Here is a 57671-nt window from a genome sequence, read left to right as displayed (position 1 = left end):
CGCTTGGGTTACAGTGCAACTATTTGCGCAGCGTTGGCCTGCTCGGCGCTAGGGGGCATCTTCGCCAGATTTTATGTGTCCTCCTCTGCAAAAAAAGAACCCCGCGCGCCTGTGGCTTAAGCGCGCGAACGGCCCCTTAACAAAGGCGGCTGGCACGATGAATATTCGCGGCAGCACACTTGTTGCCGCAACACAACTGCTTCCGGCAAGCGAGATGAGGTGAATATGTTTTACGCGCATGATCTTGGATGGCCGATAAAGGAGATAGAGCGCTACAGGGCGGAAGGTTACTGGCGTGAAGAAACGCTAAACACCTTTCTGAGTGATCTGGCGCGTAAGCACACAGGGCATCTTGCTGTTATTGATGGCGAGTTTTGCCTTACCTATGCTGAGCTGGAGCAAAAGGTGGCTCAGGCCGCCGCCGGGCTTGCCGCGCTTGGGCTCACAGCGGGGCAAACGGTAGTTTTGCAGTTGCCAAACTGCTGGGAATTTGTGGTTGCCTTTTTTGCCCTTGTCCGCCTTGGGGTTGCCCCGGTTATGGCTCTGCCAGCGCATCGAAAGACAGAGATTTCCGCATTTGTGGAGGCGGCTGGCGCAAAAGCCTATATCTGCGCCGACGAGGCGTCAGGCTTTGACTACCGCACGTTGGCTCGCGAACTGCAACAGCAGTACCCCGGCCTTGATCACGTAGTTGTGCGCGGCAATGCAGAGGAGTTTGTTCCTTTCCAATCCTTGTTTGGCACCGGTTTTGCTTTGCCGCAAGACCCTGCCATGCCCGACTCTCTGCTCTGTTTTCTGCTTTCGGGCGGCACCACGAGCACCCCAAAGCTGATTGCGCGCGTCCATTGTGAATACCTCTGTTCAGTCCGTTACAACGCCGCCGCCAACGGGTTCGATGCCTCAACCGTCTATCTGGCCACCTTGCCTATGGCGCACAACTTTCCGCTGGCCGCACCTGGTCTGCTGGGAACCCTTTTATGCGGCGGAACCCTGGTCATAGCCGAAAATCCCGATCCAGACACCTGCTTTGACCTGATAGACAAGCATTCCGTCACCAGCACCGCCCTTGTGCCGCCTGCGGCGATTCTCTGGTGCGATATGGCGGAACTGCTGGATCGTGAGGGGGATTTTCCCAGTTTACAGAGCATCCAGGTTGGTGGGGCGCGCGTGAGTGAAGAACTTGCACGGCGCACCATAAGAGTATTCGGCTGCCGCTTTCAGAATGTTTTCGGCATGTCTGAAGGACTGGTGAGCATGACCCGCATGGATATGGATGAAGAAACGGTTTGCAGCACACAGGGAAAACCCGTGTGCCCGGCGGACGAGTTTCGTATCGTTGACGCCGCAGGCAAGGAGGTGTCGGACAATACCGTCGGTGGTTTGCAGATTCGCGGGCCATACACCATCCATGCCTATTACAAACGGCCAGATGTCGATGCGGAATCGTTTACCACTGATGGATTTTTTCGCACTGGGGACCTTGCGCGGCGTAGGCCTGACGGGTGCATGGTGCTTGAAGGGCGGGAAAAGGATCAAATCCAGCGTTGCGGAGAAAAAATAACTCCCGAAGAAGTGGAAAATGTACTCGTAACCTGCCAGGGAGTGCGTGATGCCGTGCTTGTGGGCATTCCGGACGAGCATCTGGGCGAGCGTATATGCGCTTTTATCCATGTGCACGAGCACGATGACGACGGTTTGAACGCACGCTCGCTACGTCTTTTTTTACAACAGAACGGTCTGACGACCTTCAAGATCCCCGATCAGTTTGTATTTGTTCCTTCGTTTCCCTGCACTGCGGTGGGCAAAAATAACCGTCGCAGCTTGCGCGAGCAGCTTCTGATGCAATATCAGCAACATATTGCAGAAGCTAAAGGAGCAGAACATGAATGCTGAAGCTCCGATACTATCGCGCCTCGGCTTGCGCCGCTGGATTGCGGAAGTTCTTGATTGCTCCCCGGAATTGATAGGAGACGAAGATTCCCTCATAGAGCTTGGCATGAGTTCGCTCATGATGATGCGCCTGCCTGTTATGCTCAAAAAAGCTGGCGTTAGCGTCAAGCTTGCGGATATGCTGAAAGATGCAACCTTGGGAAGCTGGGTTCGGTTGGTGGAGCAGGGCAGAAGATGCTCTGTGGAGCAGGAGCCGGAACGCATCATCGACGGGCAGCCCTTTGCGCTCACGGATATGCAGCGGGCTTACTGGCTGGGGCGTCAAACGGTTTTTCCCCTGGGGGGAATTGCCGCGCACGGCTATCTGGAAATTCATGAGCCAAAGGGAAAATTTGATCTGCCGCGTCTGGAAAAAGCCCTCAACCAGACAATACTGGCCCATCCCATGCTGCGGACAGTGCTGACGCCAGATGGGCAGCAAAAGGTGCTGCCAGAGGTTCCCTGGTACCGTATACACAGCCGTTGCGGCACGCATGCCACGGCAGAGTGCAGGGAGGAGATGCGGGCGGAAGTGCTGCCAGCGGAAACGTGGCCGCTGTTTAACATATGCGTGAGCGGAACGGACAACGCGCCTTGCGCATATCTCCATATCAGCTTTGATATCCTGCTGCTTGATGTGGCCTCTCTGGCTTTGTGGCTGAACGAGCTGCACGGTCTTTACACTGGGCAGCAGAAAAAAGCCTGCATCAGTAACAGACAGTTCTCACAATATGTAGCGCAAGCTGAGGCCAGCAAAGAACTGGCGTCTGCAAAGAGGCACCGGGAGTGGTGGCAGGCGCGCGCGGCGCAGTTGCCCCTAGCGCCCCAGTTGCCGTTTGCCCATCAGCCAAGAGAACTCACGCCGCCCGTCATAGGTCGGCTTGCGTCGCACATGCAGGCCGATGCATGGCAAAGCCTCAAAAGTCACGCGGCAAGGGCTGGGGTGACAGCTGCGGGAATGTTCGCTGCCATTCTTGGTGAAACTCTTTCGCGGTTCAGCCGTTCGCCTCACATGACGCTGAACCTGACCCTGTTTGACCGGGCAGGGGAAAGAGCAGCCTATGACGGCGTGTTGGGTGATTTTACCTCAATGCTGCCGGTGACGGTGCGCGCTGGTGCGGGGCAGACTTTTCTTGCGCTATGCCGCGCCGCCCATGAGGATATTTGTCAGGCGCTGTCGCATGCGGATATCAGCGGGGCCGAGGTCAATGCAATCATCGCCCGCGCTCACGCTACACCCAACGAAAACCCACTTCCCGTTGTGTTGACCTGCGCCACGGGCATTGCAGGCGGCAGCTATCTGGATGCGGCTTCACGCTTCGGAGAGCTGATTTTTGCCTGCAATCAGGCTCCGCAGACATGGATAGACGCGCAGGTTGTGGAATATCGCGATGGACTTTCGCTGGTTTGGGATTATCCCCAAGGTCTTTTCCCTCCCGACCTTATTGAAAGCATGTTTGAGAAGTTTGTAGCTCTGGCCCATGCCCTGTCGGACGGCGGGGTGTGGGGGATGTCTGCTCAGACCGTGCGGCAGCCGCGTATCCAGCCAGCATCTCTGGCCTTGTTGCCGCCTGCCCGGCAGAGCCTGACAGGGCCTTTTTTGAAGCGCGCCGCGTCCTGCCCTGCGGCAACCGCCCTCATTACACCCGAGAAGACGCTCTCTTACGGCGAACTGGATAGGCTCAGCGGGGATCTGGCCCGTCGGCTGACCTCGGAGCCGCTGCTCAACAAGGGGGAACTGGTTGGCATTGCCCTTCCCAAGGGATGGCTTCAGGTGGTGGCCGTACTGGCGGTGCTGCGCGCTGGGGCGGCATACTTGCCCATGAACGTCAACGACCCGCAAAGCCGTATTTTGACCATCCTTGCGGAAGGCGGCGTTCGTCTTGCCCTGTGCGATGGGAAAAAACAAGGATTTCTGGCTGACGCAGACTGCCAGCTTGCAGAAATTTCTGTCGAAAACACACCTCTGCTGCTTGCGGATTTTTCCGGAAATGACACGGGGGGTACAAGGGCAACTGGAGCTGGCAAGAAGCAATCCAGCGGACAGACTGTTGCGGCTGACGCCTCGGTGGATGTCGATCCGGAAGCCACGGCCTATGTGATTTTTACTTCTGGGTCCACGGGCAAACCCAAGGGCGTGGCAGTTTCGCATCAATCCGCGCTGAATACGATTTTAGATGTCAATTCCAGGAATGCCGTGGGCCCAAATGACAGGGTGTTTGGCATCTCACAACTCAACTTTGATCTTTCCGTCTACGATATCTTCGGCACTCTGGCGGCTGGCGCGGCTTTGGTTTTGCCACAGGACGCGGATTTTGCCGAACCTCTGGAGTGGGTAAGGCTGGTGGAGCATACGCAGGTTACTGTGTGGAACTCTGTGCCAGCGCTGGCGCAATTGCTGCTGGATTCAGCCAAAGCCACAGGAGGAGGCCTGAAGCATTTGCGCCTCTTTATGCTCAGTGGAGACTGGCTGCCAGTAGAATTGGCCGCCAGCATCCTTGCCTTGCCGCAAGAACCGCGTCTGGTCAGCATGGGCGGAGCGACAGAAGCCGCAATCTGGTCAGTTGAAAAAGTTGTGGATGCGCTTTTGCCGGGGCAGAAGACAGTTCCTTATGGAAAACCGCTTTCCGGTCAGATGCTCTACGTTCTGGATGCATCCATGAGGCCATGCCCCCTGTGGGTACCCGGCGAAATATACATCGCGGGAGTGGGGCTCGCGCAGGAATATCTGCACAGGCCGGAACTGACGGAACAATCGTTTTTTTCTCACCCTCAGACTGGCGAGCGGCTCTACCGAACCGGCGACTGGGGAAGAATGCTGCCTGATGGCGATATTGAATTTATGGGCCGCGATGACACGCAGGTCAAAATCAACGGCATGCGCATTGAGCTTGGTGAAATTGAATCAGCCATTGCAGAGATGCCCGGTGTGCGGCAGGCCGTTGCCGTTGTGGCCGAGCACTCGCAGAGTATAAAAATCGTGGCTTTTGCCCAGCCGGACGGAGATCACAAGTTGGACGCCCAGCGTATCGGCCTGGCCCTGAAAGGTCGGTTGCCTTATTCCTGGCTGCCAGCGGAAATTTGTCTGGAATCAACATTCCCGCTCACTGCCAACGGCAAGGTTGACCGGCGCGCCTTGACTGCCCGGGCAAAGACCTCCCTGAGCAAGCCCCGCGCCAGAGAGGCGTCTGTTCCTGAAACAAAGGCCGAGCAGCAGATAGCGGATGCGTGGGCATCCGTGCTCAATGGAGCGCGGCCGGGCGTATCGGTATCCTTTTTTGATGCAGGCGGGACTTCATTTCTTGCCATGCAGCTGTCCACCAGGCTCACGGCGGTATTGCAGCGGCCTGTGCCTGTTCTTTCTGTTTTTCAGTACACAACCATAGCCAGTCAGGCGAAGCACCTCATTGATGCCGAAGTGCTCTGTTCCACAGAATCCGGGCACACTCAAGGCCGCGTTGAAAAGCTCCGCGCCATGGCGTCCCGCGTCCGCCCCAGGAGGTAACATGACAGAAAATTCTTTAAAAATAGCAATAGTTGGCATGGCTGGGCGCTTTCCTGGTGCGGAAAACCTGGATGCTTTCTGGGAAAATCTGCAAGCCGGAATTTCCGGTGGGAAGATGTTGGCCGATGCTGACGATGGTTTGGTTCACTACGGCTTTGCGCTTGAAAACAAAGATATGTTTGATGGCGATTTTTTTGATGTTCCCGCGCGCGAAGCAAGAATGCTGGACCCGCAGCACCGAATTTTTCTTGAATGCGCGTATGCGGCTCTGGAGCATGCGGGCATTGCCCCCAAAGCCAGCGGTCAGTTTGTTGGTGTGTTTGGAAGTTGCAATTTCAACGGCTACGCATTGCGGTTTGCAGACAGGATTCTGGACGCCAAGCCCCTTGATCTGGTGGATATGCTTGCAGCCAGCGACAAGGATTATCTGGCTGCGCGTGTTGCGTATAAGCTGAACCTGAAAGGTCCAGCAATGACGGTGCAAAGCGCCTGCTCATCGTCCCTTGCGGCTGCGGCGATGGCTTGTCAGGCTCTTCTCGCCGGGCAGTGCGATGTGGCTTTGGCGGGCGGTGCGGGGCTGAAGGCCGGGGTGAGCCCCGGCTACAGCTATGAGCCGGAAGGCCCGCTTTCATGCGATGGGCATGTCCGCGCCTACAGCGATGATGCCAGTGGAGTGAATGAAGGGGAAGGGGTTGGTGTTGTCGTGCTCAAACGCCTGGATGACGCGTTGCGCGACAGGGATATCATTTATGCCGTCATTTCCGGCTATGCCATTGGCAACGATGGCTCGGACAAAACGGGATTTTACGCGCCGTCCGTGTCTGGTCAGGCGGCGGTCATTGCCGATGCTCTGGCTATGTCTGGTGTTGACCCTCTGGAAATTGGCCTTGTGGAGGGGCACGGCACAGGGACGCCCATTGGCGACCCCATGGAAGTTGCGGCCCTTACTCAGGCATGGGCAATTCCCCAAAGCGCTCCCCGCCAGTATTGCCGCCTGGGGTCAGTAAAAACTGGCATAGGGCATCTGAACGCCGCCGCAGGCGTTGCCAGCCTGATCAAGACAGCGCTGGCGCTGCATCACAAGGTTATCCCCGCCTCGCTGGATTTTCACGCGCCCAATCCGAGGCTGGCGCTGGAGGCTACCCCTTTTAGAATTGCCAGCAAAACAGAAGCCTGGACTGTTGCGGCAGGCAAAACCCGCGTTGCAGCGGTAAATTCACTGGGTATAGGCGGCAACAATGTGCATCTGATTTTGGAGGAAGGCCCGGAGTCAACAGCTACGGATGCCCCTGGCGCAACCTTGATTACCCTTTCCGCCAAAACCACTGCCGCTCTTGAAAAAAAGGTGGTGGAACTGAGCACATGGGGGCAGGCGCATCCTGTCCCGCTGGCTGACCTCGCGCATACGCTGCTTTTGGGGCGCGACATGCAGGCCTGCCGCCTGAGCCTTGTTTGTCAGGATTCGGAGTCGCTTTTGCGCACGCTGCAATCTTCGGCTTTGTTGCGCCGGGCAAACAGGCTGGACGATCCAGACAAGGCCCGGCCCGTGGCTTTTCTGTTCCCCGGTTTCGGATCGCAGTATCCGGGCATGGCAAGGGAGCTTTGCGCATTACATTCAGAATTTGGAAATGTTTTCAATAGAATATGCGCGCTGTTTCAGCATGAGACCGGGATTGACGTGGCTGCGGCGCTTGATCGTCAGGAAGTGTCCACAGATACGCGTCTGGGTACGTTTGCCCTGTTTGCCGTGGAATACGCGCTGGCGATGCTGTTGCAAGATTTTGGAATACAGCCCTCCTTTGTGATGGGGCATTCGGCAGGGGAGTACGTAGCCGCAACCGTGGCGGGGGTCTTTGCCGAGAACGACGCCGTTCGCCTCATTGCAGAACGATCACGGCTTATTGACGATTCCCCGTCAGGGGCCATGCTTTTTGTGCCGATGGCGTCAGAAAAGCTGCAACTCCTTTTGCCAGAAGGGGTAAGCATTGCAACTGTAATCACGCCCAATGGATGCGTTGCCTCCGGCACTGCGCATGGAATCAATGCGCTTGAGGCTGCGCTGAATGCGGCAGACCTGCCGTTCTCAAAACTGGCAGCAGAAAAGGCGGGCCACTCCAGCCTGCTGCATTTCGCCATGCCGCTGCTGCGCAAGGCCTTTGAGGGCGTTGAGCTGCACAGACCGCAACTGCCCATACTTTCAAATGTCACAGGAAGCTGGCTCACAGAAGCTGAAGCCACGGATGCCGAATACTGGGTTCGCCAGTTGTGCGCCCCTGTGCAGCTATCTGACCAGATATCCACATTGTGCCATGAGGGCGAGGCCGTATTGCTTGAAGTTGGCCCTGCGCGAAAGCTGAGCGCCATGCTGCGCCGCCATCCGGCCTTCAAAAAACACTCGCCGATTATTCCCGTGATGCCTTCAGAACAGAGCAAGACCGGGGAGCATATGGCCCTTCTGGAAGCCATAGGACAACTCTGGCAACAGGGAGGCCGCGCTGACTGGGCAAAAATAGATGCCCTGAGCGGCGGCGGGCACGCTGTGCCTTTGCCGGCCTATCCCTTTGAGCGCCAGCGGTATTGGCTTGAACGGCATATGGCGGACAGCAAGATGTCTGCGGATCAGGGAATGGAGATTTCTGTCCTCTGCTGGCGGCAGATACCTGTGACAATGCCCGCAATGCCCCAGGGCGTTATAGGATTTTTGGGCAAAGATGGGGCGGATGTTGCCGAGGCGTTGCGCCAGCGTGGCTGGAATGCCCTGCTGTTCAAAACACTTGCGGATTTGCAGGGCAGTAGTGTCCTGCCGGATACATTGGTGGACTGCCGTTTTGCCGGACAAGGCGGTAATTCACTGGCATCTGCGGCGCGTACGTGCGGGGAGGCGGCGGAGTTGTGCGCATGGCTGGCCGAGTGCGCCAACGGGCAGGCCATGAGTGTTTACTGGCTCACCTCCGGGGTGGCGGCCTTTGGTACGGTCCTGCCGATCATTGACAGAAGCGCCTTGCTGGCTCCTGCCCGTGTGCTGCCGTTTGAGGCCAGAAATACCCTGGCTTGCGTGCTGGATGTGGAAGAAGGACTTTCCGCCCCGGTACTAGCCGACCTGCTGGAAAAGGCTGTGAGCAACCGCATGGCGGCTACCGCGCTGACGTCTCTTGTGGCTGTGCGCGCCGGAATTTTCTGGCAGGAGCAACCTGAATGCGTGCAGCAGTCTGAAAATATAAAAGAGCACATTCATCTGCGTGAAGGGGCGGCCTACCTTGTTTTTGGCGGCAGTGGCGGCATTGGCCGAACATTCATGCTCGATCTGGCCAGGCAGGCAGCCGAGCAGCAGCGCCGCATAACACTTGTCCCCCTACAGAAAACGCGCCGATCCGCAGAATTCTGGGAGAACTGCGCTAGTGAGTGGGCGATTGTCAGGCCGCGCTATGTCGACCTCAGCAAGCAGAATGAACTTATGCAGGTATTGGATGAGGTGCTTGCTGAACATAAAGATGTGGCTGGAATTGTGCATGCCAGCGGCGTCACTGGCGGTGGATTGATGCAGGCGCAAAGTTTGTCCGTTGAAAAGACGGAAAACTGGAGCGCCAAGGTTATTCCATTGCTTGGCATTGAAAAGGTGCTGAAGTTTTGTAACGTTGATTTTGTTGTTTTTAATACATCCATAGGCGCATTGTGCGGTTCTGTTGGACAACTGGATAACACTGTAGCCAACATAGTGCTGGATGCCTGGGCCATGCAGCAGCAGCGCGCGGGAACACGCGTCATGGGCATACGCTGGGACGTATGGCGTCAGGTGGGCATGATCAACAAGATGGCTTCACTGCATGCACGGCTTTCCGGAGAGGAGCTGAAGGGGGGCATCGCTCCAGATGCAGCCCTTGCGGCGGTTAAGACTTGCCTCGGAATAATGGTGGAGCTTCCTGTTGTCAGCGGTTGCAGCCTTGCCGCCATGCTTGAAGAGGCGCGAACCAAGCGCGGGCTTGCAACGGATGCTCTTGAGTCGGCCGACCTCAAGGCCGAAGGAAGCGTTGGGCAGCGCCCCCCGCTGATGGTGGAATGGCGCGGAGCACGTCATGCGCTGGACCGGGCTCTTGTTGATCTTTTTGAGTCGCGCCTTGGCTTAAGCGGCATAGGCATTGATGATGACTATGTGGAGCTTGGGGGCGACAGCCTCATGGCCATGCCCCTGGCAAAAGAAATCCGTGATCTCTTTGATCTCTCCGCGTTCAGCGTAGCGCAAATATTCCGTCAACGGACTGTGGCGAACATTGCAGACTACCTGACCGAATCGCAGGAGGAAAAGGAAAGGCTGTTTGCCCTCGCAGAACTGCTTGAATCTGTAAAGCACATGCGCCCAGAGGATGTTTCTGCGTCACTGGAGGCCTTGTCATGAGTTTCAGCGCCGAACAGTTGCAGCTTTTTTCCCGACTGGCAGGGCAAAAGGGGCTTGCCCGGGTAGAGCACAGCACCGTCCGTGAACAGAATTCTTGCCCTGTGCAGGAGGGCGTGCCCCAGGAATTTCCCATGACGGACGTGCAGCGCGCCTACTGGATTGGACGCACGGCTGGCGTCAACCTGAGCGGCGTGGGGAGCCACGGATATCAGGAGTTTGATTGCGGCGAGCTGGATGTTGAACGACTACAAAAAGCCTGGGACAGGGTTATTGCCCGTCACGACATGCTGCGCGCCACGGTAACGCGTGAGGGCATGTTTCACATCTTGCCGAAGGTGCCGCCTCTGCGCTGGGAAATTGAGGATTTGCGTCAGCTTGATACCGCAGAAAAGGAACAGCGCCTTGCAGCGCGGCGAAACAAGCTTTCGCACCGTGTCCCCGACCTTTCCGTATGGCCGGTAATAACACTTGGAGCAAGCATTATCGCCGATGACTTTGTGCGCGTGCACCTGAGCTGCGATGCTGTCATGGCGGACGTGTACAGCATTGGCAACTGTCTGCGAGAGCTAAGTTTTTTCTATACGCATCCCCAGGGTGACATGCCCGTTCCGGGCATGACTTTCGGTCAGTATGTGGAAGAGCAGAAGCGTAAGGAAGAGACCAGTTTTTATCATGAGTGCCGCAAATACTGGCAGAACAGGCTGGCGGACTTTCCCGCCGCGCCGCAATTGCCCACGCAGGAAGCACAGCCGCAGGTGCAGCGGTTCAAACGATTGAAGGCCGGTCTGGAGCCGGAGCAATGGGCAGCGTTCAAGGCCATGTGCAACCGGCACGCCCTTACCCCTTCCGTGGTATTGTACACCGTCTTTGCTGCCGTGATGGGCCAGTGGGCCGCCAGGCCGGATTTTTGCCTTAACATAACTGTTTTTAACAGGGAATCTGAAAATCCGGCCATTCAACAGGTGGTGGGCGATTTTACCACAACCATGCTTTCAGCGGCCAGAAAGATGCGCCCGCAGGAAAGCTTTATTGAGTACGCCAGAGAACTGGACGCCCGGTTCTGGCAGGATGTGGAACACAGCGCGTACTCTGGCATAAAGGTTCTTCAGGATATTTCCGAGCGGCAAAGGCGTCCGGTTCTTATGCCCATTGTTTTTACAAGTGCGCTGGGTGCCGGGGATGTGGGAGAAATTCTGGACACCAACAACGGCGTGTTCGGAAAACCCGCCTACACAATAACGCAGACTCCCCAGATATGGCTTGACCACCAGGTTCTTGAGGAAGATGGAAGGCTGGTTTTCAACTGGGATGTGGTGGAAGGGATTTTTGACGAGGCTCTTCAGAATGCCATTTTCCGCTGCTATGGCAGCTTGGTTGAAGCTCTTTGCAAGCCTGACGCAGATTGGCAACAGCCAGTCATGCCCGAATTGCCTGAAGAGCAGATGGTGCGACGCCACGATGCAGAGCCTTGTTTTGAAGACGATGGGCATTTGTTGCACCAGGGATTTCTGGAGCATGTGCTGGCGTTCCCCAACAAAAGGGCCGTTATTGCGCCCGACCGCACGCTGACGTTTGGCGAGCTGTTTCAGGCGGCTTACGCCGTGGCGCGGCAGTTGACGGGCGCTTTGCCGCAAAATACGCAGAATGTCCTTGTGGCCGTGGGGCTTCCCAAAGGCTGGGAACAGATTGCGGCTGTCATGGGTATTCTGCTTACGGGCGCGGCCTATGTACCGATTGACCCCACGTGGCCCCGTGCGCGGCGCTCGGCCATTCTGCAACAGGGAGTCATGGCTGTGGTTGCGGACCAAGGCGCAGCCGCCCATGACTGGGATGATCTGCCGCTGGCGGTCGTCAGACAGGAGGACGCCTCGGTAGATGCGGCGGCAGACGCGGCGGCTGATGCTCTTGTTGCCGCCCGGCAAACCTCGCCGGACAGGCTGGCCTACGTCATCTTTACCTCTGGAACAACAGGTACGCCCAAGGGCGTCATGATGACGCACCGTGCGGTGCAGAACACCATTCGCGATATCAATTCAAGATTCGGGGTTTCGTCAAACGACAGCGTATTCGCCATCTCCGCCCTGTCATTTGATCTTTCGGTCTATGATATTTTCGGTCTGCTTTCAGCTGGTGGGCATCTTGTACTGCCTGATGAACGTGAAATACGTGACCCTTCCGCCTGGGTGCGCCGTCTTGCCCGCCATCCGGCAACCCTGTGGAATTCTGTGCCGATGCTGTGGCAGATGTTTGTGGAACACGGTACGGCTGTAGAGCATATGCCCCGGCTGGCGTTGCTTTCCGGCGACTGGATTCCGCCGCGCCTGCCGGGCGACTCAGCGCACTTTTCTCCTGCAACCATGTTGATAAGTCTGGGAGGCGCCACGGAGGCCGCCATCTGGTCCATTGCTTACGAAATGTCGCCCAATGATCCCCCGGCAGGGTGGAAGTCCATTCCCTATGGCCGCGCGCTTGCGAATCAGAAAATGCTCGTTCTGCACGAGGACATGACCCCTTGCCCGGATGATGTGCCCGGAGAGTTGTATATCGGCGGAAGGGGCCTTGCCATGGGCTACCTGGGGGACAGGGCGCTCACTGACCAGCGTTTCATTACGCACCCGCGGAGTGGCGAGAGGCTCTATCGCACTGGCGACATGGCTCGGTGGCGCGGTAACGGGCAGATAGAATTTATGGGGCGCAACGACACTCAGGTGAAGGTAAATGGCTTTCGCATTGAACTTGGGGATATTGAGACTGCCCTTGCCTCCCTGCCGGGCGTGCAGGCTGCGGTTGCGGCTATAATGCCGCTGGCTGGCGCAGGCAAAGGGCTGGTGGGATATGTGGTCCCGCAGCAATCACAACGCTCGCTCTCCCAAAACGATCTGCACACGGCCCTCCGGGCCAGGCTGCCCCTGTATATGGTGCCTCAGCATTATGTGGTGCTTGAGCAGTTGCCGCTTTCCGATAATGGCAAGGTGGACAGAAAAAGCTTGCCAGCTCCCCAGCTTGAAGAAGCCGCCACGCAGGAAAAAGGCACGGAGCTTGAGGAGCGCATTCGTGAAGTTGTGGGGCTGCATCTGGGTATTTCGTCATTTGGCCTCCATGACAGGTTTTTTGACCTTGGAGCCACCTCACTACTGATGGTGAAGATTCATCGCAGTCTTAACCAGATACTCCCGCAGCAGATTGCCCTGATCCAGCTTTTTGAAGCACCCAGCGTCCACGCGCTGGCCAGTCTTATCATCAAGGGAAGGGCAGATGCCCCCGGCAAGGGACGCAGCCATGCGGAAAAAAGACTGGCTGCCAGAAATTCACGCCGGGGCAAGGCTGTGCAGCCGTAAGACGTATTTTTCATAATTGCCGGGATGGCGCATGCACAGACATATGCCGGATGCGCATTACCGCGCTTTTTTGCCAAAGAAATTGGAGAAGACGGATGACCAAGTGGAATGAAGACAGGCCTGATGCCGTTGCGGTTATCGGAGCAGCGGCACGTTTTCCGGGGGCGGTATCGCTCGATGCATTTTGGGATGCCGTGCGGACTGGTCGCAATTGTACCACAGATACCGCAATTGAGGATTTGAGGGCTGGAGGCGTTCCTGATGCCGACCTCGGTGTGGATGGCTACATTACAGCCATGGGTCGTCTTGATGATGTAATGGCCTTTGATGCCGGTTTTTTTGGTATAAGCGCTCACGAGGCGGAGTTGATGGACCCGCAGCAGCGTAAGTTTCTCGAATGCGCATACGAGGCTCTGGAAAGTGCGGGTTATGCGCCGGGCGTCAACGAAAACCGTGTGGGGGTCTACGCATCTGCCAGCCACAGCAGTTATCTGCCTTCGGCTATCCTTGGCGCGGGAACCGCCCGCGTGACGGAAGCATTGCAAATGGCCATTGGCAATGACAGGGATTACCTTGCCACGCGTATTTCCAATCTTCTTGATCTCACAGGCCCCAGCCTTACGGTGCAGACGGCCTGCTCGTCATCGCTTACCGCCATACACCTGGCCTGCCAGAGCCTGCTTGCGGGCGAATGCGATATGGCGCTGGCTGGTGGGGTGTCCATAACCTTGCCCCAGATGGACGGATACCGACACAGGGAAGGGCTTATTCTTTCGCGCAGCGGCGTATGCCGTCCTTTTGACGCGCAGGCAGATGGAACCGTCAACGGCAACGGCGTAGGGGTCATCCTGCTTAAGCCGCTTGATGCGGCGCTCAGGGATGGAGATGTCATCCATGCCATTGTGCGCGGAACCGCCGTCAACAATGACGGGGCCAGCAAGGTGGGCTATACGGCTCCGTCTGTTCATGGCGAGGCTGCGGCTGTGGCCGAGGCTCTTGGAGTAAGTTGCGTTTTGCCAGAGAAAATAGAATTCATTTCCACTCACGGCACCGCAACGGCAATAGGAGACCCCATTGAGATAGAGGCCCTCACGCGGGCCCTTGAAACCTCCAAAAGGGAATACTGCACACTTGGCGCTATAAAGGCCAATATTGGGCACCTTGACGCAGCGGCAGGCATAGCGGGTTTCATGGTGGCCATGCTGGCGCTTGAAAAGGCGGAGTTGCCGCCGATTGCCAATTTTTGCTCGCCCAATCCTGCCTTGCGGTTGAACGAAACCCCCTTTGTTATCAGAAAAACCGCAACCCGCTGGACGAATGCCACACGCTACGCCATGGCCAATGCGTTTGGTTTTGGCGGGACCAACGTTTCCATCGTGCTTGAATCTGCGCCAGAAGTGGCTGAACCCAATAAATATGACGATGATGGGCCGTTTATACTGCCGCTTTCAGCCCACACCCAAAGCGCGCTGGATGCGCTGGTGGATATATGGCGGCAGTACGCCGCTCAGTGCCCCCACCTGTCGCACGCCTGCTGGACAGCAGCCTGCCGCCGCAGCCACCGGGCCTACCGCATGGCTTTTGTGGGTAAATCCCGCGCGGAGCTTGTGGCCGCGCTTGCAGCGTATCCGCAAAAAAATGTCCTTGTGCAGAATGCGCAGGAAAACACCGCTATCGAGGCTGTAATGCCTGCCGCAACGCTGCTTCAAAGTCTTTGCCACAAGTTTGGCAATGCGCGTGAGACCATTGGACAGTATGCTGCCGAGGCCGCAATGGATCTGGAAACTGCTCTTGGGCAGCAGAAATTTTGCGCCGATGCGCTGGATAAATTTTGTCAGGCCATTGGAGTCGAACCATTGGCATTGCGACTCAGAGTTGCACCCGATGCGGGTGCAACTCTGCTGCATTTCTTGCAACATGTTGCCAGCGCCTATGCTTCTGGCAAACAGATAGGCTGGGATCACCTGCTTGACGGACGGATTACACGTATTCCTCTCACGCCCTTTTGTCGGGCGACGTACTGCCATGCGCTTGCGCAGCGGCGGGAATATGTTCCGCATGACCCGGTAGAGGCCGCGCAGGCGGCAGCAGCGCGCATGGCTGCAACAGCGGGGCATGTTCTTGAACCACATATGTTGGTGGAACGTGAGGCTCTGCTGGAGAATCTGTGCGCGGGCGCAGTGGCACGGGCCTTTGCCAGGCTGGGATTCCCCAGCAGGGCAACGGTTGCCCAAGCGCTTGAAGCCATGCGTATTCCCCCCCAGTTCTCGCAGCTTGTAGAAAGGCTGCTTCTGGCCCTGCACGAAAAAGGTCTGCTGCGTCGCGATGGGGATTTTTATCATGATCTTGCGCAAGTATCGGAAGCGGCATTCAGCGAGCTAGAGGCAGAAACGCAACCCGTCTGGGAAGCCTGGGGGGCAATGGAATCCGTAGTTCTTTCCACTGCGGAACGCTTGCCCGATCTGCTGACAGGGCAGCTTGACCTGCGGGAAACATTCATGCCGGGAGGCAACCTGAGCGGAGCGCGCAGGGTGTATTCCGAACTGCCCAATTCCGTATATTTCAACGCTCTTGTGCGGGAGCATGTGCGCGAATGGCTTGAAAAAACGGCATCGGGAGAGGCTGTACGCATTTTTGAAATAGGCGGTGGAACAGCCGCCACAGCCGAACGTATCTTGCCTCTGTTGCCGCCAGACAGATCCACATACATGTTTACCGATGTGTCACCCGTGTTTCTCAAACAGGCAAAGCAGCGGTTTTCAGAATATGGATTTCTTCGCACCGGTCTGTTCAACATGGAAGAGCGGCCGGAAATTCAGGGAGTTGAGACGGGCATCTATGATATCGTCATCGCTGCAAACGTGCTGCACGCCGCCAAAGACCTGAGCGTTGCCGTAAGGCATGCGGCCTCACTGCTGCGCCCTGGCGGCATGCTGCTTTTGTATGAGATAACCCGTGCCAATTTTCTGGGTGAGATAACCACGGGGCTTTTGCTGCCTGATATCACGGATTGCGATGCCCGTGGCATCCAGCCCATGGCCTCCAATAAAACATGGGAGTCTGTGCTCGCTGCCAGCGGATTTGGCGATATCCAGATTTTGCCGCGTGACGATCAGGCGGAGGCGGCCCTGCCGGACAGGGTGCTTTCGGCCCGGTATCTGACCAATAACGTCAAGGCAGGAGCGGTGCTTCCTGCCGGGTGCACCTATCAGACGGTTTGGGAACCAAGGGATATTACGGGCAAGGGGGCCGGGCTGGGCAGAATTTTACTGCTGGCAACCCATGAAGATGCCCCACAGTTTGCGGCAGAGGCAAAAAAACGCGGTCTGGTGCTTACGCTTGTTCCGGCAGAATGCACGGTGGCAGACCTGCGGGAGTGGACAGATAGGCAGGCCCTCTGCACCGTGCTTGACGCAAGAGCCCTGAGCGAAACAACGCACAGCACAAACTGCGCGGAGCAAGAGCGCCTTTGCGGTGGAATGCTCCATCTGCTTTCGCTGTTTACCGCCAGAGAACTGGGCGGAACAAAATGGCAATGGGCTACATTGACCAAGGGGGCCGCGCGCACTGTGCTGCATCCGGCCCAGGCCACCTATTGGGGAATGAACCGTGTTGTATCCATGGGCCATCCGGAACTGGGGCTGCGCCAGTTTGACCTTGCCGATGCGTCAGCCGGAACCATAAGCACTCTTTTTGACCTGCTTGAAAGCGGAGAATCTGAAGAACTCAACGCCATCGATGGGGGGCAGTGGCTGGTGCCAAGGCTTGAGCGCCGGGCTATTGCGGATCTTCCCCCATGCGGCAAAACGCCAGACACCACAGGCTGGCAGGTTATTGTGGGAGGTCTGGGCGGCATAGGAATGGCCTTGGCTAGGGAGCTGGTTTCCCAGGGTTTTCTGCGCATAGCACTGCTCAGCCGTCGCGCTCCCGGCCCGGAAGAACTGCAAGCCATTGCAGAGATAGAAAAAAGCGGCGCACAGGGTGCAAGTATAGTTTGTGTTCAGGCCGACGTAACGGACTACTCCGCACTTGCACTGGCAGCTGCCCATCTGGAATCACAGGCCGCAATACGCGCAGTATACCATTGCGCCGTGGTCAAGCGCGTCAGCGGTGCGGATGAACGCGATCCCTGGCCCGCCTTCTGGCAGATTATGGCTCCAAAGGTTCTTGGGGCATGGAATCTCCACCGCCTTTCCGAGGAGCGCAAGCTGACGCTGGACAGGATGGTGTTCTTTTCCTCCTCGGTCAGCATTGCTCCGCCGTACAGTTTGCCACATTACGTTGCCGCCAATACCTATCTGGACGCACTTGCCCTCTGGCGGCGCGATCAGGGCTTGCCCGCGCTTTCCGTCAGCTGGGGGGCGTGGAAGGACATCGGCACGGTTTCCGATCCTGCCCAGGCCGACCATCTGCGCAACGGCGGGCTATACGGTTTTTCACCTGCTGAAGGCATGGCCCTGCTGAACGCTGTTCTTGGCAGAGATACGGCGCATCTGGCGGTGATGAAGGTCGATTGGTCACGCCTGCTCAGGCAGTACGGGGAGCGCTTTCCTGCCTATTTTTCCCGGTTTTGCGGCAGGGGTGCGGCGCAACCGGTCACGTCCTCCAAGCATGGCGTCAATACGGCCAGCCCTGTTGCGGAGCGGTCACACATCCTTTCATCTCTGCGAAGCGCCAAGGGAGAAAACGAACGGCGCTCCATGCTGGAAGCGTGGCTTAAAGAGCGTTTTGCCGCACTGCTGAAGACAGGAGTGGAATCCATTGGCCGCACTGCAAGCCTCTTTGATCTGGGTGTGGACTCCCTGATGTTCATAGAGATGACAGATGGGCTTGAGAAAGACCTGGATATCAAAATTTCGCCAAGCAGCCTGCTTCAGAACTTCACTGTTGAAAACATTACGGCCAAGTTGCTGCCAGACCTGAAACTGGGGAGCAATACCGCAAGCCCGCTTGCAGAGTTGTTTATTCCAGAGCCGCACAAGCGGTACGAACCTTTCAACTTAACGGATGTGCAGCGGGCCTACTGGATTGGCCGTCGGCAGGAAATGGCCTTGGGTAATACCGCTTGCCAGGGATACATCGAATTTGACTGCGAAAATCTTGATGTGGAGCGGCTGCAAAGCGCCTGGCTATGTCTGATAGCCCGACATGATACCCTGAGAACCATAATTGGCGAGGACGGATTGCAGCGCGTACTTGAAAGTGCGCCGGATTTCAGCATTGCGGTGCATGACCTGACGGGCCTGACTGACGCTGAGCGGAATGATGCGCTGGTGGGCATACGCGGCAGGCTTTCGCACAAGGTGCACGATCCCATGCTGTGGCCTCTGTTTGATGTGGAGGTTTCGTTGCTTTCCGGCAGAATGCGGCGTTTGCATGTGCTTATGGACAATGTGGTGATGGATGGAAGGAGCATCAGTATCCTTCTGGCAGAGTGGGCTGCTTTGTACCATAATCCGGATCACTCCCTGCCGCCGGAAGAAATCTCATTCCGTGACTATATTTCCGCGCTTGAGCGTTACCGCAGAACAGAAGCCTACCAGCAGGCAGAAGCCTACTGGGATGCGGAGACAAAACTGCTGCCGCCAGCCCCGGAACTGCCGCTGGCAACACAGCCAGAATGCATAGAAAAACCCAGGTTTGCCAGGCACGACTACCGTATGGTTCCATACTTGTGGCAAGCTCTCAAAGCTGCCGCAGGGCGGCATGGGGTAACGTTTTCTTCTGTGCTGCTCACGGCCTATGCGGATGTTCTGGGCCTTTGGAGCCGGTCTTCCAGTTTGACGGTCAACGCCCCTGTCTTCACCCGTCTGCCGTTCCATCCCGCTGTAAACAATGTGCTTGGCGAGTTTACATCAAGTATACTGGTGCGTTGCGAAACAGGCCGGGGTATGCCCTTTGCCGACAAAGTCAAGGCTGTGCAGCAGCGTGTTTTTGACGGGCTGAAATATTGCCAGGTCAGCGGCATTGAGGTCATGCGCCGTAAAATACGTGACGGAGCTTCCTCACGATCAGTGCGGATGCCTGTTGTTTTTACCAGCACCTTTGGCCTCGCAAAAAAGGCGGATACAGGTTTTGCATCGTCCATTGAGGGATTTTCTTCTCTCGGGCGGGAAGTTTTTAATATCAGCCAAACACCACAGGTCTGGATAGATAATCATGTGCACGACCGTGATGGAACGCTGAGCATTTACTGGGATGTGGTGGAAGAACTGTTCCCGGCTGGAATGATAGACAGCATGTTTGCGGCCTATTGCGGTACGCTTGAACGACTGGCCAAAGACGATGCTGCCTGGATGGCCGATGTGCCCGCAGAGTTCGAGGTGAAGGTGGAGCAGCCTTTGCCGCTGAAGGAAAAAGCGCAATTGCTGCATGCCGGCTTTGTTCGCAATGCCGCTCAATATCCTGACCACACGGCTGTTATTGATGCAGACAGGGTGATGACCTACGGCGAACTTTTCAGGGAAGCAGCCATGCTGGCGGGGAGGATTGCCGCCCTGATTGCTCCAAAGAGTCACGAAATTCCTCTCGTGGCCGTGGCCTTGCCAAGAGGGCATCAGCAGGCAGTGGCGGTGCTGGCCGTGCTTTTTGCCGGTGCGGCCTATGTTCCCATTGATCCCGATTGGCCGTTGCCGCGCCGTAAGGCCGTGCTTGACGAGGCAAGGCCCGCTTGCGTGGTGTCCTTGATGGACGAAGACGCGGCAAACTGGAATAGCCTGCCCATGTGCCCTGTTCGGGATCTCGTAGCGGAAAATTGCGGTCAAGCCATAGTTCAGGATGCGTTGTTGCGCACGGATCCCGGCTCGCTTGCATACGTTATATTTACATCGGGCACCACGGGAGTGCCCAAGGGCGTCATGATGAGCCATGCCGCCGCAATGGTGACCATTGATGAAATCAACAGGCGGTTTTGCGTTAGGGAGCATGATCGGGTGCTTGCCCTGTCGGCATTGACCTTTGACCTCTCCGTGTACGATTTCTTTGGTATATGGGCCGCTGGCGGGGGAGTTGTCATGCTCCGTGAATCCACCATCCGCCGTCCGGATGTATGGCGGGTGCTCATGGAACAGCACGGTGTCACTGTATGGAATTCCGTCCCCATGTTCTGGCAGATGCTGCTTGAATCTGGCGAAATACCCCAAACACCACCGCGACTGGCCTTTTTGAGCGGCGACAGCATCCCTGTGAGCTTGCCTGCCGAAAGCGCAAAGCGGTTTCCGACAACGCATATGGTGAGCCTGGGAGGAGCCACAGAGGCTGGCATCTGGTCAATCTGCCACGAAATGGCTCCAGATGACCCGCAGCCGGGCTGGCAGAGTATCCCATACGGCAAGGCCCTTGCCGGGCAGAGTTTTCAGGTGCGGCATGAGGATATGCGTATATGCCCTGAACATGTGGCTGGAGAACTCTATATCGGCGGCGCAGCGCTGGCCCTTGGGTATCTGCATAATCTGGAGCTCACAGCCGCGCGGTTCGTCCATTCGCCGTCGGGCGGAGAGCGGCTCTATAAAACAGGCGATATGGGCGTCAGGCATGCCGATGGAGCTATCGAATTTCTTGGCCGTCTGGACACGCAGGTTAAAGTGGGCGGATTCCGCATAGAACTTGGCGATGTGGAGGCCGCTCTGGCCGCCCTGCCGGATGTGGCGCTCTGCGCGGCTGTGCTGGCAGGGGCGGGGCAACTGGCAGCCTTTGTGGTTCCAGCCAACACGCCCAGCGCGCCAACTGCGGAGGCTCTGCAAAAGGCGCTTGGGGAAGCACTTCCCCGGTACATGGTGCCCGCGCTCATCAGGGTTGTTGATCGAATGCCCCTCACCCCCAATGGAAAAATAGACCGGCGCGCGCTTGCTGAACTCGCCGGGCAGGCGGTTGCCCGTGCGCAGGGCGCCGTTCCTCCTTCAACTTCCTCGTATTCTTCCGAGGCAATGCTCTGCGATGTCTGGCGAGAGGTGCTGGGCGTGCCAGTTGCCCCTGCGGACAATGTTTTTGCCCTGGGCGCGGAGTCTCTTGGCGCGGTAAGAGCGGAGGCGCTCGTCAAAAAACGGTACGGTCTGAAACTTCCTTTGCAGACAGTGTTTGATCACCCTGTGGTGAGCGAAATGGCCAATTGCCTGGACGAGCGTTTGTTGCCGAATGTGGGCACTCTGCGCTCGTCAGCATCTTCAGAAGTGCTGTTCTGCCTCGGCGATGCGGTGACGGACGGAAGCAGTTTCCATGATTTTGCACGCTACTGGCCTCTGGGAAGCGTGAAAACAGTATCCGTGATGCCCATGAAAAGTGACACCCTTGAAACATCTGTTGCGCGGTTGTGCCGCCATATCTCACTTGCACAACCGCAAGGCCCGCTACGGGTGGCGGGCTATTGCGCAGGAGGCCTGCTTGCCTGGCTGGTGGCGGAACACCTGCAGGAAATGGGGCGCGTGGTGGACAGGCTTGTTCTGATTGACTGCATGCCCCTTCCGCCCGGCATCCACAACAATGCTTCAATGTTGGAAGGAATTGTGCTGGGTATGGCCGGACACTCCGCGCCTGAGTTGCTGGAAAACCTTGGCGGCCTGTGCGCACTGCTTGAGGGCGCGGAGTATAAAAAAACCGCCGTGCCCAGCGCCTTTGTGGAAAGTCAGGAAATAGTGGGACAGGGGCAGGGTTTTGAGTTCTGGCGTAACAGGGCAGACCTGCTCCACAAAATTCCCTCACCCGGAACACACGCCGACTGCCTGAAGCGCAAACAGCTTCTGGTGTGGCTTGGAGAATTTGTCGACTGGTTTGAAACAGCGGGGGAGGCGTAGCATGTCTAAGTTGAGCCCCTGGCTTATCTTTGATCGTTTGCCGGAGCCGGATGACCTGATTCTTTTCTGCCTGCACTTTGCAGGAGGGCAGGCGGCTGTTTTTCGGCAGTGGCAGGAAAATGCGCCGCAGGGCACAGCCATTTGCCGGGTGCAGCTGCCCGGGCACGGCACGCGCATGAATGAGCCGCTCCTGTCGGACATGGAATCGGTACTGGATGGACTGCTGCATGCGTCCAGTCCCTGGCTGGGTCAGCGATTTGCGTTTTTCGGGCATTCCATGGGCGGCACCATTGCCGCTGAATGGGCCATTCGGCTTCAGGAGGAAAACATGCCTTTGCCGCAGTGCCTTTTTATCAGCGCCTCGGAACCTGCGCACAAGCACTGGTGGCCTCCGTGCAGCGACTTGCCAACAGATGCGTTCAGATCGTTCATTTTCAGCAATGGGGGCATCCCGCGCGAAGTCATGGAGCATGAGGAACTGATGGAAATATTCGAGCCCATTCTTCGTGCGGACTACGCCCTACTTGAAAGCTGGGCTCCAAAACCAGTGCGTTCCATCCATGTTCCCATTGTGGCCTTTGCCGGTATGGATGACACCGTGGTTCCACAACCGGTGGTGCGCGAGTGGAAGCGTTTTGCGGCGTCTGCATGGGAACTGCGGCATATACCGGGCGGACATTTTTTTATTCAGACACATGCGGAGCTGGTGATGTCCAGCACTTTCGACTGCCTGACAAAATTGAATGAAGGAGCGCTGGAATGAGTAGCTTGCAGGCTGAAACGCAATCTGTTTACCGCCATGAAGCGCCCGCAACAATGCGCGCTGTGGTGCTCTACAAGGCGGAAGATGAAAAATTAATGTCCATTGCGGATGAGGATGAAAGGCTGAGAGCCGCAATCCATGTTGAACATGACGTTCCTGTTCCCAAGCCCGGTCCGGGCGAGGTGCTGGTCAAGGTTATGGCTGGCGCAATGAACTACAATACTCTTTGGGCGCTGCGTAGACACCCTGTCAGCACCTTTGACCGGCTGGGAAGATTCGCCAAGCTTGATCCTGATGCCGTGCGCCACAACCTGGATTACCAAATCATGGGCAGCGATGGGGCTGGCGTTGTTGTCAGCGTTGGGGATGGCGTAAAAAACTGCCAGCCTGGCGATAATATTGTGGTTTTCCCCGTGGTTTTTGATCACCAATCCCCACAGGCCATTGAGGATTACCTGTACGATGAAAAAAGCCGCATTTGGGGCTATGAAACCAATTTTGGCGCTTTTGCGGACTATTGCCTCATACGCGCCACGCAGGTGCTTCCCAAACCCAAACATCTTTCATGGGCAGAAGCCGCAGTGCTGACCGGAGGAAATTCCACCGTGTACCGTATGCTGGTTTCTCCCAACGGCGCCCAGATCAAGATTGGCGAAAGCGTTCTTGTTTGGGGGGCCAGCGGCGGCATAGGCAGCATGGCGGTACAGTACGCGTTGCGGGCTGGCGCAACGCCCGTCGGCATTGTCTCAACGGAGGAGAAGGCCGAACTTGTGCGCGCTCTCGGCTGCACGGCGGTGATTGTGCGGCCCAATGCGGAAAACAACTTTGTGAACGCGGATGGTACCCCAAACATGCGCAGGCTGGTTCGCTTTCGCCGGGATGTTTTGCAGGCAAACCAGGGGCGGGCGCCAGATGTGGTTTTTGAACATCCTGGGCGCGCAACCTTTTACGCCAGCGTTCTGGTGGCGGCCAACCGGGGGCGCATTGTGACCTGCGGGTCAACAACGGGTTACGAGCATCTTTACGATAACAGATACCTGTGGATGTATGGCAAACGTATCATTGGTTCGCACTGCGCTTCGTGGAATGAGGCCGCGCGGGCAAACGACCTGATCTGCCGGGGCGTGATTATGCCAGAACTGAGCAGCGCCTTTCCGCTGGAACGCTTTGATGATGCCGTTGCAATGCTGAACAGCGACCATGTGGGAAAAATAGCAATCCTGTGCAACGCCAGTACCGCTGACGAAGGCATTGAAGATATGGTTCTTCGTAATGAAATCGGTGAGCGGCAGTTCAGAATTTTCCGCAAAAAGGATGCATGATGGAACAGGTTAAGGAAACAGGGAAAAGCCCACTCTATGTATACTGGCAGGCTGCGCAGCCAGACAGGGGCAAGCTGCTGCTTACCCTGCTGCTTGCCTGCCTGGCTGCGGCGCTTGAAATTGTGCCCTTTGTCCTCATTTGGGTCATTGCCAGGGAGGCATTTGAGAACACGGCCGGAACAGACAGGGCGCTCTGGCTGACCGGGGGAATCCTGGGCGCAATACTGCTGCGTTTTGCCATACAGGGGGCCGTAACCATTCTTGGGCATCTGGCCGGATTCCGTTCAGAATGCCGGCTGCGTTGCCGCCTGATAGACCACATGAAAACTGTCATGCCCGCTGCCATTGAAGGAAAAAGCGCTCAGCTGAGCCGTGCCGCCATGGATGAAGTGGGTCGCCTCAACAGTATTTTGGCCCACACCATTCCAGATGCCATTGCTGGCGTGTTTATGTTCCTGATATGCGCCGTGCTGCTGCTCTGGGCAGACTGGCGGCTTGCCATGGTTTCGTGCAGCATGCTGGCCTTGGGCGCATGGGCGCAGGTGCGCATCGCCAAGGCTTCTCCAGAGATGTTCGTGCGCTGGGTGCAGGCAGACGGGCGGGCATCGTCGGCGCTTCTATTTTATGTCAGGGGGCTTGCCACATTGCGGGCCTTTAACCGGCAGGCAAGCTCTCTCAACGAAGTGACTGACAGCATCTTTGCCATTGGCAAGCTGGCGGGCGAGGTAACCCGAGCCTGCGCCGTGCCGTATTCGTTGTTTGGCCTTGCCATGACGTCACCCTTGCTCGTTATTCTGCCATGCGCGCTGCTACTCCACGAATACGGCTCGCTTGGCACGGCTGACCTTGTTTTTGCAACGGCCATCAGCGGAATTATGCTACTTCCGCTTACCAAGGTGGTCATGAGCCTTACCGCACTTCGCCTTTTGCAGGCCGCAGCCGCCCACATACGGGATATGATGGCGCTGCCGGCCTTTGCCGAACCCACCGCGTATAAACCTGTGACTGGTGCAGAAGTTGTTTTTGAAAATGTATCCTACAGCGTTGCGTCTGGTTCTGGAGAGAAGGTTTCCATACTCCGGAACATCAGCTTCACCCTGCCGCAAGGCCGCATTACAGCCGTTACAGGTCCATCCGGATCAGGAAAAACAACACTGGCCAGACTTCTGGCGCGTCTTGATGATGTTTCACAGGGCCGTATTCTCATTGGGGGGCAGGATATTCGCGATATCCCAATCCTCCAGTTTCAGAAACTTGTGAGCATTGTTTTTCAGGATGCCTTTTTGTTTCACGGCACGATCCGAGAGAATGTGTTGCTTGCCAAGCCTGACGCCACAGAAATCGAACTTGCAGATGCCATTGATGCTGCTGGTTGCGCTGACATGCTGAAATATATGCCCCTGGGGCTGGACACGCCAGTGGGGGATAAAGGGCTGGGGCTTTCAGGCGGTGAACAGCAGCGCATCGCCATTGCCCGGGCATTTCTGAAAAATGCGCCCATCCTGATTTTGGATGAAGCGACCGCCCATCTTGATCCCCTTGCCGCAAAGGATATTACGCGCAGTCTGAAGCGCCTGATGACTGACAAAACCGTTTTTGCCATCTCCCACCGTCTTAACGAGATAGAGAACGCCCATGCCACACTTGTTGTTGTGAACGGCTCCCTTGAAAAACAGGGAACGCATGGAGATTTGCTGACCTCTTCAGCGGTATATCAGAATCTTTGGCAGTTACAGACGCGTTCAAGCGCATGGAGGCTCGGCATGGAACGAGTCAGGGGAGAGGTGGCATGATTCGGGAATATCTGGGTTTTGATCTGACAGAACATCGAGATGATAAAATGATGCAGGGCATTTTTTTTGGCGCTCTGGGGGCCTGCGCCGAAGCCTTGCCCTGGTTTTTGGCAGCGTTTGCCTTGCCATACGTGCTGGAAGGGGGAAACACGCTTGCTGCTGTGGTAGCCGTTGCGGTACTGGGGATTGTGGGTTTTCTGCTGGGACTCATGGCAAAGGTTAAGGCTTTGTGCGCCAATTTTGACGCAACATACGCGTTGGTTTCGCATGCCAGAATCGGCTTGGCCAACCATCTTGCAAAATTGCCATTGGGCCGGGTGCTGTTGCAAAGGGACGGGGCCTGGGCCGAACTGATAACCGCGCAGTTCAGCATGTATCAAGACATAGTAACCCTGGTTTGGGGCTGCGTGGTGGCCGGAACAGCCTTGCCCGTACTGTTGTGGTTGATGCTGCTCTGGCTCAACTGGGCCAGTGCGGCGGTGCTGTTGCTGGCGCTGCCTTGCGCCATGCTGAGTGTGCCCTTGGCGTATCGATTGCTGGACAGGGCCGCAGCCAAGGTAGCCCAAGCGCGGCAAGATGCCTCCGTAAACGTGCTTGAGGTCATAACAGGAGCCAGGGATCTGCGCTTTTTCGACCCTCTGGGGCAACGTGCCGAAACTGCACTGCAATCCCTGCGCGATTACCGCGATCAATCCATGAAAACAGAAGTGGCGCCTGCCCCTGCATTACTGCTGTTTAGCCTGGTCATCTTTATCGGGGCCGCAGTGGCCATTGGTGTGGCAAGTCTGCAATTTGCCGCGCAAGGGGGCAGCCCGGCATCGTTTTTTGTGGTGATTTTGCTGACGCTGCGCCTGGCCATGGCAATCAATGAATTTGGTCCATACCTGGCGGAAATGCGTTTTGTTGGCACAATCATTCAGCGTATCCGTGATGTTATGGATGAACCGATCATGCCGCAAACCCATCAGGGGCAACAGCCGCAGGATGGCGGCATTGACGTGTCGCATGTGACATTCAGCTATGGCGGTGCGGATGTCATTCATAATGCTTCACTTCAGGTAGGCAATGGGAAAATGGCCGCCCTGGTGGGGCCATCTGGGTCTGGAAAAAGTACCCTAGCAGCGCTGACGGCCCGTTTGTGGGACGTCAAAGGTGGGGCAATTCGCATCGGCAATGTGGATTTGCGGGATATGGACGAACGCACCCTACAGGAAACAGTGAGCATGGTGTTGCAGGATGTGGTTCTGTTCCCCATGACTGTTGCGGATAATATCCGTCTTGGGCGTCCTGACGCTTCAATGGACAAGGTGATTGAGGTCGCCAAGGCGGCCTGCATCCACGAGCGTGTGCTGCAACTGCCTCAAGGGTATGAGACCCTACTTGAAAGCGGAGATGTAGCGCTTTCAGGCGGGGAACGTCAGCGGTTGGCCATTGCCAGGGCCATTCTGAAAGATGCGCCTGTTCTTATTCTGGATGAAGCAACGGCAAGTCTTGATCTGGAAAATGAAACAGCGGTGCAGCAAGCCCTCGCCAATCTTTGCCGGGAGAAAACCACACTTGTGATTGCACACCGCCTTTGGACTATTCAGGATGCAGACTGCATTTTTGTGATGGACAAAGGTGCCATAGTTGAGCGCGGAACCCATGTTGAACTGATGAACGCAGCGGGATTGTACGCAAAAATGTGGGAAGTGCAGAATGAAGGAGGGTAAGTTTTTGCGCAGAATATGTTTTTGCGGTTTTCATATTGATGGTTCCGGAATATTTGTTTCTGCGTCGTGCTCCTGTAGTGGCAATTGCTTCTAATCATTTAAAGGAGACAACATGGAAAACAAGGAAATGTACGCTGACGCCGGGGAATTTTATGACGTGATGGCAGGCAATTTGTGGCAGCGGCGCAAGGGATTTCTGAAAGCGCTTTCTGGTCTTGCGGATGTGGAAGGGGCTGTTCTGGATATCGGCTCTGGCACCGGGCATGGCCTTGTTGCCGTGGGCCGCGTGCTGCCCGATGTGGAAATGTTTGCCATAGAGCCTTCCCCGACTATGCGCGCCGTGCTTGTATCGCGGATCATGCAGACAGAAGGCCTGCAAAAGCGAACTACCGTGATTCCATCAACCTTTGAAGACGCTGATCTGCCCGAAAAAGTCCGTGCTGTGCTGTTTCTTGCCTGCATCGGTCTTATGGACGATGCGGTCCGGCGTAATTTCTGGGGCAGGCTTGCTAAACATATGTCGCCCGGCGGTTTGGTGCTTTTTGACGTGATGATGATTGATAAACCTCAGCCTGTTGAAAAGATTCATGTGGCGGAAGTGCCCATGGGACGCAATGTTTACCATGCCTGGTCTGAAGGTGTCCCGCTGGATGAGCAGCGTGAAAAATGGGTGTCCACATATCAGATTGTCCGTGACGGCAAAGTAGTTCTGGAAAGCCATGCTGAGTATACATGGCAGACTGTAAGCCTCAAGGATGTTGCGCGGGAGGCGGCCCCCCATGGCTTTGAATTTGAACCCGTAAATGATGATACACTTATTCCTTCGGGTATACTGCGCAAACTGCCAGCGTAATCTGTTCTGCTCCGGCACCGGGAGTATGCGAATCTTATTGCACCCTCGTCATTGCCATCGGCATGGATTTTTACTGCTCTGTAGTGCGATGCACGGCATGAAGGACAGTATCATCTCAGAATAGCAGGTCTTTTGGCTGGTATGTCGCATGATGTGCCAGCCAAAAGATTGCATCACGCGGATTGTTATTCGTGGCAGTAGCGTGGAATGGGGCCGAACCAGTTTTGGGGTACGCCGGTGGGATCTTTTGTTCTGCGGTGGCGTAGTAATATTTAATGAATTGAAAATTCATTTTCATTTTTAATTAGAGTAAATTCGAGAGGTGACATCATGAAAAATCCGGGCGAATGCTCAAGCCTTGAAGATATCCGCTATGAAATAGATCTGCTGGATAAAGAAATGGTCAACCTGCTTGGTCGCCGCCTGGAGTATGTCCTAGCGGCTGCTGCTTTCAAAAAGGGTGAGGAGGACATCCCCGCGCCAGATCGGGTAAGAAGCATGCTGGCGCAAAGGCGGGCATGGGCCAGGGATTGCGGGCTTGCGGAAGACTTTGTTGAAAAGTTGTTTATTCGTATTACCGACTGGTACATTGCCACGCAGATCGGGCATTGGCGGCAAACCTACATGCCGGGCAGGGCGGGTGAATGATGTTTGACGTTATCCGCCATTCCCTGCTTTTCGCAATGGACACCGCGAGCAAGAAAGCATCCGCAGAAGGACGGTCGGTGCTTGCAGTTGCAAGTATACCTGTGCCTCATGCGGATTTGCTTTCTATATTTGCCCGCTATTCTCGTCAGGATGATGTAAGCTTGTGGCTTGGGCTTGCGGGCAGATCCATACTCGGCGTGGGGAGCGCCCTGGAGTGTTTGGGACAGAACAGCCGTAGATTTTCCACGGTTTCTGTTGAATGGCATGCAGCCATTGATGGGGCTGTTGTGGTAGGCGGTATCGCGCCATTTGCGCTGGGTGGTTTTCGGTTTGACCCTGCCTGCAAGATTTCGCCAATGTGGAAAAATTTTAAGGATGGGGCACTGTCGATACCTCGTCTGGCAGTTTTGCATCTGGAAGACGGCGGTTGCCATGTGGTCGCTGCGGATTACGTTCCTCCCCATGCTGATCTGGTCGGCAGGTTTGAGCGCATGGTTTCTTTATGGAAAAACAGGGATTCAATCGCTGGGTCTGCCCCTTTAGCACAGCCAGTGTTACTTGAGTCAGAAAAAGAGAAACTCCGTTGGCATACTCTGGTGCATGCTGCCCTGCGCGATATTTCGCAGGGCAAGGCCAGAAAGATTGTTGCCGCGCGTATGCTGCGGGTCAAAGCCGACGTGCCATTTACTGTGCCTGCCATTGTGCAGCGTTTGAAGGTGGACAATCCCAAAGCTGCGCTTTTCGCTTTTGGGCGAAAGGGGGCTTATTTTATAGGCGCTACTCCGGAGGTTCTCCTTGCCGCAAATGCTGGAGTTTTTCGCACAATGGCCCTGGCAGGCAGCGCTCCGCGAAGTGAAGACCCCGTTCAGGATGCAGCATTTGGACAAGGGTTGTTGGCCTCTGAAAAGGAACGGCAGGAGCATGATTTTGTAGTGCAGGCCGTATCGCAGGCGCTCAGATCGCGCTGCAGATGCATTGCTATGGATGCCTCGCCCTCGCTGCACAAACTGAAAAGTGTGCAACATCTAGTAACCCATTTTGAGGGTGAGATTATGCATCCATGCAATATTCTTGATATTATTGAACATCTGCATCCCACTCCCGCTGTGGGTGGGGTACCTTGTAATAGTGCGCTGGAATTCTTGCGTGCCCATGAAGGTTTTGACCGAGGCTGGTACGCAGGGCCGGTAGGTTGGCTTGATGCTCTTGGCAACGGGGAGTTTATGGTCTCGCTACGGTCTGGCATCATCGACGGACGAAGCGCAACACTTTTTGCCGGTTGCGGTCTGGTGGCTGGTTCTGATCCTGAAAAAGAATATCGGGAAACGCAGCTAAAATTTTCCACCATGTTGGACGGGGTATGCCCAGAGTGGAAAAAAAATAAGCCAATGCGCGTTTAAATTCGGTGAGGTTATTATTGGAATGGAAAAAAGAAAATTCAATCGAACAATGTGAATCGTCAGAAAACTAAGCAGTGCCCGCAACTACTTTTTGCTGTGATTTTTGGAAGGATATCCCCATTATGTATAAAAAATGAGTCGTTACAGGCTGTCGCTTGTAACGACTCTTAAAAGATTGTGAAGGGGAGACTCGGCATCACTTGATATGTGGAATTTCAACAGTCTGAAATTGTTGTAATTTATTTTTTGTTCACGAAGGCTTGTGACCCCGTTTGTGACCCCATAGTAGCTGTGACTTACGTGGAAATCTAGCGGAACAAATAGCCCAGTCGGCGCATTGCCAATTCTTCAATTCATCCCCAACAGTCTTTGCGACTTTGCTGCAGGGACTTGATCTACTCCCGCATCAAGTGCTCGCGGCACACGGCCATAAAATCCCGCAAGCACGGGGAAAGCCATTTATCTTTGTGCCACAGCATGAATACGCCAGTTTCAAAAGGCCCGCCAATCAACGGCAACTGCCGCAACGCACCAGCTGCAATGTGGTCACGCACAGCCATTTTGGGAAGTATGGTCAAGCCAAGACCAGCGCGAACCATGCTGATCGCGGCGGCAACGCAGTCACATTCCACTGAGGGTTGGGGCAGGTTGGCTGTTTCCGACAAAAAGATTTCAAACGTTCGGCGATAGCTACAATCTGAAGCCGCCAGCAGGAGGCTATGCTTCAGGATGTCTGCCGGTTCCACCATCTTCATGCCAGCCAACGGATGCTCCGGTGCAGCCACGGCCACAAGCTCATCCGTGCCCAAAAATGCCGCATTAATATCCCGTGCTGACGGCTCGTAGGCAAACACAAAGGCCAAATCCGTCACCCCCCGGCGCAAATCTTCGGCCACGTTACCCGTGATACAAGGAAGAATGCGAACTCTGCCTGTTGGGATCTTGCGCCGAAACGCAAGCAGAACGCCGGGCATCCGGTGACATTCCAGAGATTCCGGAACCTTTATGGTCACGTTACCGGATGCGGCATTGTCACTGACAGAAGCCCTGGCTTCCCCCTCTATTTCGAGCATTTTTCTGGCATACTGTAACAGCTTGAGTCCAGATTCCGTCAAAACAACCTTGCGGCCCAACCGCTCGAACAGGCGAACATCAAGCTCGTCTTCAAGCGTCTTAATACGCATAGATACGGTGGATTGCGCTGCATTCAGGACCTTCCCCGTTTGGTTAAAATTGAGCAGTGACGCTAGAGTGACGAATGTTCGCAGGTCGCGCAGTTCCATTTTATACTCTTCATTCAGGCCGATTGTTGTAATAGAAAATTATCATTGGAAACGATTTCATAGGTGTGAAATACATTTAATTAATCAGTTCGGCCAGTGAAATGGTTGGGGCAATAAACAATCAGCCACATGTGAGGCAAACGATGCACAAAATATGCTCGCAAATAACGGTTGGCGGCGCAACTTTCGGTGGTTATCCCAGATCAGGCAGCCTTATCGAAACAGACTGGCTTGAGGCGAACATTGATAATCCGACGTTAAGAATTTTCGATTGTAGCGCGTACTTTCACGCAGAACCGGGAACAGGAATAACCAACTGGCAGAACGGGCATATTCCTGGAAGCGCCTACGTGGATTTGCTGGAGGAGCTCTCAGATCCGGATAGTGACCTGCCCTTGATGATGCCAACGCCAGAACGGTTTTCTCAGGTGATGGGGGGATTGGGATTGGGGCGTGGAACAACGGCCGTTCTTTACGATGACACGAGCAACATTTGTGCTGCCAGACTGTGGTGGATGCTCCATGCCTACGGCTTTAACGACGCCGTGGTCCTTAACGGTGGTTGGCGGAAGTGGAGCATGGAACACCGCCGGGTCACACGGGAGCAGCCCGTTTGGTGCAAGGCCGAATTCCCCCTGCAACCGGCTCCTACAGTTTTTGTTGACAAACAGGCGGTACTGAAAAACTTGCAAACCAACCGGGCCCTGCTTATCGACGCGTTGGCCCCGGAGATATTTGACGGATCGTTGCAACGGTATGTGAGACCAGGGCATATTCCTGGCAGCTTCAATGTTCCTGCAAAAGCGTTGGTGGATTTAAAGACCATGGCTTTCCTGCCCGCAGTGGCCCTCAGGAAAATATTCTCGGAGGCGGGGTTGAGTGTGTTAAGGCCCACTATTTCATATTGTGGAGGTGGATTGGCCGCCTGTAGTGTTGCTTTTGCCTTACACCTGCTAGGTGCTGATAACATAACTGTTTACGACGCGTCGCTGTTCGAATGGGCTGCAGACCCGACGTTGCCTCTTGAGACAGGGAAAGTTGAGAGGTAAACAGCAGACTGCAGCGGTTCGAAGAAAAAACGCCCATCTGAAAGGCTTGCCTCCAAACAGGTACGGACCTCGCGATCCTGCTTAACCAATCAGTCAGTACCAATAGGAGTCATCGACTATACAGGGCAAAAAATGACGCCCATCCGCGTACCGTTGTCGCAGACAATCTCAAACCGGTCAGCTCACCAACTCTAATTTTGTTGCAATGTGGAAACGTTGCCGAGTACGCTTGTCAGTCAGTCCGCCAGTATACAGGGCACGCCCAATTGTGCAATGAACGGATAAACTCACAAGGCTAGAGCAATTGCCGGGCCTTATACCATTTTTAATCAGGGCTTTCCGTTGGGATATCGGTTCTGTTACTTTGGCGCCTGCCAAGGTCAGCCCGTTTAACGAAAGATTATGCCCAGCAAGGCCGGATCGGTGCCACAATGCTGGGCATAATCGTCAATAGTTAAACCTTCAATTCATCCCAAATTGCCTTTGCAGCTTTTAGCAGGGCAATTGCAATGACAAGCCATGCTGAGGCGTCAAGACTGCTGGCAGGATTATTTTCAGCCATTCTTGTCTCCTTTCAGTAATGCAGCCTGCAGTATGGTAAACATGGCAGGCACCAGATCGGGCAAGTCGTTGACCACCTTGCTGGTGTGCGGCAGAAGGAAGGTTATGTGCTCATTCCTGATGCCAATACCATAAACTTCAATGCCAAGTTTTTGCGCCACCCCTATGGCGTTGTTTGCAGCTAGTGGGTTGTCCGGCATGCCGTCAGTAATAACCAGAATCATCCTACGCTGCTCTTTGAGGGGCAGCATGGTTTGCAGCACCCACCATAAAGCCGCAGCCAACGGTGTCCCGCCAGAAGCCCGAATATCAAACAAGTCTGGCACTGCCTGCCCGTGCCGCATGATGGGGAATACAGAGTTCGTGCCTGCGGTAGCAGGGAAGGCAGTCACTGCCGGATTCACGCCACGAATGTGCCCCAGCGCCTTTGCCACGGCAAAGCAGGCCCGATTGGCGAGATTAATCGGTGCACCGGCCATGCTGCCGCTTACGTCCAGCAGGATGTGGACAGCTGTATTAAGGCCTTGGTGCTCAGATTCTTTTTGGAAAACACGAGTATTGCCAACCTGCAGGCGGTACAGAGAACTGGTATGGAGTTTGCCCCTGTGCCCAATGCTGCATCGCTTCTGGGTCTGCGCCTGCAGAAAGCCCTGAAGGCGAGTGCGTAGGGCGATGCTGGCTTGAAGAGCTTGCTGCTTCAGTTCAGCTGACAACGGTGCTGCTTGCCGGGTGCCTTCCACTGCAACGGTCAGAGCGTCGCCGGTGGATTCTGTGCTGCAATTGGTAAGCTCACTCGCCATTATTTCCCCGATGTTTTGAGGCAGATCCTGCGTCTCCGCATGGAAAAGGGCTTTGAGCGGTAAAGCGCTTAAGGCCTGCAGTGGAGCTACTGCTTCAGGCGAGTGGGCGGGATGCCCCTGTCGCTTAATATGCGTGGTAGAATCGTTGGGCTTTTTTGTAGCCCAATGCTCAGAGTCTTTATGGTTTGTGTTGCCTTTGCGCAGTGATTCGCCGTGGATTCGTTTGTTTTGCGTGGTGTTTTCGTGGGGCTTGCGTCGTTGTTGTGATGGTTCCCACTGCCGGATGCACAGGGCAATCTGCCTTGCGTATTCAACCGCAGCCTTTGTATCCGGGCAATGGATATAGACCTTGACCAATATGGCATCGAGGGCTTCTTTCAGGCCGGGAAAGTGCAAATCTATGATACTCGCCGCGTTTCGGCGTGCTGGGGTCACTTCGTCCACATCCCAAGCTCGCACCGTCAGCAGCACATAGTCTAAAACCGCAAGGGCCGGGGAATCATCCCCGGCCCTTGGCTGTGCTCGCTCTACAAAGAATCGTCGTATCAACCAGTTCAAGTTTTTCCGGCAGCCAGGGAAAATACCCGACAGCATCTTTTCAACGCGCCAGTCCTCAAGACAATTGAATAAATGGAAGGTCACAGGATCAAGATTTGCAGCTTTCAGCACGCTAAAATCTGTGTGCCGTAGATGAGCCGCCTCATGGTCTGTAAATCCCTTGGCGAGTGCCAGCAATTCCGGCTCACAATCCATAGGTAATGAGGGCAAGAAAATGACCTTACCACTGGTGCAGGCCTCCTTGCCGCCGATACGAACCTGCACCCCATAGCGGTCACCTAGGATGGACGCCACCAGGGGCAGGCAGTTGAGAACGTCTTTTGTGCGTATCATAATGTCACCACAGGCCCAGGCTGGGGATGGCAGGATGCGACAACGGGCTGTCCGCCTTGGTGATGTCTGATAGAATGGGATCATCGTCCATATCCACATCCACTGTGCCATCCATCTGTCCACCAGGACCGCCCGGCTCGTGGATAACGTCCGGACCAGCCAATAGAGCCTCCAGCACAAATGCTGGGCCGTAGCCTTCAATAACTTTTTGGGCGTGGCCTACAAGAGCCGTACTGTCCTTGAGTAGGCAGACCAGCCCCTGCAAAAGCAGTAGGTCTGTGCCGGTGATGTTGCCCTTCTTGGGCATGCGCAGCAGAGCAGCCTGCACGATGTCAGCTACCGGGGCCACATGCGGCTCTACAAATGACAACCCCGTGAGCTTGGCATGCAGAGTTCGCAGTGGCGAAAGAGCCTTGTGGGTCACTTCCGTCCTGCCGTGGTAAACCCTGCGCCATATATCGCCAGCCGACTTGGTCACCTCATCAAACAGGGTACCACCAAGACCGTGAACCTCTTCAGCAAGACCGGCTTCAAGCACTGCTGTATTGTCCGCATGCTGTTCCAGGGGAGCTACCTTATACAGTTGCCAGCGAAAATCCATGCGGGCGCGTACATAGTCAGGCCCCACGATGGAGTTGCGGATGATTTCGCCCCACTGATGGTGCTTCTCAATCCATGCCTGCACATTTTGGTCGTAGCCAGCCAGGAACGCTTCCTTTTCTTTCTGGAATACGGTGCGGATGTTGAGCAGTTCCTGTACGATTTCGCCGGCCTTTTCTTCAGGTATGGCCCAGCCAGACATGAACCGTACCCCATGACGGTCAAGGTAGTTGAAGGCGCGAGCCTTGAGTGTGCCGAAAACTTTGAGGTTTTCCGGGTCGGCAATGCGCTTTGAGCCCAATGAAGCCAAATCTTCAGGGGGCAGCTCTGCGCCGCCCAAGTCTTCCTGACTCATTTTGCGTCGGGCTGACCATAAACTGACGTTAAGGTTGAGGGCCAATAGATTGTCCAAAATGTGGATGTCAGAAACAAGTTGTGTCATTATAACCTCCTACATTGATTTATCGGAAGATGTAGCGTTGAGACCTTCAGTTTCCACTAGTTGCGGGAACATGCGTTGAGCCAATTCATGCAACATGGCGCGAGTTTCACGGCTGGCTCGGAATCCCAGCGCCCGGTCAAGGGCATAGGTGACTGGCTGTATGCCCTGATGGGCCAGCGGCTGAAAGCGAACGGTCAGATCACCCCAGCGAAGCAAGCTGCGAGTGGAGAATGTTACTTCAATGGTATTGGTTAGATTGCTCGTAGAGGACTCGCCCATGAACAGTTTGCGAACCTCATTAGCGTAGTCCACCATGGTGGCGCACAACGATTCGGGCAGCGATGGGAAACGCCGGGTAAGCAGACTCTTTTCCACATCGGCAGAAGGGTAGCCCACTTCGCAGATAGTAAAGCGGTCCAGCCATGCAAGGTTCTGCCGCTGGGTGCCCTGGTAGAGGCCGGTGTCATCGCCACCGCCATTGGTATTGGCCGTGGCAACCAGACGGAACATGGGGTGCGGCCCAATCAATTCCCCGCTGTTTTCCGCTATGCACAGGGGGGAGCCGTCCAACACGCTGTTCAAGCCTGCGGCGATTTCTGGTGAGGTCAGATCGATTTCATTGATCAGAAGAAGTGCGCCGTAGCGCATGGCAAGCGCAAGCGGGCCGTACTCAAAGATCATGTTGCTGTCCTTGACCGCTAGGTGACCAACCAGATCGGCAAATTCCAGCCGTCCGTGTCCGGTGACCTCAAAAACGGGATAGTTAAGCCTGGCTGCAAGTTGCTTGATGCATGTCGTTTTACCGCAGCCTGTGGGGCCGAAGACGTACAGCGGTTCCTGTGGGTTGAGAAACCAGACCACAACGTCACGGCTGGACTCATGGAAAAGATAGTTGTGGTCAATGGCCGGGGTGTAGGTCGAAGGGACGGCGTAGCCCCTGACCGTGGTGCCAGAAGGTTTGCCGCTGAAGACTTGGCCTGCATCAAGGTCGGTGGGTTGAAGAGAGTCAAGGCCAGAAGTAAGATTGGTGTGCATCACTTCTCCTGTGTGTTCTATTGACACGTTTAACTTGAATGTACACAATGAAGACAAAGGAGATTCCCATGTCTACGGTAACAGCGCGATTGGATGCGGATACGCAGGCGCAGCTTGAAAAGCTTGCCGCTTCTACCTCACGTTCTCGTTCATGGTTGGTGGCAGAGGCGGTAAGGCAATATGTGGCCGAACAGTCTTGGCAGATAGAGGCCATTCAGGAAGGCGTTCGTCAGGCAGATGAGGGGAAGTTTGCTTCTGACCAAGAGGTAACGGACGCCTTTGCTCGTTGGGGCGTTCATGCAAAATAGGCCTGTGCGGTGGCTCGCTCTAGCCATTGAGGATTTGGAAGGCATAGCGGCGTATTTAGCTGAAAAGGACTCAGATGCAGGGAAACAAATAGCCCAATGCGTATGGAATGCTGGGCAAAGCCTTGCCTCCCTGCCTTCACGAGGAAGGGCTGGCAGGGTCGCAGGGACTCGTGAGCTTGTTCTGACAGAATTTTCGTATTTTATTGCATACCGCGTCGTGAAATCGGAAGTACAGATACTTCGTGTTCTTCATACCGCCCGCCGTTATCCGCAATAATCACGCAAATGCGATTTTTCTTTCCACATATATCCCAAACGGTTTGCCACGAAAGCTACCGCGAGTTTCAGTGTCGTCATAATCTTCGCCAAGACGGATGAACCGGAAGTCTTGGTCGGGCAAGCTGTCCGTTAGTTTTGCTACAAAGGCCACTTCATCAAATTCTGCGTACCACTTTTCTCCCTCCCAAAGAAAGACAACGGAGCCTGAGTCTTCATCGATTTTGCTGGGTTCGCCACCTATGAGCATTTTGATTGCTGCAAAGTTGTCAGGATTGTTTTTTCTACCTCTGCAAGAGCTGCTTTTAACTGACCCATGCAATTTTTTGTCAGGCACAGGGCCACAAGAATAATATCCCATGATAATCTCCCGAAGCTCAGTTTATGGGCGAAATGCTCAATTTTTCGAAAGGTGAGCCTGTGCGCTCGCAACGGGCCAGCAAGGTGTCCACATCGGTGCCGCCCATGTGCTCAGAGTTAAAAATTTCGGCCAACTCCCCGCGCAGAGCATCCCTGTCCAACGTGGTTCGGCCTGCTGTCACTGACATGCGAAAGCGGTAGGTGCCGGTGTCTACCCAATCCCGTGTGCCAGCCTGGCGGTGAACAAGCTTGAGCACAGTTTCCATCTCTTTTATTTCGCTATCTAAAGCGGTGCGCTGCTCCTTGAGGGCCGCCAGCTTTTCCAGTGCTGGCTCCCATTGGGGCATCTGTATGCCCTGCGGAAATTTGGGGCAGTCACCATTGTGCTCGCAGTACGAGCACAATGGGTAAAAGCCTTGAGCGCAATCCACATGTGCCAGAGTTATGTGCCCAGCGCGGAATGCTGCAAGCTCGCCCCAAAGCTGGGCCGCATGGTCAAGGGCAGTGTCGAGCATGGCCTGATTGAAACCGTAGGGGCCGAACGCTTTAATCTCTTTCATGGAAAGGCAGAGCAACCATGCCTCCATACTTGTCTCGGCAGCCGTTGCGGGCAGCTGAAGGCCAAGTTGGGCACGGCAAAGTTGTGAAAATGTCATTTGGTCATGCATAAGCGTGCCGTCCTCAGCACGAAGGCTGAAGACGGGTTTGTTCCAAGCTTTTGTCAGAAGACCGATCTGGCCATGCAATTGCAGAAGATGAGAATCATGCGGCGAAGCTGGCAGTTTGTCTGTGCTTTTCACTTCCAGAATGCGTATGGCGTTGACCGGTGCGCCCCAGGCCAGCACAAAATCGAGATGAGCCTTGATGGGCACGCCATGATGCTGCCAATTGATCTCAAGCTGGGGCAGAACATGCAGGCCGAGCGATACTAGAGCTTGCCCAACCCCGGATTCAAACCAGTGCCCACGCTGCAGTGTGAGCAGACGCTCTAGGCTGTTTGTGGTAGGCAGCACCTTTCTGGCCAGTGCAGCCCGTGGGCATTCCCAATGTTGGCCGATGTCGCTCATTCCCACATAGCTGGAGCGATCGCCCAGATAGGCAAGCGTGTCTTTGTGGGCGACCGCTTGTAGACCCTGTCTGATTAGAGCCCGTAATCCTTCAGTGCGGTTCATCTGTTTCATAAGTTAGCCTCCACAAAAGTAAGAGGGCCGCCATCAGGCAGCCCTCTTACTCGGTATTTTGATTTTTGTTATGCGGCATCAACATACTTCCACCACAATTTCCTCTGCGGGTTCCAGCGGAAGCCCGAACCGGTCAGCAGTTCCTTTTTTGCTTGCGTGTTTCCGGTAGCAATGATGCAAGGACGTCCGTCCTGGGCAGTAACTTGCTGGTAGGTGACGCCTTCTAACGGCGGAAGATTTTCAAGGTTTGCTGGCGGGTGACTTAAGGGGCTTGAAATGTTGTTTGCGGTAGATTGGTCGCGTTGTCGCGCTTTTTGTGATTCAGGGGCAATTACGGGCAATTTTGGCCGTGTCAGCGATTTTTTGCCATTTTTAGCCCCTTCACCATCGTCATCTTCAGTTACCATGCCCAACATGGCGGTTAGAGCATAGCGGCGGGCATAGGTAATTGCCGATCCCATGCCCTGCGGATCGGCCTTGGGTAAAGGAACCACGGCAAGAGAGCTTTGCCACTGGCCAGACTCTGCATGCGTCAGCTTGGTAACCAGCCCCAATGAGTTGGGCTGCTCCACAGGCACAGGGTACTGGCACAGCCAGATGCCATTTTCAATGAGAGCATCACGGCAGGCGTCCATGACGCTGTTGAGGCTGGCGTACCAGCTTTTGGTGAAGGGATTTTCAGCGTCTTTTGTAGCAGGTTGAACGGTTCGTTGCACGTTAAGCAGGGCCTTAGCCAAATCGGTGATATTTTCAGTTTGATATGTAACCATGACATGTCTCCAGATGTGGTGAATCCCTGCCCAACAAGGGCTGGACAGAGATTTTAGAACTGATTTGAAACGTAATTTCAGTTGCCTTGATTCAGTAATATATCCCTAAAACTGGATGATTAATGATTCCACTAATATCAATCTCCACGCTTTAGCTTTGTCATATAGGTTTTCTCTGGCCGCTATGCGCAGTCGATTCATTGCGCATCGTAACTATTTACAAAATTTTCATTTTCCGGCTGTCCGAAAGGAATAACCGAGGCCATTCCATGACGTGGCTAAAAGATGAAGCTAGTGGCGGGATAAAAATTTACCTTTGTGGCTCCCCGTCACACGCCTTAGAAAAGTCCTTTGTCAGATAGCAAAGCATGTCATGCAGCTCTGTACATGAACTATCTGATATTAATAACAAAAAATAAATGAAAGCACCGGGCGGCGGAAAGGATGGAGGCCGTGGACGAACCTTCATAAGTTAGCAGGGCGAACGCATGAAAATTTGAAATTGTATGCGCGCGTGCCTGCCTCCTCATGGAGGGCATTAAAAAAATGCACCAATTTAATTGTTGCAAATATCTTGACGTGTGAGTGAATCATCGATAGAAGTTTAAGCAGCACTGAGATTGGTGCAAAAACAAGGAGGATCAAATGGCAAGAGACACTCACCGAGTTCTCCCCACAGGCGACGGAGACTGGAAGGTTCAGCGCGATGGCAACTCCAAGCCTTCGCACGTCACTTCAACCCAGCAGGAGGCTATTCAAATAGCCCGCCAGATCAGTGGCAACCAAGGGACGGAACTGCAAATTCATGGCAGAGACGGTCGAATCAGGCAGTCGGATAGCCACGGAAACGACCCGTTCCCTCCCAAAGGTTAGGTAAGCATCATGGTTGAACGCCTCAAAAAACAAACGACCGGATGCGCCAACATCCAGCCGTTTGGTGAGGTGATCCTGCCCACAACGGAACCGCTGCAGGTACTCAGGCGAAACCTCGATCGGATTTAGAAGAATACATGGTTTTGTGCTGAGGTTCAAGGCGGCTCCATATCCTGCCGGAGGCAGTATGGATATTCTTTCTTTTGAAGATTCTCTTGCAATTGCGGGGGAAAAGCGCCATCTCATGCTCGGAAATGGTTTCAGTGTGGCAATTCGGCCCGACATCTTTCGCTATGGGTCATTATTTGAAAAAGCTGATTTTTCACACTTTCCTGAGGTCAGACAAACCTTCGATGCCATCGGCTCCGAAGATTTTGAAGAAGCTGTGGAAGCTCTCGAACGAGCGGCGTTGGTGCTTGCCGCATTCACAGAGGATGCCCCGCCCATCAGCAAACGGATGCGCGAATGCGCCGCAAAAATTAAAGACGTGCTGGTGCAAACCATCGCAGGGCAACACCCCGAAGGCCCTGGCGATATTACAGATCAGCAATATGAAGCCTGTATCAATTTTCTGCGCAACTTTCGAGCCGCCCCAAGTGATGGCAGAATTTTTACCCTGAATTACGACATCCTCCTGTACTGGGCACTCATGCACGGAAAAACCAAAAAAATGATCAGCTTTGATGACGGATTCAGAACAGATCGCAACAATGCTGATGCGGGATATGTCGTGTGGGATGACTCGGCACATAAGCAAAATGTTTACTATCTTCACGGAGCGCTTCACTTGTTTGACGGCGGGCATGAATTGCAAAAATATACATGGAATAGAACGGACATTGCACTTGTTGCACAAACAAGGGAAGCCATCGCAAAGAATTTGTTTCCCCTTTTTGTTGCGGAAGGGTCTTCACAGAAAAAATTGGATAAAATTTATCACCACGGCTATTTGAGCAAGGGATTGCGCAGCCTCAGCAGTATCCAGAATTCTCTTTTCCTTTATGGCGTCTCGCTTTCCCCAAATGACGAGCATCTCATTAACATCGTTGTGAAAAATATAAATATACGCAAGCTGTTCGTCAGTTTGTTCGGCTCGCCGAAAAGTTCCGGCAACCAACAAACCATCGCTGCAGCCCTGGCAGCTAGCGCACGCAGGGATGCCAGGCACCCTCTGGAAGTACATTTTTATGATAGCGAAACCGCCAAAGTTTGGGGATGAAGCGCATGACTGCCATAAGATGCCAGAGCTACCGCTTGAATATGACAATTTTACGCAAAAATGGCATATAGATATGAAAAAAACACTTTTTTTGCGGGATGTTGCCGAAATTAGTGCCGGTTATCCCTTCCGCGTTGGCCTAAGCGACGACCCCGGTGGCAAAATCCGGGTTGTTCAGATGAGGGACGTGAGCCCCGCCATGGGAGTTAACTGGGCATCAACCGTCCGGGTTCAGCATGAAGCCAACATGGAGAGCTATTTTCTCCGGCATGACGATATCCTATTTGTCATGCGCGGCGGCAATTATTACGGAACATTGCTCGCCAATCCTCCGGATTTGTCACTGGCAGCGCTACATTTCTTTCGTGTACGTGTGACGCAACCCCGGATGATCCTGCCAGCCTTTCTCGCGTGGCAGCTAGGGCAACATCAGGCACAGCGCTATTACAACAATGTGGAAGCCGGGAGCGCACAAAAAAGCATGCGTCGTGCCGACTTTGCCGATATGCCCATCACTGTGCTGCCGCTAAATCGTCAGAAGACGCTTCTAGACGCCGTGGAGAGCATCCAAAAAAATATTGCGGTGCTGCAATCCGGCATTGCCAATTGTCACAACCTGTTGTCCGCCATTGCCGGTAAGGAACTTGCCGCGTTGTATAAGGAGTCTGTATGACCACCATGATTGACCAGAATGAAGTGAACAAAGCGGTATGGAGCGCCTGCGACACGTTTCGCGGTACAATTTCCTCAGAGATATATAAAGACTATGTGCTGACCATGCTGTTCCTGAAATATTTGAGCGACGTGTGGCAGGACAAGTACGATGCCTACAAAAAAGAGTTCGGCGATAAAAAAATGGTTCAAGCCATGCTGCAAACGGAACGCTTTGTGCTGCCCATGGGAGCGGATTTCTATTCTCTCTACGCAAAACGCTTTGAGCCGGGCAACGGCGAACGCATCGACAAGGCCCTGCACGCCATTGAGGAAGCCAACATCACCAAACTGGACAGGGTGTTTCAGGACATCAGTTTCAACTCCGGCAAACTGGGGGAAGAAACACAAAAAAACGATCTCCTGCGCCTGTTGCTGGAAGATTTCAACAAACCCACCCTCAACTTACGCCCCAGCCGCGTGGGCACACTGGATATCATCGGCAATGCCTATGAATACCTGATCAAGATGTTCGCTTCCGACGCCGGGAAAAAGGCCGGGGAATACTACACCCCGGCGGAAGTCTCGCAACTTATTGCTGAACTGGTGGACCCGCAGGAAGGTGACGAAATTTGCGATCCGGCCTGCGGCTCCGCGTCGCTGCTGATGAAATGCGGCTACAAAGTGCGCGACAAGGCAGGGGCGCGCAAATATGCCTTGTTCGGACAGGAGAGCATAGGCTCCACCTGGTCGCTGGCGAAGATGAATCTTTTTTTGCACGGAGAAGACAACCACAAGGTGGAGTGGGGCGACACCCTGCGCAATCCCCTGTTGCTGGACGGCAACGACAAGCTCAAACACTTTGACGTGGTGGTGGCAAATCCCCCCTTCTCACTGGACAAGTGGGGCCAAGACAGCGCGGCAGACGACAAGTTCGGACGCTTTCGGCGTGGTTTGCCCCCGCGCACCAAGGGCGATTACGCCTTTATCCTGCACATGATTGAAGTTATGAAGCCCGCTGTGGGGCGCATGGCCGTGGTGGCTCCGCACGGTGTGCTCTTTCGCGGCGCGGCGGAAGGAAAAATTCGGGCCAAGCTTATTGACGAGAATCTTCTTGATGCAGTCATCGGGCTGCCGGAAAAGCTTTTCTTTGGCACGGGCATCCCGGCTGCCATTCTGGTGTTCCGCAAGCGTAAGGCTGACGACAAGGTGCTCTTTATCGACGCTTCCCGCGACTATGCGGACGGCAAAAATCAAAACGCCTTACGCCCACAGGACATACAAAAGATCGTGGAAACCTTTCGTGCACGGCAAAGTGTGGAAAAATACGCCTACCTTGCCACGGTGGAAGAGATCAAGGCCAACGACTACAACCTGAACATCCCCCGCTATGTGGATACCTTTGAAGAAGAGCCGGAAATAGACATGCACGCCCTGCTGGCGGAACGTGCGGGCCTGAAAGCGGAATTGGAAAGGCTGGAAGGGGAAATGGAAAAATACCTCAAGGAGCTGGGTTATGTTCAATAGCCTGACGCCGGGGCACAGCGGCCCCTTGCCCAAACTTGCCAGCACCTACACCCGGCTGGATGCCCTCAAGGCCAAGCTTGACGCCCATCGTCCCCTGGCCCCGGAGGTGGTAAAAAACCTGCACGCCGATATGGTGGTGCGGTACACCTATCACTCCAACGCCATTGAAGGAAACACCCTGACCATTTCCGAAACCAAGGTTGTTTTGGAAGATGGGGTAACCATTGGCGGCAAAAGCATGCGCGAGCATCTGGAAGCCATCAATCACAGGGAAGCCATTGACTATGTGGTGGAACTGGCCGGGCAACCCGGCGCACTTACGGAAGCCGAGATAAAAAATTTACATCAGATTGTGCTCAAATCCGTGGATTCATCCAATGCCGGACGTTACCGGCAGCAGAACGTGCTCATCAGCGGTGCGGGATTTACCCCGCCAAATTTTCTGCATGTGCGGGAACACATGGAAGCCTTTTGCGCATGGTGCGCAGGCGCGGCGGCGAGTTTGCACCCCGTGGAACGTGCCGCCCGTGTGCATGCGGATTTTGTGAACATCCATCCCTTTGTGGACGGCAACGGCAGAACGGCCCGGCTGCTCATGAATCTGGAGCTGATGCGGGCGGGATTTCCCGTGGTGATCGTGCCAGTGGAAGAACGCAGCGTATATTACGCCAACTTGGATACCGTGGCGGTAAAGGGTGACTATGCGCCCTTTGTGGAACAGGTATGCGATCTGGTGGAAAAGAGCTTTGCGCCGTACTGGTTTGTGCTGGGGGTGGGGGATGAGTGAGAAGTTACCGAAAGGGTGGAGTGCAGCCCACCTTGCCTCGATTGCTCTTGTAACGTCTGGCGGTACACCTGCCAGAAGCCAAGCAATATACTGGAATGGAGATATCCCGTGGGTGACCACAGGCGAAGTTTCATTCAATATCATAACAACAACTAATGAGTGTATCACAGAAATTGGACTCGCAAATTCTGCGGCAAAAATTTTCCCTGCTGAAACCTTGCTTATTGCATTATATGGACAAGGAAAAACTAGAGGAACAGTTGCCAAGCTCGGAATTTCTGCAGCAACAAACCAGGCATGCGCTGCAATAATTTTTAATTCCCAGCACAACCAATCTTTTTATTTCTACTATTTTCAAAATAAATATAATGAATTAAGAGAACTGAGCAATTCTGGATCTCAAAAAAATCTCAGTTTAGATTTATTGAAGTCACTGTTAATATGTTCACCACCACTTGCTGAACAGCAAAAAATCGCTCACATCCTCACCACTTGGGATGCCGCCATAACCTGCACCCAAAGACTGCTTGAAAACAGCAAGCAGCAAAAAAATGCGTTGATGCAGCAGCTTCTGACAGGGCGGCGGCGCTTGCCGGGATTTAATACTCCATGGGCACAAAGTATGATTCGTGAATTATCAAAGAGGGTAACCCGCAAGTCTGACGGTAAGCCACACCCGATTTTGACTATTTCTTCTACTTCTGGATTTGTAAGGCAAGATTCTAAATATAGAAGATATATGGCAGGAGAGAGCGTCAATAACTATATTCTTTTATATAACGGGGAATTTGCATACAACAAGGGAAATTCAAAAACATATGAATTGGGTTGTATATTCCCGTTAAGTAATTTCGAAACAGGGCTTGTTCCTCATGTGTATGTTTGTTTTAAACTTCATAGTAAATATTGTGCAGAATTCTATAAGTACCTCTTCGAAAATGACCATTTAAAAAAACAACTTAGCGACATGGTGAACACAGGCGTCAGGAACAATGGTTTGCTCAATATCAAGCCTGAAGAGTTCCTTCAGGCTACGGTTCCCGTCCCCCCCCTCGACGAACAAAAGGCGATCGCTGAAGTCCTCAACGCCGCTGATGCGTTCATCGCCCAATACGAGGCCAAACTTGCCCATCTGCAAATGCAGAAAAAGGCCCTCATGCAGCAGCTGCTCACTGGAAAAATCCGCGTCATGCCTGACTCTTCGGGCAACGCGGGTGCAACACCCGCATAAGGGGGAACCATGTCCACCGTTCCCAATATGTCAGAAGAATACATCGCCAAGATCCCCGCCCTGCAAATGCTTATGGCCCTTGGCTGGCAATACATCCCCCCGGCGGAGTGTCTGAAAAAACGCGGCAACAACCGTGAAGTCATCCTGCGGGACGAGCTTGTGGCCTTTTTGCAAACACGGCGCTTTTCCTACAAGGGCAAGGACTACCCCCTCTCCCCCAATGCTGTGGACCAGATTGTGCGCGAGGTGAGCTCACCCCCCATGCAGGAAGGATTGCTCACCGCCAATGAACGTATCTACGACAAACTCTGTCTGGGGGTGACGGTCACGGAATTTGTGGACGGCCAAAAAATAAGTGCCACCATCCCCCTGCTGGACTGGAACGGACTGGACGCCACTGGCACAACGCACAACCGCTTTGTGGTAACGGAAGAAATGGAAGTGCTGTGCGCCGATGGCCTGCACACCCGGCGGCCCGACATGGTGGCATTTGTTAACGGCCTGCCCCTGGTGGTCATGGAGGCCAAAAAGCCGGAGTCCGGCAACCCCAACAAAAACATGGTGGACGAAGGGGTAAGCCAGAATATTCGCAACCAGAAGTATGACGAAATTCCTCTGCTTTTCGTCTACTCCCAGCTTTTGCTGGCGATCAGCGGCACGGACGGCAAATACGGCACCACCAAGACCATAGATACGTTTTGGCAACGCTGGCACGAGGAGGAACTCTCCCCGGCAGAGGTGGAAAACCTGAAAAACTGCATCCCCACGCAGGAAGAACAGCACAAGCTTTTTGACTGGCGTGAAGACGGCCACGCCATGCGGACTTTTTTTCAGTCACTCTGGTCGCAGCCTATGCAAGCCACGGAGCAGGACACTATGCTGGTCAGCCTGCTCGGCAAGGGGCGTCTGCTGGAGATCATCCGCTATTTCACGCTCTTTGACAGAAAAAAGGGCAAGGTGGTGGCCCGCTATCCCCAGATGTTCGGCGTGCGGCGCATGCTGGAACGCATTCAGCAGCATAAGGCACCCCGCGAAGGCGGCGGACGCCAGGGAGGTGTCATCTGGCACACCACAGGCTCCGGCAAATCCTTGACCATGGTCTTTTTGTGCAAGGCGTTGCTGCTGCATCCAGCCCTGGCGCAATGTCGCATCATTGTGGTCACCGACCGCGTTGATTTGGAAAAACAACTGGCGGGAACCTTTCAGGATGCCGGGGCCTATGGCGGAGCCATTGCCAGCAAAAGTGCGGAAAAATCCAAGGCCAAATCCGGTCGTGATCTCGCATTGCGCATAGGCAAGGGTGTTGAACGGATTATTTTCACCCTGGTGCAGAAATTCAACTCTGCAGCCAAGCTCAAGGAATGCCATAACCCCAGTGAAGACATCATCGTGCTGGTGGACGAAGGCCATCGCAGCCAACAGGGCGGAACACACGAACGCATGCGCGCGGCCTTGCCCAATGCGGCCTATATCGCCTTTACCGGTACGCCGCTGCTGAAAAAGGAAAAAACCGTCAGCAAGTTCGGTCCCATTATCCATGCCTATACCATGCAAAGGGCAGTGCAGGATGAAGCGGTGCGCCCACTCTTGTATGAAGAGCGCAAGCCGGAACTGGACATCAACCAAAAAGCCATTGACGCATGGTTCGAGCGCATTACTGACGGCCTCAGCGACCAGCAAAAAGCCGACATCAAACGCAAGTTCGACAACAAGGACACCGTATACGGTTCCGACAACCGCATTGAATTGATCGCCTGGGATATTGCCAAGCATTTTAAGGATTATGTGCGCGATTTAGGCCCGGAACTCAAGGGGCAACTGGCCACGGACAGCAAGATTGCGGCTATCCGTTACAAACAGCATTTGGACGAAACCGGCTGGGTCACGTCAGCCGTGGTCATATCGCCGCCAGACACCCGCGAAGGCAACAAAAGTGTGGACGAGGACGACGATGCCCTGCCGCTGGTGCACCGATGGTACAAGAAAACCGTGGGTAAAACGCCCCCGCAGGATTACGAACGCGGCGTCATTGAAGACTTTGCTACCGACGGCGCGCCCGACATCCTCATTGTGGTGGACAAGCTGCTCACGGGCTTTGACGAGCCACGCAATGCCGTTCTGTATATCGATAAGCCGCTGGAAGGGCACAATATCATTCAGGCCATCGCCCGTGTGAACCGGCTGCACCCTGCCAAGGAATACGGCCTGCTCATTGACTACAGGGGGATTCTCGCCAAGCTAGACACAGCGGTCGCCGGGTATCAACTTTTGGAAGAACGCACGCTGGAAGGCTATGAGGTTAAAGACATCGAAGGCCTCTACCATCAGGTGAACACGGAATATAAGCGCCTCCCGGTCTTGCATGACGCTCTGTGGGCTATTTTTAATGATGTGGGCAATAAGAAGGACATTCAGCAGTTTCGGCAGGTGCTTACCCCGCAGTATGCCACCGATCCCGGCGAAGATGGCGACCTTTATGATATCCGTCAGAAGATTCGTGAAGATTTTTATCAGGCTCTTACCGCCTTCGGCCTTTGCCTGAAGGTGGCGCTGGCTTCTCGTTCCTTTTATGAAGATGGCGCTTTTGGTGAAAAAACCGTCGCCATGTATAAAAAAGATTTGGCCTTTTTTATTGAGCTGCGCAAAATTGCCCGCCGCGACGCCCAAGAGACTGTGGACTACAGTATATATGAAGAACAAATCCGAAAGCTTGTGGACAAACATGTGATGGGGGAAGGCATCTCCGTTGCGGAAGATCATTACCTTGTGGATGAACTGGGCAAGGTGCAAGACCCTTCTGCATGGAGCAAGGAAAAGTTGCGCAACGAAACGGACATCATCAAGAGCCGTGTGCGCAAGAGCATTGATCAGGAATTGGCCTTTGACCCCTATGCTCAAAAATACTTTTCGCAGTTGCTGAAAGAGGCCATTGCCAAGGCCGAGGAGATGTTCAACCACCCATACAAGCAGTTTGCCCTGTTTCAGGAATTTGAGGAGAGGGTGCGGCAGCGCCGAATGGCGGATATCCCCGAAGCATTGCGTGAAAAGGAAAGGGCACGCGCATTTTTTGGTATTTTTCGTATGGCGGAAAGCACGCAAGCCCCAGAGCAGCAGGACAAACTTGTGGAAGAGGCATTGGCCGCAGAGCGTATTGTTTCACTGGCCATTGCCGAAAATTCTCTTAATCCTCAAGATATTGAAGCGGAGATTACCAAAGGACTCCTGCCGCGCCTGTATTCCTGGCTTGGCCTTGAACGTGCCCAAAAAGTTATTGACGGCATTATCAAATCTACCCGCTATGGGAGCCGGGCATTCACGCCGGGTGGGAAAGAAGCGTGAACGAAGCCGTGCAAACTGTCCATTATGGTGCGGACAGTATTCATTATGTCATCCGGCGTCATGCGGGCAGGCACTCCCGTGTGCGCATTCATGTGCATCCTGACGGATTGGTCGAGGTGGAAGCACCGGAAGAGGCGGACAGCCATGCGATACGCGAGGCTGTGCGCGCCCGCGCTCAGTGGATTGTGGGGCATCTGCGGGAAATAGAAAAGCGACGGCAACATGTGCTGCCACGAGATTATGTAAGCGGGGAGAGCCATTTTTATCTGGGGCGGCGTTACATGCTGAAGGTTGTGGTTCTGGATGCGGCTGCCTTGCGATGTAAGCTCAGCCAAGGGAAACAGCCCGCGAAAACTGGAGTGAAGCTCTCCGGCGCGTATTTAACAGTCACCATTCGGCAACCGCAACTCTTGAGAATTCATGAAGATGACAGGGCGCACCGAAGGCCAGTAATCTTGACCTCCTGTGAGGACAAGGCCATGCAGGCCGCTAGGCGTCAGCGCGTTAAGATTTTGCTGCGTGACTGGTACAGGGAGCATGCCGCCGCGTATTTTCAAAAACGCCTTGTGGCACTGCAACAGAATATTTCATGGCTTGACAGCATCCCTGCCTTCCGCCTGCAATCCATGCAAAAACAGTGGGGTAGCTGTTCCCCTGCGGGCGTTCTGCTGCTGAACCAGCATCTTATCAAGGCTCCGGCCCGTTGTGTTGACTATGTGTTGCTGCACGAAATCTGCCACTTGCTGGAGCATAATCACGGAAAAGCCTTTTATGCTTTGCTGGAATCTCTGTTGCCTGACTGGCAATGTGTAAAAGACAAATTGGATAATATGGCTGAAATACTGCTCAATGAGTGAGCAGACCTTCAGTGGAACGGGGAATTACCATGTTATTTTACCTTGTACGGGCCTGAAGTAACGGCGAGTTTGAAGATAATTTTTTTGCACGACAACTGACAGTTTTTCCATCAACCGAGACCCGTGCGGCTTTTCCATGCAGTACTGCAGCTAGCATCATAACTTTTTCAATTTTCCTGATACGCACGCTCGATGAGCACTTTGGCGTTGGCAAAACTGGCGGCATCGCGGATGATGACTTCAACATCGCCTGTTCCCCAATGTCCTGTATTGTGAACATGCCGGATGAAACCTTTTTCTTCGGCAATTTCTTCAGGCTTCAGTTTCAGCCAAAGCTTCATGTGCGGCTCCTGAGGAAAAATAGCCAAGCATGCAAAATTCTTGAGACGGCTGAAAGCCATATAGTATTTTACGGTTTTGGCGTTGATGTCGTCGCCCAGCGTAGTGATGAAGGCAAACACATCATCATACAACCGTTTGAAGTCTCCAGACAACGCGCCCAGGTTGTCCGAAAATGTCTGCTCCTTCTTGACCGACTGTTTTGTAGACGATTCCGCCGATGCTCCCTGATCGGCAGGTTGCGGCTTGGACTGCACAAGATTTATCCATTCCAGCATGAGTAAGTCGCGCGAAAAGTATTTATACCGGATAAGCTCGATATTGCGGCCAATCTGAGCAACGGCGTGCTCGTCAAACTTGGTAAAATCTCCGGCTACGCACAAAACGCGAGTGCCGTTCCATTCAATGGAGTCAGCCTTCTCTTTGCCATAACGCTCCATGACCAGCAGTTTAAATTCGGCCTGGTGGTCGAGCAGCCAGTCCAGGTAGTACAAACCCTGATTGATGACGTTTTCGTTGGTCTGACGTTTGTATTCGATGATGACAGGGCAATAATTTTCATCCAGGCCCAAAGAATCTATGCGGCCTCTATGTTGCTTGCCGGTGCTGTATTCGTGCGCCACAAAGCGGATGCCTAAAAAACACTCCATGTGCTTTTCCATCAAATCGTGTAATTCACGCTCGACTAAGGCGGAGCGTCCCGCCAGTTCTTCGGCTTTGTCATTAGAAAAGTGGAATAATTTGATATCACTCATACTGCCTCCTGCGCGAAAATTGCATGCACGTCTATTTTGCCGGTAACAGCGGCGGATAGTCAAAGTCATTTTTCAAAGAAAAGTTCAATTCGTTAATTGGGGCTTCTCTCATTGTCAAAATAGTTATAGGCCGAGTAGAGCACCCACTTCAAGTGTGGTTTAACGTTAGTTAACCGTATTTTCTGATCCTTTCTGATAATCCCAAAACTCCTGCCACACCCCACCATGCTGCACGCCTTTTACGACGCGGCAACTCAGGGGCTGCTGAGCAGCACGGCAGAACCGCTCACTGATCTCCGGTGGCATGATTGTGTCGTCAGCGCTGCTCAAATGGAGTTGCGGCATATTCTGTAAAGATGGGGCAACGGCAATGGGGTTAAGCGACTCCTCTAGCGGACTTATGCCTTGCAACTTGGCCCAGGCATCCGTATCCAAATTGCCCGCGACAGTGCCAAGAAAAATCACATCGGTTCGCTGGGCAGCCAGCAGCAGCGCTGCCCCTCCACCACCTGAAAATCCAACCAGTATAATCTTCTCAGCGCCGAATGTTGCTTTGGCCTTGTTGATGGCCTCGTTAAGGCTGGCGATAACTTCTGGCGCAAGGCGGGCGGATGTCCAATATTTCGCAGAACAGTTCCGTAGGTCACTCCCTGTAACGAACTGGCACGGACGCGCCAGATATAGCACCGGATCGAGACTGGGATCAGCCATCGCCAGTCGTAAACCCACAGGGTCTCGCGGTGTTGGGTCACCCGATGGCCTTGTGCGAGTGCTCCAGGCATGACCATCTCCTTCAATATAGACTCGCAGCGTTTTCCTTTCTCCATGATCGCTGGGCCGGAATTGCCCGTATAAGGTAAATTGCTCTGTTGGAAAACGCACCTCCGTAAATCCTGAAGATTTGGCAAGGTGCAAGGTAGCCTCACGCGGGGTTGTAGAACAGCCTGCGAGGAAAATTAGAAATAGGGTCAGCGTAGCGAACTTGCTTTGCATTTGATCTTACTATCCATTTGCAAAAGGGTTGAATAGTATTTTGTCTTTGTGGGGGCTGTTGTGCCAGAATAAAACGAGGAGGGGGCAGATGCAAAAAAATGGGCCCTGATCCAGCAGAGCCCATAAGGGGAAGATAAACAGCCATGCGCGCATGCGGCGCTAATCGTCTTCAGATCGCCCGCTGCCGTCGCAGTCCGGGCAGGTCACCCAGTTATCCCCTCCGCATGAGGGACAATTTTCAGGGTGGCGATCAGTGCCGTATTCCAGCGGGCATTCAATTCTTCCCTTACCATTGCACCGGCTGCATCTGCTCATAATTCTTCTCCTTCTGCGCCATCTTTTTTAGGTGGTATCCAGCCATTTTTTTTCATAATACTCCCGATCGCCATTTTTTCAGCCCAGCAATCAGAGTTCTGGCACCGCTGAATCAACTCATCCCTGCTATAATCGCGGTATTTCGACTGATATTTTGCAATCTCCTTGTTTTTTTCATCCACCAAATTATCAACGAAATCCCATACCTTTTTGGCGTACCGGAACGCCGTTTCCAGCATGGCCATTTTTGTCAGCTCCAGTTCGTTTGATTTTTCAGTTACAGTCTTTGGAAAGGACCACTGTCCAGAAAGACAGTAGCCCACTCTGCTAAAATTCCAGGCGCAGAAGAGCATTCACGCCGTGTGAAGCATGGTGTTCAGAGAATTGATAGTCGTAGTTGGCTGTTATGGAAAAATCACCGATGCCGTATTTAAGCCCGGCTCCGACTTCTCCTGTCTGGTTGTCCAGCATTGGACCATTTGCTGAAGCCACACCAGTGCTGCCGGGCATGCGGACGTCATACTTCAGGTGCGTATCAGCCACACTGGAAATCCAACGGGCGCGCAGCTCTGGCGTCAAAACGCCATTGCCGAGAGAAAAGTCCATATTCGCGCGAATGCCCACGGGAATGTTGACGATGTTCAGCTGTGCCCGACCATTATTGGCAATGGCAGAACCTTGCATCTCGGTGTCAAATTTGTGCTGATCATAGAATCCGTAACTGACACCCAAGCTGGGGATGATGTTCACGCTGGCGGCATGCAAGGTGTACTCCGCCAGCAGATTGGCAGACCAAAGATCAGCGTCATAGTCGGCAGTGAGATTCCCGGCCACATTTTCCTGATCTAGGCTGTTGTGGGTACGCATCCAGCCGCCGCTGGCAGTCAGCGTGAAGGGTTCAAGATTCCAACTGCCGTAAAGGTTCACGCCGCCGTAATTGAGATGGTTCTTTGTTTTGGCCAGGTCTCCGGTTGACTGCACATAGCCTGCGCCAAGATTGCCAGCCACACCCACCCGATAGTTTTCGAAGGTGTAGTCCGCACCGAACACAAGACCATAGGTGTCAGCGTTATAGCCAGTATCAAAGCTGCCCACACTGATGCCGAATCCACGATCATGCATGTAAACGGGACTGGCCCATATGCCCAATCCCTGTTTCCACAACGGGACATCTAACGAATCGCCCGCACTCATGCCGGACTGGCCTCCTGAATCTCCAGAAAGTGATGCGGTAACGCTTCCCGGAGCCATAGCTTGGCCTGAAGCTCGGGCAGCGATTGCCCCAAGGTTTTGTGTGTTTGTGGAAACTGCGGCCATGCCCCCGGCCCCTACAGAGGAAGCATAGGAGGCCGATGTAACGGCCTGAGCTGCCGATGATCCCTTGGTCACCGCCGAATCCATGAAAGCATTGGTCCCAGGGGTGTAACCATCAACAATTCCAGCCAGTTCTTTCGGCAACATAGGCATGGCCGCCTGAGCCGCTCTGCGCGATACTGAAGCCAGCAAAGAGTTGCCGCTGTACGTTAGGCCGGACATGGAAAAGAGCACATCATTGGTCGTTAGCTGCACCGCTGACAAGTTTGAAACGGGAATGGCTGCATTGCCTTGATCAATAGAGGTCACGCCGGTGACGAGATAAATGCTCTGGGTCTGTCCCACTCCTATTTTTGCCTTGGTAACGTCTGTAACCAGGCCATTGATGCTAATGGTGCCGAGATCAACCGTTCCAGCCTGATGCGGGTTAAAGCTGAGAACACCGCTACCACTCGCTGCATACCCGTTGCCCGCGTATCCAAGGTTGATGGGCGCATCAGATGCTTGCGTTGCCACCAGCGGGATGTTTATCCGTGAACTGTCTATCCCCAGGCTGCTTGTGGTCATGCTTCCTGCCCTTGAGCCTAGCGTGACTGTCGTTCCTTCACGGATGGACATGCTATTGCTCACCAGAGACGCGTTGTCCCCAAACACTACAGAACCTCCCCGGATCACAGCTCAACCATTGAGCCGGTCTTCAAGGGCACTGACGCCCTGTACGGAGATGGAGCCGCTGTTTTCCAGATGGAGCGGAGCTGTGCCCAATCCTGTCGCCTGATTAAGCGTTCCATTGTTGAGTAGCAGAGTTGTTCCGCTGCTGATGGCAATGTTCTCCGACTGCGAGGTAGCAGTTGTGGAAGTCACTGCCGTATCGCTGCTGAGCGTTATTCCTCCAGTGGTGTCCCATATGTCGGCAGCGTTTGAGCTGATGGGGTTTACCGCCACTAGGGCTAATGCCAAGACTACCTTCTGCATTGATCTAAATCCCATTTTCCCTCCTTGCCCTTGGCAGTGTTTTGATTGGTTCAAGCGTCAAGCCAGCTCAATTCTAGCTATATAGACCTTAAAAGTCGATAATTAAATTTAAAAATCTTAGGCTGGTGATGCAAATTTCATGGCAAATGTAATTAAGAGGTATGCTTATGAAACTTGCAGAGCTTGTTGGAGAGAATATCACTGTACGCCGCAGGCAACTTGGTCTGAGCCAAAAGGAATTGGCAACATTACTGGGCATAACTCAGGATGCCATGACACGGATGGAAAAAGGGAAGATCGCGCCTAAAATGAGCCGCCTTGAAGACCTCGCTGCCCATCTGCAATGTCCTGTCAGCTATTTTTTCAGAACCCAATCGGATGAGGTCCTTGAAAAAGCTACTTCCATTGCGGAAATCCTAATGACCGTTCCTGATGATGGGCAGGAAGCATTGGTCAACTTGGTGGCAGAGGCTGCCCGGGTGATGAATCTGAAGAATGAGAAATGAAGGTGAGTGTTGCTCGTGAAAACAACACTCACCTTTTCTAATGATTTTCTTTTGTTATATATCTAGATCCTCATGAAATTTTGTACGTCAACATCAGCAGAATCAGCAACTTTTACTTGCTATTACTCTTAGTTCGTCTGCTTGAGGATGACACCCTTGATCCCTTAGGGTTGTGCTCCTTGGATTTGATTTTAGCCAGATAACTGCCAGCATAAACAACGTTATTCATCTGCTGTTCAAAATTATCAGAATTTCTGTCGATCATGATGCCTTGCTGTCCGTTGCTCTCTGAAAAATGCACAAGTCCATCATTGTCAGTATCAAGCTTGTTTTTTACCTGTTTGTTAAGTTCAGAGAAAATGGAGTAGCCATTCTGGATGGCATTGCCATTAGCAAATGCCATGACATGGAAATGAGGGTTAGCCTCTGGCGATGTTTGTTCTGTTGTTGTGATGAATTTTATATCAGGCTTGTTCTTTGAATCCTTACATCTTGAGTTGATGTTCCGTTTGGTGTTCTCAATAGCACGTGTAACATCTCTTCTTGTGAGAACTTTTTCAGAATCTTGTTCTGAGTGTATGTCTGCTCTTACAGCAAGAACCCTTGAGTGATTTTCTGACATATACTCAATGGTATCCACGAGTTGGTCTAAAGTTTTCGTGCTGCATGGCAAGTTGTTGTCTTTGCCTGTGTTGATAGAGTAGCCACGATACGTGTTTGATTTAGTGGTCTTTGGCATGATAGTTCTCCAGTTTTTATAAAAGTCATTTTATTTAGGTGGTTGAATAAATAATAACAGGGGTATGCATCTTGGTAATGCATACCCCTGTGTTGTTTGCTAATGGTGGGTAATGGCTATCCTAGCCTTTTATGCTTGTTTATAACTACTTAAAGATATTACCAATTAACCGGGTAGTGGCTTCGTGCTCTTTCCCTCACCTCTCAGTATGTTTTTTTAGCCCCCCCCATCCACTCAGTATATTATATTATGCGACAAAGTTGCTCGCTCACATATTTCCATCATCTGGAATCCCCGGCAGAGTTAACGGCCAGCCTCTCTACATATGGACGCCGAAGAGCAAGAGGGTCTGGTCGTCGTTGGCAATCGGGCTTGAGCTGAGCACACCTGAAGAAAGAATTAAGCGATGGCATCCCATACGAGGGCCATGAAATTGCTGTTGTTGCCAGTTGCCCCCAAAGTAGGATTTCGTCGGGTCTCGTCAAAGGATACTGATTGCCACCATGCTTTAAGGGGCGACTCATGAACTTTGCTGGTTGATTCTGCGTCGCTTGATCGATCTGACATTCACTCCTTAAAGTCAGGCTGCGCTAGGGGAATTAGGACTGAAGGCCAGCGTTCCTTCTTTGTGCTAGAATAAGATTTTTCGCGGACCACCCTATATAAAAAGGGCCTCGCGTAAAAGGATATCATTATATGAAGGCAATAATACGTAATAAACATTTATTTATTGGTTTATTGGCAAGAGTTGATTTAAGAAAACATGGTATTAGGAAATACGAAGTTGGTATGGAGTTGACCCTCCCCCCGAAAAGTATGCCATTGAAAAGTTAGTGTTCCTGACATAGGAGCACAAGAATGAAACGTAGCAGATTCACCGAAGAACAGATTATTGGAATTTTGCGGCAAGCCGAGGCTGGAGTTCGCGTTGTCGATCTATGCCGTCAGCATGGCATCTCGGATGCGACCTTTTACAAGTGGCGCAGCAAGTTCGGTGGAATGAACATCTCTGACGCAAAGCGATTACGCCAGTTAGAGGAAGAAAACGCACGGCTGAAAAGACTTGTAGGCGAGCAGGCACTTGATATTGTCGTCCTAAAGGACGTGATCTCAAAAAACTTTTGAAGCCCGCAGCCAACAGGGAAGCCGTGCATCACATTCAGGCTGCACATGGCTACTCAGAGCGGCGGGCTTGCCGAGTGATTCAGTTTAACCGCAGTTCAGCCAGGCGATCACCATCTGAAGACCGT

38 protein-coding genes and 1 pseudogene (1 of these 39 running past the window's edge) are annotated in these 57671 nt (G+C 53.9%); 26 read left to right on the top strand and 13 right to left on the bottom strand.

The genetic code is table 11. The annotated features are described in order from the left end of the window. The 13 genes from G449_RS15380 to G449_RS15355 form a co-directional block, all read left to right on the top strand. Nucleotides 1–120, top strand: the end of a protein-coding gene (locus tag G449_RS15380) for an MFS transporter (protein WP_022657383.1). It extends 1119 nt beyond the left edge of the window; only the last 120 of its 1239 coding nucleotides appear in the window; its start codon lies beyond the left edge, outside the window; the stop codon is at nucleotides 118–120. Between the two features lie 105 nt (nucleotides 121–225). After that, nucleotides 226–1893, top strand: coding sequence for a (2,3-dihydroxybenzoyl)adenylate synthase (locus G449_RS0100665; protein WP_022657382.1), 1668 nt, complete (start codon nucleotides 226–228; stop codon nucleotides 1891–1893). Further along, nucleotides 1883–5434 carry a non-ribosomal peptide synthetase gene (locus G449_RS0100660; RefSeq protein ID WP_022657381.1) on the top strand — a complete coding sequence of 1184 codons (3552 nt, stop codon included), beginning with the start codon at nucleotides 1883–1885 and terminating at the stop codon, nucleotides 5432–5434. The genes G449_RS0100665 and G449_RS0100660 overlap by 11 nt, the downstream gene beginning before the upstream one ends. A gap of 1 nt (nucleotide 5435) precedes the next feature. Next, nucleotides 5436–9827, top strand: coding sequence for a type I polyketide synthase (locus tag G449_RS17560; RefSeq protein WP_022657380.1), 4392 nt, complete (start codon nucleotides 5436–5438; stop codon nucleotides 9825–9827). Continuing rightward, the gene (locus tag G449_RS15370) at nucleotides 9824–13165 is read left to right on the top strand and encodes a non-ribosomal peptide synthetase (RefSeq protein WP_022657379.1); all 3342 of its coding nucleotides are present in this window, start codon (nucleotides 9824–9826) and stop codon (nucleotides 13163–13165) included. Before G449_RS17560 ends, G449_RS15370 begins: the two co-directional genes overlap by 4 nt. Before the next feature lie 95 nt (nucleotides 13166–13260). Continuing rightward, nucleotides 13261–21954, top strand: a complete 8694-nt coding sequence (locus tag G449_RS17555) for a non-ribosomal peptide synthetase (RefSeq protein WP_022657378.1) — start codon at nucleotides 13261–13263, stop codon at nucleotides 21952–21954. A gap of 1 nt (nucleotide 21955) precedes the next feature. Further along, entirely contained in the window at nucleotides 21956–22717 is a 762-nt protein-coding gene (locus G449_RS15360) for a thioesterase II family protein (RefSeq protein WP_022657377.1), read from the top strand. After that, a complete protein-coding gene (ccrA, locus tag G449_RS0100635; RefSeq protein WP_022657376.1) occupies nucleotides 22714–24039 on the top strand; it encodes a crotonyl-CoA carboxylase/reductase in 1326 nt (441 codons plus the stop codon). The genes G449_RS15360 and ccrA overlap by 4 nt, the downstream gene beginning before the upstream one ends. Then, on the top strand, nucleotides 24039–25832 hold the full coding sequence (locus G449_RS0100630; protein ID WP_022657375.1) for an ABC transporter ATP-binding protein: 1794 nt from the start codon (nucleotides 24039–24041) through the stop codon (nucleotides 25830–25832). Before ccrA ends, G449_RS0100630 begins: the two co-directional genes overlap by 1 nt. Further along, nucleotides 25829–27544: an ABC transporter ATP-binding protein gene (locus G449_RS0100625; protein ID WP_022657374.1), complete on the top strand. Its 1716-nt coding sequence runs from the start codon at nucleotides 25829–25831 to the stop codon at nucleotides 27542–27544. Before G449_RS0100630 ends, G449_RS0100625 begins: the two co-directional genes overlap by 4 nt. 112 nt (nucleotides 27545–27656) lie before the next feature. Further along, nucleotides 27657–28397: a class I SAM-dependent methyltransferase gene (locus G449_RS0100620; protein WP_022657373.1), complete on the top strand. Its 741-nt coding sequence runs from the start codon at nucleotides 27657–27659 to the stop codon at nucleotides 28395–28397. 330 nt (nucleotides 28398–28727) lie between these two features. Next, nucleotides 28728–29045: an isochorismate lyase gene (locus G449_RS0100615; RefSeq protein WP_022657372.1), complete on the top strand. Its 318-nt coding sequence runs from the start codon at nucleotides 28728–28730 to the stop codon at nucleotides 29043–29045. Next, nucleotides 29042–30445, top strand: coding sequence for an isochorismate synthase (locus G449_RS15355; RefSeq protein WP_022657371.1), 1404 nt, complete (start codon nucleotides 29042–29044; stop codon nucleotides 30443–30445). The genes G449_RS0100615 and G449_RS15355 overlap by 4 nt, the downstream gene beginning before the upstream one ends. A 395-nt stretch (nucleotides 30446–30840) precedes the next feature. Here G449_RS15355 and G449_RS15350 read toward each other — a convergent pair whose 3' ends face one another. After that, nucleotides 30841–31728, bottom strand: coding sequence for a LysR family transcriptional regulator (locus tag G449_RS15350; RefSeq protein WP_022657370.1), 888 nt, complete (start codon nucleotides 31726–31728; stop codon nucleotides 30841–30843). 143 nt (nucleotides 31729–31871) lie between these two features. Between G449_RS15350 and G449_RS0100600 the strand changes: the two genes are divergently transcribed. Then, nucleotides 31872–32777 carry a sulfurtransferase gene (locus G449_RS0100600; RefSeq protein ID WP_022657369.1) on the top strand — a complete coding sequence of 302 codons (906 nt, stop codon included), beginning with the start codon at nucleotides 31872–31874 and terminating at the stop codon, nucleotides 32775–32777. 554 nt (nucleotides 32778–33331) lie between these two features. Here G449_RS0100600 and G449_RS0100590 read toward each other — a convergent pair. From G449_RS0100590 to G449_RS15345, 3 genes are read right to left on the bottom strand one after another with little or no spacing between them, the layout of a single operon-like run. Further along, a complete protein-coding gene (locus G449_RS0100590; protein WP_022657367.1) occupies nucleotides 33332–35029 on the bottom strand; it encodes a cobaltochelatase CobT-related protein in 1698 nt (565 codons plus the stop codon). Between the two features lie 4 nt (nucleotides 35030–35033). Then, nucleotides 35034–36071 carry a DUF3150 domain-containing protein gene (locus G449_RS0100585; RefSeq protein WP_022657366.1) on the bottom strand — a complete coding sequence of 346 codons (1038 nt, stop codon included), beginning with the start codon at nucleotides 36069–36071 and terminating at the stop codon, nucleotides 35034–35036. A gap of 9 nt (nucleotides 36072–36080) precedes the next feature. Next, complete coding sequence (locus tag G449_RS15345; RefSeq protein WP_022657365.1) at nucleotides 36081–37106, bottom strand: AAA family ATPase; 1026 nt, start codon at nucleotides 37104–37106, stop codon at nucleotides 36081–36083. 68 nt (nucleotides 37107–37174) lie between these two features. On the opposite strand from G449_RS15345, the gene G449_RS0100575 reads away from it, so the two are divergent. Then, the gene (locus G449_RS0100575; RefSeq protein WP_022657364.1) at nucleotides 37175–37414 is read left to right on the top strand and encodes a CopG family ribbon-helix-helix protein; all 240 of its coding nucleotides are present in this window, start codon (nucleotides 37175–37177) and stop codon (nucleotides 37412–37414) included. Next, nucleotides 37404–37691, top strand: a complete 288-nt coding sequence (locus tag G449_RS18745) for a type II toxin-antitoxin system RelE/ParE family toxin (RefSeq protein WP_081640410.1) — start codon at nucleotides 37404–37406, stop codon at nucleotides 37689–37691. The genes G449_RS0100575 and G449_RS18745 overlap by 11 nt, the downstream gene beginning before the upstream one ends. Here the strand turns inward: G449_RS18745 and G449_RS15340 are convergent, their stop codons facing one another. The 3 genes from G449_RS15340 to G449_RS0100560 form a co-directional block, all read right to left on the bottom strand. Next, complete coding sequence (locus G449_RS15340; RefSeq protein WP_159060399.1) at nucleotides 37692–38051, bottom strand: hypothetical protein; 360 nt, start codon at nucleotides 38049–38051, stop codon at nucleotides 37692–37694. A gap of 16 nt (nucleotides 38052–38067) precedes the next feature. Further along, entirely contained in the window at nucleotides 38068–39231 is a 1164-nt protein-coding gene (locus tag G449_RS0100565; RefSeq protein WP_027180573.1) for a hypothetical protein, read from the bottom strand. Nucleotides 39232–39299: 68 nt separating this feature from the next. After that, nucleotides 39300–40001, bottom strand: a complete 702-nt coding sequence (locus G449_RS0100560) for an ERF family protein (protein WP_022657361.1) — start codon at nucleotides 39999–40001, stop codon at nucleotides 39300–39302. Nucleotides 40002–40646: 645 nt separating this feature from the next. Between G449_RS0100560 and G449_RS0100555 the strand changes: the two genes are divergently transcribed. The 8 genes from G449_RS0100555 (at nucleotide 40647) to G449_RS17975 (ending at nucleotide 50485) form a co-directional block, all read left to right on the top strand. Continuing rightward, a complete protein-coding gene (locus tag G449_RS0100555) occupies nucleotides 40647–40874 on the top strand; it encodes a DUF2188 domain-containing protein (protein ID WP_022657360.1) in 228 nt (75 codons plus the stop codon). Nucleotides 40875–41061: 187 nt separating this feature from the next. Continuing rightward, a complete protein-coding gene (locus tag G449_RS0100550) occupies nucleotides 41062–42093 on the top strand; it encodes a DUF4917 family protein (protein WP_022657359.1) in 1032 nt (343 codons plus the stop codon). Nucleotides 42094–42166: 73 nt separating this feature from the next. Further along, nucleotides 42167–42766, top strand: a complete 600-nt coding sequence (locus G449_RS17550) for a restriction endonuclease subunit S (protein WP_159060398.1) — start codon at nucleotides 42167–42169, stop codon at nucleotides 42764–42766. Then, the gene (locus tag G449_RS0100540; protein WP_022657357.1) at nucleotides 42763–44271 is read left to right on the top strand and encodes a type I restriction-modification system subunit M; all 1509 of its coding nucleotides are present in this window, start codon (nucleotides 42763–42765) and stop codon (nucleotides 44269–44271) included. Before G449_RS17550 ends, G449_RS0100540 begins: the two co-directional genes overlap by 4 nt. Beyond that, nucleotides 44261–45058, top strand: coding sequence for a Fic family protein (locus G449_RS0100535; protein WP_022657356.1), 798 nt, complete (start codon nucleotides 44261–44263; stop codon nucleotides 45056–45058). The genes G449_RS0100540 and G449_RS0100535 overlap by 11 nt, the downstream gene beginning before the upstream one ends. Further along, complete coding sequence (locus G449_RS0100530; protein WP_081640409.1) at nucleotides 45051–46289, top strand: restriction endonuclease subunit S; 1239 nt, start codon at nucleotides 45051–45053, stop codon at nucleotides 46287–46289. The genes G449_RS0100535 and G449_RS0100530 overlap by 8 nt, the downstream gene beginning before the upstream one ends. Before the next feature lie 9 nt (nucleotides 46290–46298). Further along, nucleotides 46299–49628, top strand: coding sequence for a type I restriction endonuclease subunit R (locus tag G449_RS0100525; protein ID WP_022657354.1), 3330 nt, complete (start codon nucleotides 46299–46301; stop codon nucleotides 49626–49628). Then, nucleotides 49625–50485 carry a M48 family metallopeptidase gene (locus G449_RS17975; RefSeq protein ID WP_022657353.1) on the top strand — a complete coding sequence of 287 codons (861 nt, stop codon included), beginning with the start codon at nucleotides 49625–49627 and terminating at the stop codon, nucleotides 50483–50485. Before G449_RS0100525 ends, G449_RS17975 begins: the two co-directional genes overlap by 4 nt. A 167-nt stretch (nucleotides 50486–50652) precedes the next feature. Here G449_RS17975 and G449_RS0100515 read toward each other — a convergent pair whose 3' ends face one another. The 5 genes from G449_RS0100515 to G449_RS0100495 form a co-directional block, all read right to left on the bottom strand. After that, nucleotides 50653–51579, bottom strand: a complete 927-nt coding sequence (locus tag G449_RS0100515; RefSeq protein WP_022657352.1) for a DUF5655 domain-containing protein — start codon at nucleotides 51577–51579, stop codon at nucleotides 50653–50655. 165 nt (nucleotides 51580–51744) lie between these two features. Next, nucleotides 51745–52572, bottom strand: a complete 828-nt coding sequence (locus G449_RS15330; protein WP_022657351.1) for an esterase — start codon at nucleotides 52570–52572, stop codon at nucleotides 51745–51747. Between the two features lie 311 nt (nucleotides 52573–52883). Continuing rightward, nucleotides 52884–53132, bottom strand: a complete 249-nt coding sequence (locus G449_RS0100505; protein WP_022657350.1) for a hypothetical protein — start codon at nucleotides 53130–53132, stop codon at nucleotides 52884–52886. An 82-nt stretch (nucleotides 53133–53214) separates the two neighbouring features. Beyond that, nucleotides 53215–54768 (bottom strand): autotransporter family protein, encoded by a 1554-nt coding sequence (locus G449_RS0100500; protein ID WP_022657349.1) that lies wholly within the window; start codon nucleotides 54766–54768, stop codon nucleotides 53215–53217. Between the two features lie 111 nt (nucleotides 54769–54879). Next, nucleotides 54880–55161, bottom strand: coding sequence for a hypothetical protein (locus tag G449_RS0100495; RefSeq protein ID WP_159060397.1), 282 nt, complete (start codon nucleotides 55159–55161; stop codon nucleotides 54880–54882). A 182-nt stretch (nucleotides 55162–55343) separates the two neighbouring features. Between G449_RS0100495 and G449_RS0100490 the strand changes: the two genes are divergently transcribed. Continuing rightward, nucleotides 55344–55682 carry a helix-turn-helix domain-containing protein gene (locus G449_RS0100490; RefSeq protein WP_022657347.1) on the top strand — a complete coding sequence of 113 codons (339 nt, stop codon included), beginning with the start codon at nucleotides 55344–55346 and terminating at the stop codon, nucleotides 55680–55682. 112 nt (nucleotides 55683–55794) lie between these two features. Here G449_RS0100490 and G449_RS0100485 read toward each other — a convergent pair whose 3' ends face one another. Continuing rightward, nucleotides 55795–56421: a YagK/YfjJ domain-containing protein gene (locus G449_RS0100485; protein ID WP_022657346.1), complete on the bottom strand. Its 627-nt coding sequence runs from the start codon at nucleotides 56419–56421 to the stop codon at nucleotides 55795–55797. 858 nt (nucleotides 56422–57279) lie between these two features. On the opposite strand from G449_RS0100485, the pseudogene G449_RS0100480 reads away from it, so the two are divergent. Continuing rightward, a pseudogene (locus G449_RS0100480) lies at nucleotides 57280–57671 on the top strand (transposase); the annotation flags it as partial.

This window comes from Desulfovibrio desulfuricans DSM 642, assembly GCF_000420465.1.
GTDB lineage: Bacteria > Desulfobacterota > Desulfovibrionia > Desulfovibrionales > Desulfovibrionaceae > Desulfovibrio > Desulfovibrio desulfuricans.
Note: the sequence above shows the minus strand (reverse complement) of the source record. Positions and strands in the feature narration are given on the sequence as shown.

Coding starts and splice junctions, on each gene's coding strand:
- G449_RS0100575 (WP_022657364.1), top strand. CDS start 37,175: ATGTCTACGGTAACAGCGCGATTGGATGCGGATACGCAGGCGCAGCTT.
- G449_RS0100620 (WP_022657373.1), top strand. CDS start 27,657: ATGGAAAACAAGGAAATGTACGCTGACGCCGGGGAATTTTATGACGTG.
- G449_RS0100535 (WP_022657356.1), top strand. CDS start 44,261: ATGTTCAATAGCCTGACGCCGGGGCACAGCGGCCCCTTGCCCAAACTT.
- G449_RS0100550 (WP_022657359.1), top strand. CDS start 41,062: ATGGATATTCTTTCTTTTGAAGATTCTCTTGCAATTGCGGGGGAAAAG.
- G449_RS15340 (WP_159060399.1), bottom strand. CDS start 38,051: ATGGGATATTATTCTTGTGGCCCTGTGCCTGACAAAAAATTGCATGGG.
- G449_RS0100660 (WP_022657381.1), top strand. CDS start 1,883: ATGAATGCTGAAGCTCCGATACTATCGCGCCTCGGCTTGCGCCGCTGG.
- G449_RS17555 (WP_022657378.1), top strand. CDS start 13,261: ATGACCAAGTGGAATGAAGACAGGCCTGATGCCGTTGCGGTTATCGGA.
- G449_RS0100600 (WP_022657369.1), top strand. CDS start 31,872: ATGCACAAAATATGCTCGCAAATAACGGTTGGCGGCGCAACTTTCGGT.
- G449_RS0100500 (WP_022657349.1), bottom strand. CDS start 54,768: ATGACCACAAGCAGCCTGGGGATAGACAGTTCACGGATAAACATCCCG.
- G449_RS0100565 (WP_027180573.1), bottom strand. CDS start 39,231: ATGAAACAGATGAACCGCACTGAAGGATTACGGGCTCTAATCAGACAG.
- G449_RS0100665 (WP_022657382.1), top strand. CDS start 226: ATGTTTTACGCGCATGATCTTGGATGGCCGATAAAGGAGATAGAGCGC.
- G449_RS0100540 (WP_022657357.1), top strand. CDS start 42,763: ATGACCACCATGATTGACCAGAATGAAGTGAACAAAGCGGTATGGAGC.
- G449_RS15330 (WP_022657351.1), bottom strand. CDS start 52,572: ATGCAAAGCAAGTTCGCTACGCTGACCCTATTTCTAATTTTCCTCGCA.
- G449_RS0100615 (WP_022657372.1), top strand. CDS start 28,728: ATGAAAAATCCGGGCGAATGCTCAAGCCTTGAAGATATCCGCTATGAA.
- G449_RS15370 (WP_022657379.1), top strand. CDS start 9,824: ATGAGTTTCAGCGCCGAACAGTTGCAGCTTTTTTCCCGACTGGCAGGG.
- G449_RS0100525 (WP_022657354.1), top strand. CDS start 46,299: ATGTCCACCGTTCCCAATATGTCAGAAGAATACATCGCCAAGATCCCC.
- G449_RS0100625 (WP_022657374.1), top strand. CDS start 25,829: ATGATTCGGGAATATCTGGGTTTTGATCTGACAGAACATCGAGATGAT.
- G449_RS0100485 (WP_022657346.1), bottom strand. CDS start 56,421: ATGCCAAAGACCACTAAATCAAACACGTATCGTGGCTACTCTATCAAC.
- G449_RS15345 (WP_022657365.1), bottom strand. CDS start 37,106: ATGCACACCAATCTTACTTCTGGCCTTGACTCTCTTCAACCCACCGAC.
- G449_RS17550 (WP_159060398.1), top strand. CDS start 42,167: ATGAAAAAAACACTTTTTTTGCGGGATGTTGCCGAAATTAGTGCCGGT.
- G449_RS0100585 (WP_022657366.1), bottom strand. CDS start 36,071: ATGACACAACTTGTTTCTGACATCCACATTTTGGACAATCTATTGGCC.
- G449_RS15360 (WP_022657377.1), top strand. CDS start 21,956: ATGTCTAAGTTGAGCCCCTGGCTTATCTTTGATCGTTTGCCGGAGCCG.
- G449_RS0100515 (WP_022657352.1), bottom strand. CDS start 51,579: ATGAGTGATATCAAATTATTCCACTTTTCTAATGACAAAGCCGAAGAA.
- G449_RS0100555 (WP_022657360.1), top strand. CDS start 40,647: ATGGCAAGAGACACTCACCGAGTTCTCCCCACAGGCGACGGAGACTGG.
- G449_RS15350 (WP_022657370.1), bottom strand. CDS start 31,728: ATGGAACTGCGCGACCTGCGAACATTCGTCACTCTAGCGTCACTGCTC.
- G449_RS0100505 (WP_022657350.1), bottom strand. CDS start 53,132: ATGGCCATGCTGGAAACGGCGTTCCGGTACGCCAAAAAGGTATGGGAT.
- G449_RS0100630 (WP_022657375.1), top strand. CDS start 24,039: ATGGAACAGGTTAAGGAAACAGGGAAAAGCCCACTCTATGTATACTGG.
- G449_RS18745 (WP_081640410.1), top strand. CDS start 37,404: ATGCAAAATAGGCCTGTGCGGTGGCTCGCTCTAGCCATTGAGGATTTG.
- G449_RS0100490 (WP_022657347.1), top strand. CDS start 55,344: ATGAAACTTGCAGAGCTTGTTGGAGAGAATATCACTGTACGCCGCAGG.
- G449_RS0100530 (WP_081640409.1), top strand. CDS start 45,051: ATGAGTGAGAAGTTACCGAAAGGGTGGAGTGCAGCCCACCTTGCCTCG.
- G449_RS0100560 (WP_022657361.1), bottom strand. CDS start 40,001: ATGGTTACATATCAAACTGAAAATATCACCGATTTGGCTAAGGCCCTG.
- G449_RS15355 (WP_022657371.1), top strand. CDS start 29,042: ATGATGTTTGACGTTATCCGCCATTCCCTGCTTTTCGCAATGGACACC.
- G449_RS17560 (WP_022657380.1), top strand. CDS start 5,436: ATGACAGAAAATTCTTTAAAAATAGCAATAGTTGGCATGGCTGGGCGC.
- G449_RS0100590 (WP_022657367.1), bottom strand. CDS start 35,029: ATGATACGCACAAAAGACGTTCTCAACTGCCTGCCCCTGGTGGCGTCC.
- ccrA (WP_022657376.1), top strand. CDS start 22,714: ATGAGTAGCTTGCAGGCTGAAACGCAATCTGTTTACCGCCATGAAGCG.